At 73.1% G+C, this 57671-nt stretch carries 48 protein-coding genes and 2 pseudogenes (2 of these 50 cut by a window edge); 28 read left to right on the top strand and 22 right to left on the bottom strand.

The genetic code is table 11. The features are described 5' to 3' along the window. The 3 genes in view from ABD191_RS15040 to ABD191_RS15030 are tightly spaced (at most 8 nt apart) and all read right to left on the bottom strand, a layout consistent with a single transcriptional unit that may run on beyond the window. Nucleotides 1–90: the 5' portion of a L,D-transpeptidase gene (locus ABD191_RS15040; protein WP_344081928.1), read on the bottom strand. 1128 nt of this gene lie to the left of the window's left edge; the window shows 90 of its 1218 coding nt (coding positions 1–90); it begins with the start codon at nt 88–90; its stop codon lies beyond the left edge, outside the window. Between the two features lie 4 nt (nt 91–94). Next, nucleotides 95–442 carry a DUF3817 domain-containing protein gene (locus ABD191_RS15035; RefSeq protein ID WP_344082036.1) on the bottom strand — a complete coding sequence of 116 codons (348 nt, stop codon included), beginning with the start codon at nt 440–442 and terminating at the stop codon, nt 95–97. A gap of 8 nt (nt 443–450) precedes the next feature. Further along, on the bottom strand, nt 451–843 hold the full coding sequence (locus ABD191_RS15030) for a hypothetical protein (RefSeq protein WP_344081926.1): 393 nt from the start codon (nt 841–843) through the stop codon (nt 451–453). A 292-nt stretch (nt 844–1135) separates the two neighbouring features. Here ABD191_RS15030 and ABD191_RS15025 point away from each other — a divergent pair, with 292 nt between their 5' ends. From ABD191_RS15025 to ABD191_RS15005, 5 genes are all read left to right on the top strand, one after another. After that, the gene (locus tag ABD191_RS15025; protein ID WP_344081924.1) at nt 1136–2671 is read left to right on the top strand and encodes an aldehyde dehydrogenase (NADP(+)); all 1536 of its coding nucleotides are present in this window, start codon (nt 1136–1138) and stop codon (nt 2669–2671) included. A gap of 27 nt (nt 2672–2698) precedes the next feature. Beyond that, on the top strand, nt 2699–4138 hold the full coding sequence (locus ABD191_RS15020; protein WP_344081922.1) for a sugar porter family MFS transporter: 1440 nt from the start codon (nt 2699–2701) through the stop codon (nt 4136–4138). A gap of 52 nt (nt 4139–4190) precedes the next feature. Further along, nucleotides 4191–5624, top strand: coding sequence for a GuaB1 family IMP dehydrogenase-related protein (locus tag ABD191_RS15015; protein ID WP_344081920.1), 1434 nt, complete (start codon nt 4191–4193; stop codon nt 5622–5624). Nucleotides 5625–5630: 6 nt separating this feature from the next. Continuing rightward, on the top strand, nt 5631–6926 hold the full coding sequence (locus tag ABD191_RS15010) for a S8 family peptidase (protein ID WP_344081918.1): 1296 nt from the start codon (nt 5631–5633) through the stop codon (nt 6924–6926). Between the two features lie 331 nt (nt 6927–7257). After that, on the top strand, nt 7258–7953 hold the full coding sequence (locus ABD191_RS15005) for a winged helix-turn-helix domain-containing protein (RefSeq protein ID WP_344081916.1): 696 nt from the start codon (nt 7258–7260) through the stop codon (nt 7951–7953). On the opposite strand, the gene ABD191_RS15000 is transcribed toward ABD191_RS15005, so the two are convergent. Genes ABD191_RS15000 through ABD191_RS14985 form a run of 4 tightly spaced genes read right to left on the bottom strand, consistent with a single transcriptional unit; the run spans nt 7943 to nt 12041 of the window. Further along, on the bottom strand, nt 7943–8581 hold the full coding sequence (locus ABD191_RS15000) for a GTP-binding protein (RefSeq protein WP_344081914.1): 639 nt from the start codon (nt 8579–8581) through the stop codon (nt 7943–7945). The two genes, ABD191_RS15005 and ABD191_RS15000, sit on opposite strands and share 11 nt — an antisense overlap. Continuing rightward, nucleotides 8562–8939, bottom strand: coding sequence for a DUF742 domain-containing protein (locus ABD191_RS14995; RefSeq protein ID WP_344081912.1), 378 nt, complete (start codon nt 8937–8939; stop codon nt 8562–8564). Before ABD191_RS14995 ends, ABD191_RS15000 begins: the two co-directional genes overlap by 20 nt. Beyond that, the gene (locus tag ABD191_RS14990; RefSeq protein WP_425560723.1) at nt 8926–9354 is read right to left on the bottom strand and encodes a roadblock/LC7 domain-containing protein; all 429 of its coding nucleotides are present in this window, start codon (nt 9352–9354) and stop codon (nt 8926–8928) included. Before ABD191_RS14990 ends, ABD191_RS14995 begins: the two co-directional genes overlap by 14 nt. Further along, complete coding sequence (locus ABD191_RS14985; RefSeq protein WP_344081908.1) at nt 9351–12041, bottom strand: sensor histidine kinase; 2691 nt, start codon at nt 12039–12041, stop codon at nt 9351–9353. Before ABD191_RS14985 ends, ABD191_RS14990 begins: the two co-directional genes overlap by 4 nt. Nucleotides 12042–12248: 207 nt before the next feature. Between ABD191_RS14985 and ABD191_RS14980 the strand changes: the two genes are divergently transcribed. Next, on the top strand, nt 12249–14294 hold the full coding sequence (locus ABD191_RS14980) for an Hsp70 family protein (RefSeq protein WP_344081906.1): 2046 nt from the start codon (nt 12249–12251) through the stop codon (nt 14292–14294). A gap of 3 nt (nt 14295–14297) precedes the next feature. Further along, on the top strand, nt 14298–15635 hold the full coding sequence (locus tag ABD191_RS14975; protein WP_344081904.1) for an Hsp70 family protein: 1338 nt from the start codon (nt 14298–14300) through the stop codon (nt 15633–15635). Here the strand turns inward: ABD191_RS14975 and ABD191_RS14970 are convergent. Beyond that, nucleotides 15632–16543 carry an endonuclease domain-containing protein gene (locus tag ABD191_RS14970; protein ID WP_344081902.1) on the bottom strand — a complete coding sequence of 304 codons (912 nt, stop codon included), beginning with the start codon at nt 16541–16543 and terminating at the stop codon, nt 15632–15634. The genes ABD191_RS14975 and ABD191_RS14970 overlap by 4 nt on opposite strands. A 308-nt stretch (nt 16544–16851) precedes the next feature. Between ABD191_RS14970 and ABD191_RS14965 the strand changes: the two genes are divergently transcribed. Beyond that, entirely contained in the window at nt 16852–19251 is a 2400-nt protein-coding gene (locus ABD191_RS14965) for a glycoside hydrolase family 3 N-terminal domain-containing protein (RefSeq protein WP_344081900.1), read from the top strand. A 15-nt stretch (nt 19252–19266) separates the two neighbouring features. After that, nucleotides 19267–20511 carry a D-alanyl-D-alanine carboxypeptidase family protein gene (locus ABD191_RS14960; protein WP_344081898.1) on the top strand — a complete coding sequence of 415 codons (1245 nt, stop codon included), beginning with the start codon at nt 19267–19269 and terminating at the stop codon, nt 20509–20511. A 232-nt stretch (nt 20512–20743) separates the two neighbouring features. Here the strand turns inward: ABD191_RS14960 and ABD191_RS14955 are convergent. Then, nucleotides 20744–21892 (bottom strand): annotated as a pseudogene (locus ABD191_RS14955) (glycosyltransferase family 4 protein); the annotation flags it as partial. 116 nt (nt 21893–22008) lie between these two features. Between ABD191_RS14955 and ABD191_RS14950 the strand changes: the two are divergent. Both ABD191_RS14950 and ABD191_RS14945 read left to right on the top strand, forming a co-directional pair. Beyond that, nucleotides 22009–24009, top strand: a complete 2001-nt coding sequence (locus tag ABD191_RS14950) for an amylo-alpha-1,6-glucosidase (RefSeq protein ID WP_344081892.1) — start codon at nt 22009–22011, stop codon at nt 24007–24009. 36 nt (nt 24010–24045) lie between these two features. Then, nucleotides 24046–25539: a hypothetical protein gene (locus ABD191_RS14945; protein WP_344081890.1), complete on the top strand. Its 1494-nt coding sequence runs from the start codon at nt 24046–24048 to the stop codon at nt 25537–25539. Between the two features lie 14 nt (nt 25540–25553). Here the strand turns inward: ABD191_RS14945 and ABD191_RS14940 are convergent, their stop codons facing one another. Further along, entirely contained in the window at nt 25554–25727 is a 174-nt protein-coding gene (locus ABD191_RS14940; RefSeq protein ID WP_344081888.1) for a hypothetical protein, read from the bottom strand. On the opposite strand from ABD191_RS14940, the gene ABD191_RS14935 reads away from it, so the two are divergent. After that, the gene (locus tag ABD191_RS14935; RefSeq protein WP_344081886.1) at nt 25714–26616 is read left to right on the top strand and encodes an endonuclease/exonuclease/phosphatase family protein; all 903 of its coding nucleotides are present in this window, start codon (nt 25714–25716) and stop codon (nt 26614–26616) included. The two genes, ABD191_RS14940 and ABD191_RS14935, sit on opposite strands and share 14 nt — an antisense overlap. 31 nt (nt 26617–26647) lie before the next feature. Here the strand turns inward: ABD191_RS14935 and ABD191_RS14930 are convergent, their stop codons facing one another. The 5 genes from ABD191_RS14930 to ABD191_RS14910 all read right to left on the bottom strand — a co-directional run bounded on the left by ABD191_RS14930 (nt 26648) and on the right by ABD191_RS14910 (nt 32826). Beyond that, nucleotides 26648–27859, bottom strand: a complete 1212-nt coding sequence (locus tag ABD191_RS14930) for a Cys-Gln thioester bond-forming surface protein (RefSeq protein ID WP_344081883.1) — start codon at nt 27857–27859, stop codon at nt 26648–26650. A 157-nt stretch (nt 27860–28016) separates the two neighbouring features. Then, entirely contained in the window at nt 28017–28448 is a 432-nt protein-coding gene (locus ABD191_RS14925; protein ID WP_344081880.1) for a hypothetical protein, read from the bottom strand. 3 nt (nt 28449–28451) lie between these two features. After that, the gene (locus ABD191_RS14920; protein WP_344081877.1) at nt 28452–28994 is read right to left on the bottom strand and encodes a hypothetical protein; all 543 of its coding nucleotides are present in this window, start codon (nt 28992–28994) and stop codon (nt 28452–28454) included. A gap of 75 nt (nt 28995–29069) precedes the next feature. Next, nucleotides 29070–31820 (bottom strand): MFS transporter, encoded by a 2751-nt coding sequence (locus tag ABD191_RS14915; RefSeq protein WP_344081874.1) that lies wholly within the window; start codon nt 31818–31820, stop codon nt 29070–29072. Nucleotides 31821–31929: 109 nt separating this feature from the next. After that, a complete protein-coding gene (locus ABD191_RS14910) occupies nt 31930–32826 on the bottom strand; it encodes a diacylglycerol/lipid kinase family protein (RefSeq protein WP_344081871.1) in 897 nt (298 codons plus the stop codon). A 53-nt stretch (nt 32827–32879) separates the two neighbouring features. Here ABD191_RS14910 and ABD191_RS14905 point away from each other — a divergent pair, with 53 nt between their 5' ends. Further along, entirely contained in the window at nt 32880–34868 is a 1989-nt protein-coding gene (locus tag ABD191_RS14905; protein ID WP_344081868.1) for a serine/threonine-protein kinase, read from the top strand. A gap of 278 nt (nt 34869–35146) precedes the next feature. Here the strand turns inward: ABD191_RS14905 and ABD191_RS14900 are convergent, their stop codons facing one another. Further along, on the bottom strand, nt 35147–35875 hold the full coding sequence (locus tag ABD191_RS14900) for a ZIP family metal transporter (protein WP_344081865.1): 729 nt from the start codon (nt 35873–35875) through the stop codon (nt 35147–35149). A gap of 74 nt (nt 35876–35949) precedes the next feature. Here ABD191_RS14900 and ABD191_RS14895 point away from each other — a divergent pair, with 74 nt between their 5' ends. From ABD191_RS14895 to ABD191_RS14875, 5 genes are all read left to right on the top strand, one after another. Further along, nucleotides 35950–36456, top strand: coding sequence for a flavin reductase family protein (locus tag ABD191_RS14895; RefSeq protein WP_344081862.1), 507 nt, complete (start codon nt 35950–35952; stop codon nt 36454–36456). A gap of 52 nt (nt 36457–36508) precedes the next feature. Then, complete coding sequence (gene secA2, locus ABD191_RS14890) at nt 36509–38794, top strand: accessory Sec system translocase SecA2 (protein WP_344081859.1); 2286 nt, start codon at nt 36509–36511, stop codon at nt 38792–38794. 49 nt (nt 38795–38843) lie between these two features. Then, nucleotides 38844–40601, top strand: coding sequence for a GTPase family protein (locus ABD191_RS14885; protein WP_344081856.1), 1758 nt, complete (start codon nt 38844–38846; stop codon nt 40599–40601). Beyond that, a complete protein-coding gene (locus tag ABD191_RS14880; protein ID WP_344081853.1) occupies nt 40598–42418 on the top strand; it encodes a GTPase in 1821 nt (606 codons plus the stop codon). The genes ABD191_RS14885 and ABD191_RS14880 overlap by 4 nt, the downstream gene beginning before the upstream one ends. A 153-nt stretch (nt 42419–42571) precedes the next feature. Continuing rightward, nucleotides 42572–43033: a hypothetical protein gene (locus tag ABD191_RS14875; protein WP_344081851.1), complete on the top strand. Its 462-nt coding sequence runs from the start codon at nt 42572–42574 to the stop codon at nt 43031–43033. Between the two features lie 15 nt (nt 43034–43048). Here ABD191_RS14875 and lpdA read toward each other — a convergent pair whose 3' ends face one another. Next, the gene (gene lpdA / locus ABD191_RS14870) at nt 43049–44500 is read right to left on the bottom strand and encodes a dihydrolipoyl dehydrogenase (RefSeq protein WP_344081848.1); all 1452 of its coding nucleotides are present in this window, start codon (nt 44498–44500) and stop codon (nt 43049–43051) included. Between the two features lie 43 nt (nt 44501–44543). On the opposite strand from lpdA, the pseudogene ABD191_RS14865 reads away from it, so the two are divergent. From ABD191_RS14865 to ABD191_RS14855, 3 genes and pseudogenes are all read left to right on the top strand, one after another. Next, nucleotides 44544–44801: pseudogene (locus ABD191_RS14865) on the top strand (ArsR/SmtB family transcription factor); the annotation flags it as partial. 179 nt (nt 44802–44980) lie between these two features. Continuing rightward, nucleotides 44981–46873 (top strand): hypothetical protein, encoded by a 1893-nt coding sequence (locus ABD191_RS14860; protein ID WP_344081845.1) that lies wholly within the window; start codon nt 44981–44983, stop codon nt 46871–46873. Between the two features lie 87 nt (nt 46874–46960). Further along, nucleotides 46961–48136, top strand: coding sequence for a hypothetical protein (locus tag ABD191_RS14855; RefSeq protein WP_344081842.1), 1176 nt, complete (start codon nt 46961–46963; stop codon nt 48134–48136). A gap of 60 nt (nt 48137–48196) precedes the next feature. Here the strand turns inward: ABD191_RS14855 and ABD191_RS14850 are convergent, their stop codons facing one another. Beyond that, nucleotides 48197–48967: a cellulose binding domain-containing protein gene (locus tag ABD191_RS14850; protein ID WP_344081839.1), complete on the bottom strand. Its 771-nt coding sequence runs from the start codon at nt 48965–48967 to the stop codon at nt 48197–48199. A 161-nt stretch (nt 48968–49128) separates the two neighbouring features. Here ABD191_RS14850 and ABD191_RS14845 point away from each other — a divergent pair, with 161 nt between their 5' ends. From ABD191_RS14845 to ABD191_RS14830, 4 genes are all read left to right on the top strand, one after another. Beyond that, nucleotides 49129–49554, top strand: coding sequence for a hypothetical protein (locus ABD191_RS14845; protein WP_344081836.1), 426 nt, complete (start codon nt 49129–49131; stop codon nt 49552–49554). Between the two features lie 122 nt (nt 49555–49676). Continuing rightward, complete coding sequence (locus ABD191_RS14840) at nt 49677–50549, top strand: aldo/keto reductase (protein WP_344081833.1); 873 nt, start codon at nt 49677–49679, stop codon at nt 50547–50549. 99 nt (nt 50550–50648) lie between these two features. Continuing rightward, the gene (locus ABD191_RS14835) at nt 50649–50969 is read left to right on the top strand and encodes an ArsR/SmtB family transcription factor (RefSeq protein ID WP_344081830.1); all 321 of its coding nucleotides are present in this window, start codon (nt 50649–50651) and stop codon (nt 50967–50969) included. Beyond that, on the top strand, nt 50966–51448 hold the full coding sequence (locus ABD191_RS14830) for an SRPBCC domain-containing protein (RefSeq protein ID WP_344081827.1): 483 nt from the start codon (nt 50966–50968) through the stop codon (nt 51446–51448). Before ABD191_RS14835 ends, ABD191_RS14830 begins: the two co-directional genes overlap by 4 nt. Here the strand turns inward: ABD191_RS14830 and ABD191_RS14825 are convergent. Together ABD191_RS14825 and ABD191_RS14820 are read right to left on the bottom strand one after the other, a co-directional pair. Then, on the bottom strand, nt 51445–52386 hold the full coding sequence (locus tag ABD191_RS14825; RefSeq protein WP_344081824.1) for a GNAT family N-acetyltransferase: 942 nt from the start codon (nt 52384–52386) through the stop codon (nt 51445–51447). The genes ABD191_RS14830 and ABD191_RS14825 overlap by 4 nt on opposite strands. Nucleotides 52387–52397: 11 nt before the next feature. Next, nucleotides 52398–53483 carry a phosphotransferase gene (locus tag ABD191_RS14820; RefSeq protein ID WP_344081822.1) on the bottom strand — a complete coding sequence of 362 codons (1086 nt, stop codon included), beginning with the start codon at nt 53481–53483 and terminating at the stop codon, nt 52398–52400. A 43-nt stretch (nt 53484–53526) separates the two neighbouring features. Between ABD191_RS14820 and arfB the strand changes: the two genes are divergently transcribed. The 3 genes from arfB (at nt 53527) to ABD191_RS14805 (ending at nt 55079) form a co-directional block, all read left to right on the top strand. Beyond that, nucleotides 53527–53955, top strand: coding sequence for an alternative ribosome rescue aminoacyl-tRNA hydrolase ArfB (gene arfB / locus ABD191_RS14815; RefSeq protein WP_344081820.1), 429 nt, complete (start codon nt 53527–53529; stop codon nt 53953–53955). 90 nt (nt 53956–54045) lie between these two features. Continuing rightward, on the top strand, nt 54046–54375 hold the full coding sequence (locus ABD191_RS14810) for a PadR family transcriptional regulator (protein WP_344081817.1): 330 nt from the start codon (nt 54046–54048) through the stop codon (nt 54373–54375). Continuing rightward, nucleotides 54375–55079: an HAAS signaling domain-containing protein gene (locus tag ABD191_RS14805; protein WP_344081814.1), complete on the top strand. Its 705-nt coding sequence runs from the start codon at nt 54375–54377 to the stop codon at nt 55077–55079. Before ABD191_RS14810 ends, ABD191_RS14805 begins: the two co-directional genes overlap by 1 nt. Nucleotides 55080–55097: 18 nt before the next feature. On the opposite strand, the gene ABD191_RS14800 is transcribed toward ABD191_RS14805, so the two are convergent. Continuing rightward, nucleotides 55098–56126, bottom strand: a complete 1029-nt coding sequence (locus ABD191_RS14800; protein ID WP_344081812.1) for an LLM class F420-dependent oxidoreductase — start codon at nt 56124–56126, stop codon at nt 55098–55100. A 59-nt stretch (nt 56127–56185) separates the two neighbouring features. Next, nucleotides 56186–57671: the 3' portion of an MFS transporter gene (locus ABD191_RS14795; protein ID WP_344081809.1), read on the bottom strand. Its footprint extends 101 nt past the window's final position; only the last 1486 of its 1587 coding nucleotides appear in the window; its start codon lies beyond the right edge, outside the window — the gene reads right to left on this strand; it ends in the stop codon at nt 56186–56188.

The following is a 57671-nucleotide window of genomic DNA, read 5'->3' as shown; positions in this document are numbered from 1 at the left end:
CGGGGCCGGGCGCGGCGCCGCGTCGCACGCCGCCAGGCTGGCGGCGGCGATCGTCAGGACTGCACCGGCGAGCCGGCTTCCTCGCGCCATGCGCTCATCGTGCGCTATGCACCTTTTGATCCGCAGCGGTTTCGTTCGACCCGGCCATGGCCTGCCGCGTCCACTGCGTCACCTTGCGCTCCGCCACGAACGACATGATCGGGATTGTCCCGGCGAGCAGCACCAGGATCGTGCGCCCGATGGGCCAGCGGGCGCGTACGGCCAGGTCGAACGCGACCGCCAGGTACCCCATGTAGAGGAAGCCGTGCAGCGGCCCGACCAGGGCGACTCCGATCGCTTCGTCCGCGAGGTACTTCAGCGGCATGGCGACGAACACCAGCACGAGCAGCAGCACGCCGACGACGTACGCGGCGACGCGGAAACGGAGCAGGGCCGCGTCCAGGCGCGGGTTCATCGGTACCTCCCGGGGTAGTCCGCGGCGGATGCGTGCGGATTCGCGTTGAGCCAGGCCAGGTAGTCGTTGTAGGCGGCCAGCTCGGGATCGTCGGAGTCGTCGTACGCGGCCTGCGAGCGGACCCGGCGGGGCCGCTGCGGCGTCGGCGGGGCCGGTTCGGCGACGGCCGGCGAGGGCTCGACACCCCGCAGCGTCCGGCGGACCTCGCGCAGCCAGACGTACACCACGAAGCCGGCGAAGACCGGCCACTCCACGGCGTAGGCGTAGCTGAGCAGGTTGCCGCCGAGCGCCCGGCTGATCTGCCACCAGCCCAGCCCGAGGAACGCGGCCACCAGGACGATCGCGGCCGCGTGCCGGACCAGCCAGGCAGGCGTCCAGAGCTCGCGCACGTCGGTGAGCGTAGCGGCGTGGCCGGATGTTGTTCCTGGCAGGGCGATCCGGGGTGGTCCAGGAAACGTTCCTTACTGGTTACTCAACGGACGCCCTGCCGACGAACGGACGTTCGTGCAGGTCGTAAGGGTGAGATCAGTTAGCACAACTAGGCACTGGCGTCGCGGCGTTCACAACCGTATGCTGCTAATCGCTGGGCCGGCATCTTCCCCCGTGGATGCCGGCCCAGTCTGTGTTCGCGCTGCGTTTACGCTGCATGGACCGGGGATCGAGCAAATTAGGGGAGCGTGCGTGACCGGGGCGGACCAGGGCATCAACCCGTTGACCGGCCAGTCAGTTGGCAGGCCGGTGCCACACACCGACGCCGCGGGAGTGACCGCGGCCACAGCCGCGGCGCGGGCGGCGGCCCCCGAGTGGGCGGCGCTGGCCCCCACCCGCCGGGCCGAGATCCTCGACGCCGTCGCGGCCGCGCTGGAGGCCGCGCGGGCCGAGCTGGTGCCGCTCGCGGACGCCGAGACCGCGCTGGGTGAGGCGCGCCTGGCCGGCGAGGTCACCCGTACCCGCGTGCAGTGGGCGATGTTCGCCGATGCCCTGCGCGAGGGTTCCCACCTCGACGTCGTCATCGACCGGGCCGACCCGGCGGCGCTGCCCGCGCCCCGACCCGACCTGCGCCGGATGATGGTCCCGCTGGGCCCGGTCGCCGTGTACGCCGCGAGTAACTTTCCCTTCGCGTTCTCCGTTCCGGGCGGCGACACCGTCTCGGCGCTGGCAGCCGGCTGCCCCGTGGTCGTCAAGGCGCACCCCGGCCACCCGGGCCTGTCGGCGCGGGTGGGCCGGATCGTGGCGGACGCGCTGCGCGACGCCGGCGCCCCCGACGGCGTCTTCGCCGTGGTGCACGGCTTCGAGGCCGGCCGCGCGCTGGTCACCGACCCGAATATCACGGCCGCCGCGTTCACGGGCTCGCTCGCGGGCGGGCGCGCGCTGTTCGACCTCGCCGCCGGCCGCCCCGACCCGATCCCGTTCTACGGCGAGCTGGGTTCGCTGAACCCGACGGTCGTCACGGCGGCCGCCGTCGCGGCGCGCGGCGACGAGCTGGCGGCCGGCTTCGTCGGCTCGATGACGCTGGGCGCCGGCCAGTTCTGCACCAAGCCGGGCCTGCTGTTCCTGCCCGCGGGCCACGGCCTCGACGACCGGCTCGCGGACGCGGTCGGGACGGCCGAGGTCGGCCCGCTGCTCGACGAGCGCATCGCCGACGGCTTCCGGCGGGGCACGGACGCGCTCGCGAAGGTGCCGGGCGTGCGCCCGCTCGCCACGGGCGCGGCCGCGTCCGGCGACGGCTGGCACGTGCCGGTACGGCTGTTCGCCGTCTCGGCGGCCGACCTCGCGGCGCACGCCGACGAGGCGCTGCACGAGTGCTTCGGCCCGGCCGGTCTGGTCGTCGAGTACGCCGATGACGCCCAACTGCTCGCCGCCCTGAGCGCGGTGCCCGGGGCGCTGACGGCGACGCTGCACGCCGAGCCCGACGACGCGCTCGGGCCCGTCCTGCTGGACTTCATGGCCGCCCGCGCGGGCCGCGTGATCTGGGGCGGGTGGCCGACCGGCGTCGCGGTGACCTGGGCGATGCAGCACGGTGGGCCGTGGCCGGCCACGACCGCGCCGCTGCACACGTCCGTCGGTGTGACGGCGGTCCGACGCTTCCTGCGCCCGGTGGTCTATCAGGGCGTACCGGACGCGCTGCTGCCGCCGGCCCTGCGCGACGACAACCCGTGGGGCCTCCCGCGCCGCGTCAACGGCAGTCTCCTTAAATCCGGAGAAAACCCTATTTAGTGCGAATGCTGGGCGCACGATGAGGACGTGACCAGCACGAACGAGCCACCCGGCGGGACTCCGACCGCCCCCTCCGGGCCGCCCGAGATCGTGCCCACGCACCCGGGCGCCGTGCTGATGGTCGCCTCCTCCGCCGCGCTCGGCGGGTTCCTCTTCGGCTACGACACCGCCGTCATCAACGGCACCGTGGACGCGGTCCGCGCGGAGTTCGGCATGACCGAGGGCGCCCTCGGCGCCGTGGTGTCGGCGGCGCTGCTGGGCTGCGCGGTCGGCGCCTGGTTCGCCGGGCCGCTCGCGGACCGGTGGGGCCGCATCCGGGTCATGCTGCTGGCCGCCATCGTCTTCGCGGTCACCTCGATCGCGTCGGCCTTCGCCTGGGACCCGATCAGCCTGCTGGCCTTCCGGCTGTTCGGCGGCCTCGCCATCGGCGCGGCGAGCGTGATCGCGCCCGCCTACATCGCGGAGATCTCCCCGGCGTACCTGCGCGGCCGGCTCGGCTCGCTGCAGCAGCTCGCGATCGTCACGGGCATCTTCGCCTCGCTGCTGATCGACTACCTGCTCGCCGCCTCGGCGGGCGGGGCGGCCGAGCAAGTCCCCTGGGGCGGCACGGCGTGGCGCTGGATGTTCGCCTCGGCCGCGCTGCCCGCGGTCGTCTACGGCGTCCTCGCGCTGCAGATCCCCGAGTCGCCGCGCTATCTCGTCAAGAAGCAGAAGCTCGTGCAGGCCAAGGACGTGCTGCGCCGGTTCGTCGGGGGCAACGTAGACCTCAAGATCTCCGAGATCGCCCGGTCGCTGTCCGGTGGCGATCAGGTGGTCAACCTGCGCGACCTGCGCGGGCCCCGGTTCGGCCTGCTGCCGATCGTCTGGGTGGGCATCCTGCTGTCCGTGTTCCAGCAGTTCGTCGGCATCAACGTCATCTTCTACTACTCCTCGTCGCTGTGGCACTCCGTCGGCTTCACCGAGAGGGACTCGCTGCTGATCAGCACGATCACGAGCGTCACCAACATCGTCACGACGCTCGTGGCGATCTCCCTGGTCGACCGGATCGGCCGCAAGCCGCTGCTGATCATCGGCGCGAGCGGCATGGTGGTCACGCTCGGCGCGATGGCGTTCTGCTTCTCCCAGGCGGTCGGCTCGGGCGATGACCTGACCCTGCCGGGGGCCTACGGCACGGTGGCCCTCATCGCGGCCAACCTCTACGTGTTCTCGTTCGGGATGAGCTGGGGTCCGGTCGTCTGGGTGCTGCTCGGCGAGATGTTCAACAACCGCATCCGGGCCACGGCGCTCGCGGTCGCCGCGGCCGCGCAGTGGATCGCGAACTGGGCCGTCTCGGTGAGCTTCCCGTCGCTGGCCAGCGTCGGCCTCCAGTTCGCCTACGGGCTATACACCGTCTTCGCCGCGCTGGCGCTCGTCTTCGTGTGGCGCGCCGTACGCGAGACGAAGGGGCGCGAACTCGAGGAGATGTGACGGGCCGGGCGGGTGACGAGATCATCAGCCCGGATCCGCACATACTGTGCTCATGCGCATGTTGAGCAGTCCCGTTGGACACGACCTCACCTACGCCGACGTCTTCATGGTGCCGTCACGCTCGGCCGTCGAATCGCGCATCGACGTCGACCTGTCCACCCGCGACGGTACGGGCACGACCATCCCGATCGTGGTCGCCAACATGACGGCGGTCGCGGGCCGGCGCATGGCCGAGACGATCGCCCGGCGCGGCGGCATAGCGATCATCCCGCAGGACATCCCGACGGACGTCGTCGCCGACGTGATCTCGTGGGTCAAGCAGCGCCACGTCCTCTACGACACGCCGCTCGTCCTGCGTCCCGGCGACACCGTCTCCGACGCGCTGGCCCTGCTCCCCAAACGCGCGCACGGGGCCGTCATCGTGGTGGACGGCAGCGAGCCGGTCGGCGTGGTCACCGAGGCCGACTGTGCGGGCGTCGACCGGTTCACCCAGCTCAACCGCATCATGTCGCACCGCCTGCTGACCCTGCCCGCCGGCGTGAACCCGCAGGAGGCGTTCGAGCGGCTCGCCGACGGCCACCACCGGCTCGCGCCCGTCGTCGACGAGCGAGGGGAACTGGTCGGCATCCTCACCCGCACGGGCGCGCTGCGCGCCACGCTCTACCAGCCCGCCCTCGACGCCCAGGGGCGGCTGCGCGTCGGCGTGGCCGTCGGCATCTCCGGCGACCCGGCCGCCCGCGCCGACAAGCTGCTCGCCGCCGGTGCCGACGTCCTCGTGGTCGACACGGCCCACGGTCACCAGGAGCGCATGCTCGCCGCCGTCGCGGCCGTACGCGCGCTGGGACCGGCCGTACCGGTGGCCGCCGGCAACGTCGTCACGGCCGACGGCGCCCGCGACGTCGTGGCCGCCGGCGCCGACATCGTGAAGGTCGGCGTCGGCCCGGGCGCCATGTGCACCACCCGGATGATGACCGGCGTCGGCCGCCCGCAGTTCTCGGCCGTGCTCGAGTGCGCCACGGCCGCCCGCGAGCTGGGCGCCCACGTGTGGGCCGACGGCGGCGTGCGGTACCCGCGCGATGTGGCGCTCGCGCTGGCCGCCGGCGCGTCCAACGTGATGATCGGCTCCTGGCTCGCCGGCACGTACGAATCCCCGGGCGACCTGCAACGCGACGCCGACGGTCGACCGTACAAGGAGAATTTCGGCATGGCGTCCGCGCGGGCGGTGAGCCACCGCACGGCCGAGGAGTCGACCTTCGACCAGGCGCGCAAGGGCCTGTTCGAGGAGGGCATCTCGACGTCGAAGATGTACCTCGACCGGGAGCGCCCCGGCGTGGAGGACATCGTCGACTCGATCGTGGCCGGAGTGCGCAGCGCCTGCACGTACGCGGGCGCCGCGAGCATCGACGAGCTGCACGAACGCGCCGTCGTCGGGGTGCAGAGCCCGGCCGGCTACACCGAGGGCATGCCCCTGCACAGCAGTTGGTGACCGGTGGTGGGCACATGGGGGGCCGCCGCGCGACGCTGCGTCGCCGGGGCGTACGCGATCATTATTCCGCTGACCACGGCCTGCACCGGGCCGACCTGGCCGACCGGCGAGGTGGTCCGCGGCGCCGGCATGGCCGGCGGCGCCTTCGTCGTCGTGCTGCGCGAGACGGCCGCGACCTCCGACGTGGGCGCGGCCGCGCGGCGGCTCACCGCCCGCTTCGGGGGGCAGGTGCGCCAGGTGTACGGCACGGCGCTGCGCGGGTTCGCCTTCGCCGGCACCGCGCAGGTGGCCCGGCGCATGGCCGCCGACCCGGCGGTCGCGTCCGTGGAGGCCGACCAGCCGGTCCAGGTGCGTGACATCGGCTGGCGGGTCGTCCAGCAGGCACCGCCGTCGTGGGGGCTGGACCGTGTCGACCAGCGTCGACTGCCGCTCGACGGGACCTACCGTTACGACCGCGCCGGGGCCGGGGTGCACGCCTACATTCTGGACACCGGTATCCGGCTCGACCATGTGGAGTTCGGCGGGCGCGCGGTGCACGGTCTCGACGTGGTCGCGTCCGACCCGCTCGGCCCGACCGCCGCGCCGTCGACCCCGGGCGCGTCCGGCGCGGCTCTGTCGCCCGCGGACTGCAACGGGCACGGCACCCACGTGGCCGGCATCATCGGCGGAGAGCGGTTCGGTCTGGCCAAGCGGATCACGCTCGTCGACGTCCGGGTGCTCGACTGCGCGGGCGCCGGCTCGGTCGCCCGGGTCATCGGCGCGATCAACTGGGTGAGCGCGCACGCGGTGCGCCCGGCCGTGGCGAACCTGAGCCTCGGCGGGCTGATCAGTCCCGCGCTCGACCGGGCCGTGGCGGGCGCGGTGGCGAGCGGCATCACGTACACGGTGGCGGCGGGCAACTTCGGCGACGACGCGTGCCGGCACAGCCCTGGCCGGGTGCCCGCGGTGCTCACGGTCGGCGCGACCGGGCCGACGGACATGGTCGGCGGCTATTCGAGCCGGGGACCGTGCGTCGACCTCTTCGCTCCCGGCACGGCGATCACGTCCGCCTGGTCGGGCGGACCGGCTGAGGCGGCCAGCGTCAGCGGTACCTCGGCCGCCTCCCCCCACGTCGCGGGAGCGGCCGCGCTGCTGCTCGGCCAGCATCCCCTGTGGACTCCGGCTCAGGTCGGCGCGGCGCTCGCCGCCGGCGCCACCCGGGGAGCCGTGTGGCCGGGCGGCGACGGCTCGCCCGACGCTCTGCTCTACGTCGGCGGCGGCGCGGCCGGACGAACGGTCGAACGCCGATCGCCGCGGGGGTGAACGAGCGATGAACGTCAGGTTCTGATCGGCACCTCTCGGGTGACGCACGTCGCAATCTACACCGTGCTACTAGGGCTTATACGCTATGCTCATCCTCATGCGTGCTCACCCGTCGATGCCGGCCGGTCTCTCCTCCGCCGTTCGTGGGCCGCACTTCTGTTCGAGCCGCCGGGGTGCCGGTCGCTGTCGCGCGAACCGCACCCGTTCGGGCCGCTGTCGTTAACCTGTCGCGCCGGTCGGCGCTGCCCGACGCGGCAAGCCCAAAGCCGGTCCCGCCCATTGCCGGGCCGGCCATTTTGGACGTCCGGATTCCAGGCGTGAGGAGAACGCCATGACCGTCACCTCCCTGTCCCGCCCCAGCGCTGCGCGCACGCTCCACGAGGTCGATACCGACCCGGCGACGCTGGTGGTCAACGTGCAGATCGCGGTGCCGTCCGGCACCCCGGCCGCCGACCGGGTGATCGCGTTGGCCAGGCGCCTCCAAGCCCTGGCCGCCGACGACGTGGCCTCCGCGCGGGTCTCCACGACCGTGTCGGTTGTCCTGGACTCCGTGGAGACCGAGACGGGCGCCCGCCCGTCACTTCTGCCGGTGCCCGTGTCGCCCGCACCCGTGCCGGCCGCGCCCGCCGCCGACGACGATCAGGTGCTGGCCGCCGCGCTGGCGTCCGTCGAGCCGTTCGTCGGCGCCGGCCTGTCCAGCGTCGAGGAGGCCGATCTGGTGCTCTACCCGGAGCGGCGTGTCGCGCTGCTCGACGGCGAGCCGCTGGAGTTCACCCGCCGCGAGTACGACCTGCTGCTGTATCTCATCGAGAACGGCGGTCGGGTGCTCAACCGGATGCAGCTGCTCAGCCAGGTCTGGGGCTACCCGTACCTGGGCGGCGAACGCACCGTGGACGTCCACGTGCGCCGCCTGCGCGCCAAGCTGGGCAGCCGGGGCCCGCAGCTGCACACCGTGCGCGGGGTCGGCTACCGGCTCGACCGCCTTGAGCGGGCCGCGGTGGTGCGGGAGCGCGCGCTCACGGCGTGACGGCCGCGGGCCGCGCGGCCCCGCTCGTGGGGCCGGCCGGCCGGGCGCGCAACCTCATCACGTGCTCGACCAGGGCCGCCAGCACCCGCTTGCTGGACTCGCGGTCGCGCGCGTCACACAACATCACGGGTACGCCCTCGTCGAGGTCGAGCGCGTCGCGCACCTCGGCCACGTTGAAGGGCTGCTCCCCGTAGAAGCAGTTGCATGCCACGAGGAACGGGGTGCCCCGCCGCTCGAAGTAGTCGACGGCGGCGAAGCAGTCCGCGAGGCGGCGCGTGTCGGCCAGCACGATCGCGCCCAGGGCGCCGAGCGCCAGCTCGTCCCACAGGAACCAGAAGCGGTCCTGCCCCGGCGTGCCGAACAGGTAGAGCACCAGCTCGTCGCTGAGATAGATGCGGCCGAAGTCCATCGCCACCGTGGTCGTGCGCTTGCCCTCCACGCCGGCTAGATCATCGTGGCCGACCCCGGCGTACGTGAGCGGCTCCTCGGTGTGCAGCGGCTTGATCTCGCTCACCGACCCGATCAGCGTCGTCTTGCCCACGCCGAAGCCGCCCGAGACGAGCACCTTGATGCCGAGCGGGATCGGCCGCCCCAGGCCGGCGTGCGGCTCAGAGGTCTCGGAGACCATGCAGCACCGCCTGGAGGACGTCGTCCGCGAGGGCCTCGGCGCCGCCCGGCGGGTCGTACATCGCGATGAGGCCCTCCTGCATCAGGTCGCCGAGCAGTACGCGGATCACACCGAGCGCCAGGTCCAGCTCCGAGGCGATCTTCGCGACCGAGGCGGGCTCCATGACGAGCGCCAGGATCGCGTGGTGCTCCGGCTGCAGGTGCGCGGGCCGCGCGCTGCCCGGGTTGACCGCGACCACGTGGGCCATCAGGTCGAAGGAGCCGGCGATCGGACGGGCCCGCCCGCGCGTCACCGCGAAGGCGCGCACGACCGGACCGGCGTCCTGGTCCAGCCAGGAGGGCTCGTCAGTGTCGGCCATCGGCGCGCGCGGCAGCCGGCCGCGACGGCGTCGACAGGGTGTGCCCGACCCGCTTGACGAGCATCGCCATCTCGTACGCGATCAGGCCGATGTCCGTGTCGCCCTCGGTGAGCACCGCCAGGCAGGCGCCGTTGCCGGCGGCGGTCACGAAGAGGAAGGCCGCGTCCATCTCGATGACGGTCTGCCGCACCGAGCCGGCCCGGAAGTGGCGGCTGGCGCTGCGGGCCAGGCTCTGGAAGCCCGAGGCCAACGCGGCGAGGTGCTCGGCGTCCTGCTGGTGCAGCCCCGATGAGGCGCCGAGCAGCAGCCCGTCGACGGAGAGGACGACCGCCCGCCGCGCCTCCGGCACCCGACCCACCAGGTCGTCGAGCAGCCAGTCAAGGCTGTGCGGAACGCCCGCCGGCTGCGCCATCAGTTGCCCCTCTCCGGTTCGGTCCCGGTAGTGTCCGTCACCGCCGGCCCATCGGCGGTCGTCTGCGCGGTTTGCCCAGCGTTCGCCTGCGTGTCGTTGTCGGTCTCGTCCGCGTCGATGTCGATCGTCGGCGGCTCCAGGTCCTCCGCCGCGATGCGGCCGCGTTGCATGCCGGCCTGCAGCGCCGACATCCGGTCGCGGATCTGCTGGGGCGTGTGCCGCGCCGCGTCGCCGGCCGCCGTGCCCTCCTGCTCGGTGTGCTCGTCGGGCGGGGGCGCGTCGCGCAGCTGCGCGGCCAGGTTCGCCTGCCGCACCCGCTTGGGCAGCAGGGGCGTCGCGGCGACGGGCCCGCCGTCGGAGGTCGCGTCCGCGCGGTCCGTCGCGCCGCCGGTCGGGCCGGCGGGCTCCGTGTCCGCGGTGGCGGCCCGGTCCGTGGCGAGCTGGATGTCGGCCAGCTCCACGTCTGCGGCGATCGCCACGTCCAGTTCGTCCGCCTCGGCGACGACCACGGCGTCCTCGGGCTCGACGACCACGGTGCGGGCCGCCTCCGGCCGGGCGCCCGGCACGGTCGGGACCCGGCGGGCCAACGGCTCGCGCCGCTGCGGTGCCGCGGGCTCCCGCTGGTCGGTGGGCCGCTGCGGCGGCTCGGGCTTGTCGTCGGGCGGCGAGGTCAGCTCGCCCTTGGCCGTGGCGAGCAGCGTCGGCGGCAGCAGTACCACCGCCGTGACGCCCCCGTACGGCGACGGGCGCAGCTGCACCCGGATGCCGTGCCGGTCGGCGAGGCGGGCGACCACGAACAGGCCCAGCCGCTCGCTGCTGGCGGGATCGAAGTCCGGCGGCTCGGCCAGGCGCCGGTTGGCGGCGTCGATGTCCTCGGCGGTCATGCCGAGCCCCCGGTCCTCGATGTCGACCGCGAGGCCCTTCGGCACCAGCTGGGCCGACAGCCGTACCTGCGTGCGCGGTGGCGAGAACGCGGTGGCGTTCTCGATCAGCTCGGCGAACAGGTGCATCACGTCGCCCACGTAGCGACCGTGCAGCGCCGCCTGGGGGACCGGCGTGATGGTGACGCGGTCGTAGTCCTCCACTTCGGACACCGCGCCGCGCAGCACGTCCACCAGCGGTACCGGGCTGCGCCAGCCGCGCCCCGGGGTCGCGCCGGCCAGGATGACCAGGTCCTCCGCGTGGCGGCGCATCCGGGTCGCGAGATGGTCGACCCGGAACAGGGCCTCCATCTCGTCGGGGTCGGTGGCCCGCCGCTCCATCTGGTCGAGCAGGTCGAGCTGGCGGTGCAGCAGCGTCTGGCTGCGCCGGGCGATGTTGACGAAGACCTCGTTGAGTCCGGCGCGCAGCCGGGCCTCCTGCACGGCGGAGTCGATCGCGGTGCGCTGCACCTCGGCGAAGGCGTCGCCCACGTGCCCGATCTCGTCGTCGCCGTAGCGCAGGGCGGGCGTCTCGGCGTCGACATCGACCTCCTCACCCGCCCGCAGCCGGCCGATGACCGACGGCAGCCGGTCCTCGGCCAGGTCGAGCGCGGAGACCCGCAGGGCGTTGAGGCGGCCGATGAGGGAGCGGCCGAACCGGATCGAGATGACGATCGACGCGATGATGGCGAGCAGCCCGAGCAGGCCGATCAGCACTGCCCGTACGACAGAGGTGGTGGCCGCCGACTCGTCGGCGGCGACCGGCGCGGCGGCCAGCTCGCGGGCGAAGGCGCGCAGGTTCGCGGACGTCTCGTCGTACGCGGGGCGCCAGGAGGTCAGGGCCACCGTGGCCGGCCGGTCGCGGGCCGGCTCGGCCAGCACGTTGTCCTCGATGGCCTGCACCTGGCGGGCCGCGGGCGCGTCCACGAGCGCCTGCAGCCGGGCGCGGGCCGCCGGGTCCAGGCCGGCCTCGGCGCTGGCCGCCAGGTAGCGGCGGGCGCCGATGAGGCCGATCAGCGAGTCGCGCGTGGCGGCGTTGAGTGTGCCGTTGGTGTCGATGCCGTGCAGGAGAGCGTCCTCCTGGCTGAGCACCTCGTGGGCCCGGTCGAGCGCCGCGACCGCCTGCGCGGTGCGGGCGTGTTCGGCGTCGCCCGGCGCGGTGACCGGCGTCGCGACGCGCAGGCTCGCGTCGACGACCTCGCCGTAGATCCGGATCGCCTCCGTGCGGTCGATGCCCCGCCGGTCGATGCTCTCCCGGCCCGGCCGCAGCGAGTCCAGCGAGGTGAGCAGCGTCTGCAGGGCAGTGGCGGCGCCGGCCGCCGTGACATCCTCGGACCGGGCGCGGGCGGCGCCGGCCCGCAGCGCGGCGATCTTCTCGTCCGTGCGCTCGCGCTGCGCGCTGAGAGGTCCGGCGTTCTCGCCGCCGCCGGCCAGGTACGCCACCGAGAGCCGGCGTTCGGCCTGCAGGTCGTCGACGAGCGCGGCCGCGGGCGTACCGACGTTCGCGGTGAACGCCTCGCGCCGGTTGGCGTCCAGCGCGGGCCCGGTGAAGGCGAACGTGGCGAGCAGCCACAGCACCGTCAGCGCCACGAGCGGGGTGGCGAGCGCTCCAATGATCTTGGTGCGGATCGACCAGCCCGAGGTGTCCGCCAGCTCCCGGATCCGGGGCGGCACGGCGATCGCGGGCGGACGCAGGCGCTCCGGCAGGCGGCGGCGGGTGTCCCGGTGATTGCCCGAGCGATGGGACAGCGGGCGGACGGGAGGGCGCATCTTCGGCATGATACGGACGGCACGGCGGCCTTGGGTCATCCGAAGATGTCGAACTGGTGACTGTGGACGGTTGGGTGACCATGCGATTGCCCAGCGTAGCTGCCGTCCGTTTCGACTTGCGTGATGTTGTTGCGGGGGTGTTAACACTGGTGGACGGGACCCGCGCGTCACGGAAGACTGAGGGCCACGGCGGCAGTGGGGGTTGCGATGACTGAGCCGATCTTGGTTGTCGACTTTGGTACCTCCGGGACGGCAGCGGCGCTGGTCCTCGGTAACCAGGTGCGTCTGGTCAAGGAGCCAGCCAGCGGGCAGGCGAGGTGGCCATCCTCCGTGTGCCTGGACGGCGACGGATTCGTCGTCGGTACGGTCGCCGAGCGGCGCAAGCGCTCCCTGCCGCGCCGGTACGTGGACGGGCCGCGCCGAGCGGTCGACGCCGACGCCTCCATCTGGCTCGGCGACCGGGAGATCACCGGGTCGGAGGCCCTGGTCGCGTACCTGGTGGCCATCAAGGGCGACGCCGAGCGCTTCTACGGCGGCCAGGTCGACCGCCTGACGCTGACCGTGCCCGCCGGATACCAGGTGCCCGACCCGCGGCGCGAGCGGCTCATCGCCATCGGCGAGCAGGCCGGCTTCCGCGACGTGGAGCTCGTGACCGACGCGGTGTGCGCCGTCCTCGATCCGGAGACCGGACCCGCGGTGCCCGACGGCGCCCTCGTCCTCGTCTGTGACCTCGGCAGCACCTGGTGCGTGACCCTCGCGCGGCGCCAGGGCGACGAGGTGATCCCGCTCGAGTCGGAGACCTCGGCGGCGGGCCGCGAACTCGACGCCCAGCTCATCAACGGGCTGCGTGTGGAGGGGCAGGCGTGGCTGGAACCGTTGCTGCGCGCCGAGGGCGACGCCGGCCTGCGTGCGTACTACGAGGCGGTCGACTTCATCCGGCGCCTCAAGCATCAGCTCAGCGACTCCGTCGAGGTGGAGGACCACCTCACGCCGCTGGCCCCGCCGTTCCGGCTCAACCGGGGCTGGCTGGAGGCCGTCGCCGACCCGGGCCTGCGCTGGGTCGTCACCACCTGCCGCGCCCTGGTCGCCCGGGCCGGTGTGAGTCCGGACGACATCGCCGGCGTCATCCTGGTCGGCGGCGCCGCCCGGATGCCGGCGGTCGCCCCGCTCCTGCACGGCGCGCTGGCGCTGCCGGTGCGCTGGCCCACCGAGCCGGAACTGGCCGTCGTCCGCGGCGCGGCCACCTGGGCCATGTCGGCGGCCACCCGCGTCGTCCCCGCCGAACTGCCCAAGTGGCGGGTCGAGCCGCTCGCCTGGGAGATCCCGGGCGGGCGGGCCCGGCTGCTGCGCTGGCTCGTCGAGGAGGGCGAACCCTACTCCGCGGGCGCCTGCCTCGCTCAGATCGGCACGCTCGACGACCGGGTCTTCGACCTCACGGCCGTGCACGAGGGCACCCTGCTCGACCGCCGCGTACGGCCGGGCGACACGGTGGAGATGACACTCGTCGCCGCCGCCTCCAAGTCCAGCGTGGCGCTCGTCGACGACCCGCCCGCCAAGATGTACGAGCTGTGGGCGGCCGGCACCTGGCTGGTCAGCCCCGACGGGCGCACCCTCGTCGAGTGCGCGGAGACCACGGGCGAGATCCGGTTCCACCAGATCGCCGACGGGGCCGTGACCGCCCAGTTCCGCCCCGAGGTGGACGCGGGCCGGCCGCACCACGGCCGCGCGTACGTCAGCCCGGACGGGCGGCTGACCCTGGCCGCGTGGGACAACGACGGCCGGTTCTCCATCTGGGACGTCGAGTCCGGCCGGTCGCTGAGCCGCTTCCAGGACGGCGGCGGCCCGCACAAGGTCCTCGTCAACGAGGCGCTGTGGCGGCTGACGGCCGAGGGCCAGGGCAAGGTCTCGGCGGGGCGCTACCAGCGCACGGTCACGACGATGTGGGACCTGCGCACCGGCGCCCGGGTCGAGAAGCTGACCGACCCGGACTGGCAGCGTCGCCATCCCGGCTTCCAGGAGCGCAGCGTGCGCGACGGGTTCGGCGTCAAGGTGGACAGCCCGGACGGGCGGCTGCGCGCGATCGGCGACAGCGGCACGGTGACGCTGCGCGAGGCCACCACGGACCGCGAGCTGTTCCGCGCGGTGGAGGCACAGGTGCGAGCGGTACGGACGGCCTTCAGCGCGGACGGCCGTTACCTGATCGCCAGCTGGGATTTCGGCGAACGGAGTCGCGTGGATGTCTGGGAGATCTGACCGGTGAGCGCCCCCATCCTGGTCATCGACTTCGGCACGACCACCTCGGCCGCGTCGGTCGTGGAGGACGACGACGCCTGGCTGGTCGCGGAGCCGGCCAGCGGCGGTTACCTGTGGCCGTCCGCGGTCTGCTGGGACGGCCAGCAGCTGCTCGTCGGCACGCTCGCCGACCGGCGCAAGCGCACCGACCCCACCACGTACTGGGCGGAGTTCAAGCGCGGCCTCGCCGTGGACACCCCCATCCTGCTCGGGCACCGCTGGTTTCGCCCCAGCGAGCTGGTCGTCACCGTGCTGTCCGCCCTCAAGGCGGAGGCGCAGCGCCAGCTCGGCGGCACCATCGACCGCGCCGTGCTGACCGTGCCCGCCAGCTACGTCAACGGCGACCCGCGCCGCGCCCGCATGGCCGCGGCGGCCGAGGCCGCCGGCTTCGTCGCGGTCGAGCTGGTGCCCGAGCCCGCCGCGGCGGCGTTCGCGTCCGACAGCGGCCAGCACGGCGGCGAGCTGGTCCTCGTGTACGACCTGGGCGGCGGCACCTTCGACGCGGCCCTGGTCCGGCTCGGCGAGACCTGGCACGAGGTGCTCGGCCACGCCGCGCTCGACGACTGCGGCGGCCGCGACATCGACGCCCTGCTGTCCAGCCGCATCCGGCACGAGAGCGACCAGTGGCTCACCCCGCTGCGCAACACCATGGCCGCCACCCCGTCCGCCCCGGCGGCGCTGCGGCTGAGCATGGCCATCGCCGACTTCGCCCAGCGCATCAAGCACCAGCTCACGGACGTGCCGGTCGCCCAGGACTTCCTCATGCCGAACACCCCGATGTACCAGCTGGCACGGCCCGAGTTCGCCCATATGACCGCCCCGCACATCGGCCGTACGATCGCGTGCTGCACCGACCTGCTGGCCCGCCTGGGCGTACCGCTGGGCGATGTGTCCTCGGTCGTGCTGGCCGGCGGCAGCTCCCGCATGCCGGTCATCGCCGAACGGCTGGAGCGCGACCTCGGCCGCCCCCTGCGCCGCATCCCGGAACCCGACCTGGCCGTCGTCCGGGGTGCCGCCCGCTGGTTGCAGCGCAGCGGGTCCCGGGTCGTCCAGGCCGCGCGCATCCCGGCCCGCACCGTACCGCTGGCGTTCCCGATCCCGGGCGGCTCGGCGCGCCTGCTGCGCTGGCACGTACTCCCCGGCGAGACGTACGCGGAGGGCAGCCGCCTGGCCCGGGTACGCCTGCCCAGCGGCGCCCTGTGGGACCTCACCGCGGCGGCCCCCGGCATGATCGACCGGTTCCTCGTCCAGCCCGGTCGCGACGTCGGCGCCACCGACTGGCTGGCCCTGGCCCGCCACTAGCCGCGCCAGCCCGCCTCCCGGAGCGCGGCGCGCAGCTGCGCCACCACCACCTCGGGCCGGTCGCGCACGAGCCAGGCCGGAAACCGCAGCACCCGGTCGCCGGTGACCCACAGGGCGTTCTGCCGCGCCATGTCCGCCCACACCTGCGTCGGGTTCGTGTGGTGCGCGCCGTCAATCTCCAGGTGCAGCCGGTACCGCTCGTAGTACCCGTCGAGGTAGCGCTGCCTGCCGTCGGCGTCGCGGCGGCCGTGCTGGAACGTGGGCACGGGCAGCCCCGCCTGCCGGATGATGCCGAGCAGGTCCAGCTCGCCGAGCGACGTAGCCCCGCCGGCCGCGTCGCGGGCGGTGGTGGCGGTGAGCGTGCGTCGTCGGGCGCGTGGCTGCCGGGCAACCGCGTCGAGCACGTCGTCGAGCCGTACGAACCCCTGCTGGAACGCGGTGGCGATGATGCCCCGCGCCTCCCGGTCACTGCGCGCCCACGCGGCCGCGTCCACGATCGACCGGGGCGGCCGTGTCCGGGGCGGCCGCGCCCCGGTGAACACGTCACGCGGCCCGAGCGTGGTCGTCCGCCGGACGCTCACCCCCTTCGGCGGCCGCCGGTGTCGCTGGTCGGCGCGGAGGAGCACAAAGATGGACGGCGGTTCGAACCCGATGAGACCGTGGGCACGCAGGGCTGACAGCCCGCCGAGCGGCGCCGGCTCGCCGTCACCGGCGGCAAGCGACGCGATCCACAGCCGTTGACGATCGGTGAGCTCACCGTTGTGCGTGACGAGAACGCCGAAGTGCGGCCGTTGCCACCGCCCGGAGGCGACCTGATGACGGATCGTGCTTTTGGTGAGCCAACGCCTGGCCTGGCGAACACCGAGCACACCGTTTTGATGATCAAGAATGTCGTCAATCCCACCCACTGCGGCAGTGTGCGCGGCAGGTCCTGCTCCGCGCTCGCTCCGCGCACCTTCTGTGGATAAGCGCTGATGGATCTTGGGACAAGAGGGTCGCGGTAGCGGCACTTTCGTCCCAAGATCCAATGTGGGTGGTGGTGGGGAAGTTTCCATGTCCGCCGGGGTCCTGGGTGGGGGCGGGGTGGCGGCGGCCAGCGCAGATCGTGTGAGGGTGGCTCATGTATTGATGAGCGTTGGTTGACGGGAGGTGGAGTGGCTGGTTACGTCGCGGTGGGCCCACCGTCCCGGGCCCGCTTAACGTGAGGAGCTACGGCGTGCTGACTTCGTCTCGACGCGTACTCGCCGGTGTGGCCGCCGTGTGCGCGGCTGCCGCCGCGGCGGTCGTGGTGATCGTCGCGCGGCCCGCGGACGCCGCCGCCGGCCTGCCGTACCAGGACCCGGCGCAGCCCGTCAGCGCCCGGGTGGCGGACCTGTTGGGGCGCATGAGCCTCGACGACAAGATCGGTCAGATGACGCAGGCGTCGAAGAACGCACTGCTCAGCCAGCAGGACATCGCGACGTACCGGCTGGGTTCGCTGCTGTCCGGCGGCGGTGAGGCGCCGAGCAACAACAGCGCCACGGGCTGGGCCGACATGTACGACGGCTTCCAGCGCACCGCGCTCACCACGCCGCTGGCCATCCCGATCATCTACGGGCTCGACGCCGTGCACGGCAACAACAACGTGTACGGCGCGACGATCTTCCCGCACAACATCGGCCTGGGCGCGGCCCGCGACCCGGACCTGGTGCAGCGCGTCGGCCGGGCGACCGCCGAGGAGGTCGCCGGCGCCGGCCTGGACTGGACGTTCGCGCCGTGCCTGTGCGTCGCGCGCAACGACCGGTGGGGCCGCACGTACGAGTCGTACGGGGAGAAGCCCGAGATCGCCGTCTCCTACGCCCCGATCATCACGGGCCTGCAGGGGACGTCGCTGAACGGCAGCGCCAGCATCCTCGCCACCGCGAAGCACTACGTCGGCGACGGCGGTACGACGAACGGCACCGACCAGGGCAACACGCAGATCAGCGAGTCCGAGCTGCGGGCGGTCCACCTGCCGCCGTTCCAGGCCGCGATCGCCAAGGGCGTCGGCTCCGTGATGATCTCCTACAGCTCGTTCAACGGCGCCAAGCTGCACGGCCACAAGTACCTGATCACGGACGTACTGAAGACGGAGCTGGGCTTCACCGGGTTCGTCGTGTCCGACTGGGCCGGCATCGACCAGATCGACGGCGGGACGGGCTTCACGCAGTCCGAGGTCGCGACCGCCATCAACGCGGGCATCGACATGGTGATGGTGCCCAACGACTACCGCACCTTCATCAACCACCTGCGCAACGCTGTCAACGCCGGCCAGGTGCCGCTGTCGCGCATCGACGACGCGAACAGGCGCATCCTGACCAAGAAGTTCGAGCTGGGCCTGTTCGAGCAGCCGCTCGCCGACCGCACCTACACGTCCACTGTGGGCAGCCAGGCGCACCGTGACCTGGCCCGCGAGGCGGTCCGCAAGTCGCAGGTGCTGCTGAAGAACACCAACAGCATCCTGCCGCTGGCGAAGACCGGCCGGATCTTCGTGGCCGGCAAGAGCGCCGACAACATCGGCAACCAGTCGGGCGGCTGGACGATCTCGTGGCAGGGCGCCTCCGGCAACATCACCCCGGGCACGAGCATCCTGCAGGGCGTCCGGCAGACCATGGCGCCCGGCTCGACGATCACCTACAGCGCGGACGGCTCCGGCATCGACTCCTCCTACTCGGCGGCGATCGCCGTGGTGGGCGAGACGCCCTACGCGGAGGGCCGGGGCGACCGGACCGGCTCGATGAGCCTGGACAGTACGGACCTGGGCGCGATCGCCCGGCTGCGGGCCGCGGGGGTTCCGGTCATCGTCGTACTCGTCTCCGGACGGCCGCTCGACATCGCCGCCGAGGTCGGCAACTGGAACGCGCTCGTGGCCGCCTGGCTGCCGGGCACCGAGGGCCGCGGCGTGGCCGACGTGCTCTTCGGCGACTACAACCCGACCGGCAAGCTGCCGGTGACGTGGATGAACAGCGTCAGCCAGCAGCCCATCAACGACGGCGACGGCAAGACGGGCCTCTACCCGTACGGGTACGGGCTGAGCTACCCGATCGTCACGCCGACGAGCCAGCCGCCGACGACCGCCGTCCCGACCAGCGTGGCTCCCACCAGCGCGGCCCCGACGAGCGCGGCCCCGACGAGCGCGGCCCCGACGAGCGCGGCCCCGACGAGCGCCGTGCCGACGACCCGGCCGCCGACGAGCGCGGTCCCGACGACCCGGCCGCCGACGAGCGCCGTGCCGACCACCCGGCCGCCGACGAGCTCGGTGCCGACGACGGGCGCCGCGACGTGCACGGTCACCTACAAGGTCGCCGGCCAGTGGCAGGGCGGCTTCCAGGGCGACGTCACGATCCGCAACACGGGTTCGTCGCCGATCGCCAACTGGTCTCTGAAGTGGACGTTCGCGAACGGGCAGGCGATCAGCCAGCTGTGGAACGGCAGCTACACCCAGTCGGGTTCGGCCGTGACGGTCAGCGGCGTGAGCTGGAACTCCACGATCGCGCCGAGCGCGTCCGTGAACCTGGGCTTTCTCGCCTCGTGGAACGGCACGAACGCGGCGCCCGTTTCATTCACCCTCAACGGGGGTCCGTGCGCGGTCGGCTGAAGCTAATCTGCCCACATGTCCCCCTCGCGTACCGCCGCGGCGCTCCTGTTGAGCGTCGCGGCGGTTGCCGTCAGCGCACCCGCCCACGCCCACGTCCACGCGCCCGTCGAGTCATGCCTGACCAGCAAGCTGGTCTCGCCACGGCCGAAACCGTCGCCGCTGCCGACCCGCGACCCAGCCCAGCCGGTCATCGGTGGTGCCGCGCTGGCCGCGCCCGGCCTCGTCGTGCCCGCCGACGCGACCGACCTGCCGAAGAAGGTCACCGCCCGGTCGTGGCTCGTGGCCGACGTCGACACCGGAGAGGTCCTCGGCGCGTGCGGCGCGCACGAGTACGGCGCGCCCGCCAGCGTGCAGAAGCTCCTGCTCGCGGCCACCCTCATGGACAAGCTCGACGCGAAGCAGAAGGTCAAGGTCACGAACGCCGACCTCCAGTACGAGCCGGGCAGCTCGGCCGTGGGCCTCGTCTCCGGCGGCAGCTACACCGTGCGTACGCTCTGGTTGGGCCTGCTGCTGAACTCCGGCAACGACGCGGCGAACGTACTGGCTCGCGTCGGCGGTGGCGCGGCCGGGGTGCGCGGCACGATGGGCGAGATGAACGGCCTCGCGCGAAAGATCGGCGCGTGGGACACGAAGGCGGTCACACCGTCCGGACTGGACGGTCGCGGCCAGGTCACGAGCGCGTACGATCTGGCGCTCATCGCCCGCATCTGCTTCGCCAACAAGGACTTCCTGGCGTACGCCCAGACGCCGACGACGATGATCCCGGCGCAGAAGCCGCGCTACGCGGCGTTCCAGATCCAGAACGACGTGAGCTTCACGTTCGCCTACCAGGGCGCGCTCGGCGGCAAGACGGGCTTCACGGACTTCGCGCGGCACACGTTCGTCGGTGCCGCGCAGCGCAACGGGAAGCGGCTCGTCGTCGCGGTGCTGGGAGCGGAGAACCGGCCGGCGAAGGCCTGGCAGCAGGGTGCCGCGCTGCTCGACTGGGGCTTCGAGACGGTGGGCTCCGAGCCGGTCGGGAAGCTGGTGAGCCCGGACGAGGTGGCGGCGCTGGCGGTGCCCGCGGCGGCCGCCGCGTCGGCGACCCCGGCCGCGCCGCCGACGCCCAAGCCCGCGCCGGTCGCGTTGCCGCGCACGTCCGGCGTGAACTGGTTGCCGCCGTGGGCGGTGCTGGTGCTTGTCGGCGTCGGCATCGCGGTGTTCACCACGATCGGCATCGTGCAGAGCCGGAAGAACAAGCGGCGTCGCCGCCGTCGCTGAACGGCCCCGGTGCCGGGCACGCCCGGCACCGGGGACCGGTGTGTCAGCGCAGTGGGCCCTTGTTGGGCTTGCGGTGGGTGAGCGCCCCGAGCTGCGGGGCGTTGACCGGACCGGCGTACGGGCCGGTGCCCCCGGTCGCGCGGCCGACGAGCGCGCCGCCCGCGCCCGCCAGGGACGGGCCGGTGGCGCCCCGCGCGGCGGCGGGTAGCTCCGTGTCGGCGCGTGCCGCCTGCGGCTGCGGCGGCAGCAGGGTGTAGTGCGCCTCGATCGCGGTGTAGTACGCGCGCTCGTAGCGCTCCGCCATGACGGGCGCGGAGAAGTTCTCGCGCACGTGCGCCACGCACGCCGCCGGGTCCAGCTCGCGGGCCGCGTGCAGCGCGTCGGGCAGCTCCTCCACGGTGTCGCAGATGAAGCCGGTGACGCCGTCACGGATGATCTCGGGTACCGCGCCGCGGCGCAGTGCCACGACCGGCACGCCCTCGGCCATCGCCTCGATCATCACCATGCCGAACGGCTCCTCCCACCTGATCGGCAGGATCATGCAGCGCGACGCCCGCAGCCGCTCGAAGATCTCCGGGCGTTCGGCGTTGACGAGCACCTCCACCGAGTCGTCGAGCATCGGCGAGATGACGTTGTTGAAGTACCTTTCCTCCAGTGCCTCGTTGCACTTGCCCGCGAGCAGCAGCGGCAGGCCGGCCGCGCGGCAGGCCTCGATCGCCAGGTCCGGCCCCTTGTCGGGGTTGAATCGCGCGAGCCAGACAACCGGGCCGTCCCCGACGCGGTCCGGGACCTCCTTGACCTCGTCCACAATAAGACCATTGTGGACGGTCGCGATCCACGGCAGCGTCGGCCGGTACCGGCGCTGGCTGTGCGAGATGGCGATCAGCCGGATCGTGTCACCGACGGCCTCGTAGTAGTCGCCGAGCTCACCGGCCACGCCGCCGTGCACCGTGAGTACGGTCGGCGTGGTGAGCCGGCCAGCGGTGAGCGGGCCGGGCGCGGTGTGGTCGTGCACGATGTCGAAGTCGCCGGCCGCGAGGAGCCGGTTCACCCGCGCGGTGTGCAGCACGTCCGGCATGGTCTCGCCGAGGCGTGGGAACTGCAGCGTGGGTGTGGTGCTCACGAACTTCGCCTTGGTGCCGGTACGCTCGCCGGCGCCGAAGAGCGTGACGTCGTGTCCGCGGTCGACCAGACCGTCGATCAGGGCGGACGCGATCATTTCAAGGCCGCCGTAGCCGCGGGGCGGCATTTCGTACCAGGGCGGGACAACCATGGCGATCCGCAGCGGACGTGGCGTCGTCCGCGCCGAGGCTCCCCGCACGGCGGCGACACGCGGTCCCGCGGCGACACTGGATAACTTAGGTTTCTCCAACTCGTCCATGGCTACCTGCCTCCCTAGGCTGGTGACGAGTACGCGCCTTTCGGTGCGTACACCAAGGTCCACTTACCCGCTGGTTGGCCATTCCAACCATGGGCGCAAGTGTTCGAGAGGTGCAGATGCGCGCAGACCTGGTCAACATCCTCGTCGGTAGCACGTTCGTCGTGAGCGACACGAGAGGGGACATTCGTCCGGGAACCGACGAGGCAACTGGCCTATTTTACCGCGATATGCGGCATTTGTCCCGTTGGGAGATCCGGCTCAACGGCCGCGAACTCGATAGTCTTTCGGCCACGACGATCGAGTACGACGAAGCGGTCTTCTACCTCATCGAGCCCACCGGCACCGTGTACCGCAATCCCACCGTGTCGCTGCTGCGCCGGCGGTTCGTCGGCGACGGCATGCACGAGCAGCTTGAGGTCACCAATCACGGCATCGAGCCGATCCACCTGGAGCTGTCCATCCTGTTCGCCGCGGACTTCGCCGACATCTTCGAAGTCAAGGACCAACTCGCGAAGGTCGGCGAGTTCCACCAGGTCGTGGGCGACACGCGTACGACGCTGACCTACCGCCGCGACGACTTCAGCCGGGAGACGAGCGTGCTCGCCCCGGGCGCGTTCCTTACGGAAGAGTCACTCACGTACCGGGTCGAGCTGGGCCCCGCGCAGACCTGGCGCACGGAGTTGCAGGTCGCGGTCGGCACGCAGCTGACCGGTCCGACGCCCCGGCGGGCCCTGCACCAGCCCGACATGGCGGCCGGCCTCGACGACTGGCTCGCCGCGGCGCCCGTCCTCGAATGCGGGTGGGAGGACCTCACCCGCACCTACCGGCGCAGCCTCGTCGACCTCGCGGCCCTGCGGTTCTATCCGGAGAGCTTCCCGGACTCGTCGCTGCCCGCCGCCGGCCTGCCGTGGTTCATGGCGCTGTTCGGCCGCGACAGCCTGATCACCAGCTACCAGGCGCTGCCGTTCATGCCCGAGCTGGCCCGGACCACCCTGCGCGCGCTCGCCGCGCAGCAGGCCACGGAGGCCGACCCGTTCCGCGACGCCGACCCGGGGAAGATCCTTCACGAACTGCGCCACGGCGAGCTGACCTACTTCGGCCAGCGGCCCCAGTCGCCCTACTACGGCAGCTGCGACGCCACGCCGCTGTTCCTCGTCGTCCTCGACGAGTACGAGCGGTGGACGGGCGACGTCGCCACCGTACGGGCGCTGGAACCGGCCGCCCGCGCGGCGCTGGCCTGGATGGACGAGCACGCCGACCTCACCGGCAGCGGCTACCTCGACTACCAGACCCGCAACCCCGAGAGCGGCCTGGTCAACCAGTGCTGGAAGGACTCCTGGAACTCGATCGTGCACCCCGACGGCCGCCTCGCCAGTCACCCGCACGCGACCTGTGAGATCCAGGGGTACGCCTTCGACGCGCGCATGCGCGCCGCGCGGCTCGCCGAGCAGATCTGGGGCGACGCCGAACTCGCCGCCACGCTGCGCGCCTCCGCCGCGAAGCTGCAGGAACGCTTCGTGAACGACTTCTACCTGCCCGACGAGGGCTGGTACGCGCTCGCGCTCGACGGCGAACGCACCCCGGTGCCCACCCTCACCTCCAACATCGGGCACCTGCTGTGGAGCGGCATCGTGCCGGAGGAGCACGTCGACGACCTCGCCGGGCACCTCATGGGCGAGCGGCTGTTCTCCGGGTGGGGCGTGCGCACCATGGCCTCCGGCCAGCCCGCCTACAACCCGCTGGAGTACCACAACGGCACCGTGTGGCCGCACGACAACGCCCTGATCGCCGCCGGTCTGGCCCGGTACGGCCGCACCGAGGCGGCCGCCCGCATCGCCGTGGCGCTGTTCGAGGCGGCGAGCCAGGTCAACTACCGGCTGCCGGAGGCGCTCGTCGGGTACGCCCGCCGGCCCGGTCACCCGCCCGTGGCGTACCCGTCGGCGTGCTCGCCGCAGGCGTGGGCCGCCGGTACGCCGCTGTTGTTGCTGCGCGCCCTGCTCGGCCTCGAACCCGAGGGCGACCGCCTGCTGTCGCGGCCCGTCCAGGTCGACGCGATCGGGTGGTTGGCGCTGCGGGGGATACCCGGCCGGTGGGGGCGCAGCGACACCACCCGGTGAGGGACATCCGCGTCGCCACTCGCGGTACGCGTCGTTGTGCCTGATGTGTCGACCCTGGCCCCAGAGCCCCCGGTAACGGGCCAGCTGTCCGACGCCGGCCGCCCCGGCCCGCGCCGTCGCCGGCGCGCCGGGGCACCGGCCGGCATCTCAGTGACCGTGGTCGTGCCCGTACGCGACCCGGCCGCGCCGCTGGACGCCCTCGTCCGGGCGCTCGGCCGGCAGGGACTCGCGGACGACGCGTACGAGGTGATCTTCGTGCTGGCGCCGGGCGACGGCGAGTGCGCCGCCCGGGTCGGCCGGATCGCCCAGCGCGTGCCCCAGGCGCACGTGATGAGCGACGACCCCGAGGCCGTGCCACCGGCCGCCGCGCGGGGCGACTGGATCCTCGTCCACGGCGAGTACGGCCAGCTCACCGCCGGGGCACTGCGCCGCCTCCTGGATGGCGCGGCGCGGCTCGGCGTGGCGGCCCTCCTCGGCGGCGACGGGTCGTACCGCCGGTTGGGCGCCCCGGGGCAGCGGCGGGTCGTCGCGGCCGACCTGCCGCTGGTCGACGGCCCGGGCGGCGTGGCGCTGCTGCGGCGTGACTTCCTGGCCCGCCAGCGGCTCGCCGTGCCCCTCGGCGCCGACGCGCTCGCCCGCGCGTTGCTGCGCGCCGGCGAGGTCGGCCTGCTCGGCGGGAACCCCTGCTACCTGCGCGGGCGGGACGTCGAGCCGGCGCCGTGGGAGGCGGCCGATCTCCTCGACGTGCACGACTGCGACGCCTTCCGGCTCGCCCTGCTGCGCTCGATGGTCGACTGGGCGGCCGGCGCCTCCGTCCTCGCCCGCGCCGACCGCTTCGCCCTCCTGGACGGGGCCCGGCAGCTGATCAATGAGGAGCTTCCCGACGGGCTCGACGCCCGGCTGCCCGCCGCCACGCGGGTTCGCTGCCGGCTGCTGCGCGAGGGCCGCTTCGCCGACCTGGTCGACTGCGTGCGCGCCGAGGCCGCCGTCCGCGCCGAGGTCACCCTCACGGGTGCCGCCTGGCGCGCCGGGGCCCTCGAACTCGACGTGCTCGCCCGCCTGGTCGCGGCCGATGGAACGCCGCTCGCCTTCGCCGCCTCGGGCGACCTGCGGCTGTTCCCGGTGCCGGTGCGCGCCGTCGCCCCCGCCACCCGGGACGCCGCCGTCGACCTGGCCGCCGGCGCCGTCGAGGTACTGCTCCACCACGGGAGTACGGGCGAGAGCGTCGCACTGCCCACCGACGTGACCGTCGTGCGCGACCACGATGGACGCCACGAGCGGGTCAGCTTCACCGCCCGCGCCCGGCTGGGACCGGCGGCCCCGGACGAGGACTGGGCGCTCGTCGCCGGGGCCTGGACCGTGCGGCTGCGGGTTGACCTGTGCGGCCTGCGCCGGGAGGTCGACATCCCGCCGCCCCGCCGGCCCCGCCGATGGCCGCCCGCTCGACTGGCGCCCGCGCGGACGATCCCCGGCGGGTACCGCGTGTCCCTGACGGCCCTCGACCGCGTCACGGCCCGCATCCGGCCGTGACCTGGGACGCCGCGCTACACCGGTGCCAGCGGGGTGTGCGGGGGCGCGGGGAGGGTGACCTCGATGGGGTCGCCGGGCTGGACCTCGCCGTCGGTGACGACGATGCCCATGATGCCGCCCTTGCGGATCACGGTGCCGTCCGCGGCGCGGTCGAGGACGGGACATAATGGGTTCGTGGGCGCGCTCACGGTGATGACCTGGAACGTCGAGAACCTCTTTCGACCGGCTCAGGCGACGGACGCTTACCGGCGCAAGGTCGACTACCTGGCGAGGATCATCGCGACGGTGCGCCCCGACGCCCTGGCCGTGCAGGAGATCGGCGACCCGGGGGCCATGGCGGACCTCGTCGCCGCGCTCGGCGACGGCTGGCACGCGGCCCTCAGCGATCACCCCGACGGGCGGGGCATCCGCGTCGGTGTGCTCGCCCCGCACCCGGTCGCCGTCGAGGCGCAGATCGTGGAGTTCGGGCCGACGGGCCTGCCGGAGGTGCCCGATGTGGACGGTGGCACGCTCACGGCGATGGGGCGCGGCGCCGTCCAGGTGCGCGTCGGCGATGGGCCGCGGGTCGTCACGGCGCATCTGAAGTCGAAGCTGCTCACGTTCCCGCAGGGCCGCCGCGCGCCGCGCGACGAGGACGAACGCGCGCGGGGGGCCGCGTACGCGCTGCTGCGCCGGGCCGCGGAGGCGGTCGCGGTCCGGGTACACCTCAACGCGGTGATGGACGGCGTACCCACGGTGTTGTGCGGAGATCTCAACGACGGACCCGACGCCGTCACGACCACCCTGCTCGGCGGACCGGAGGACGCGGACCCGCGGCGTCCCGACAAGGGTGACCGGGTCCGGCTGTACAACCTGGCGACCCTGCTGCCGGCGGGGCGCGCCTACTCGCGGATCTACCGGGGGCGCGGCGAGCTGATCGACCACATCCTGGTCTCCCGCGAGCTGCGGCTGCGGGTGACCGGCGTGGACAGCCTGGTGGACGACATCGGGTCGATCACCGCGTCGTTGGCGGACCGGCGCGACGCGATCGTGCCGGATCACGCGCCGGTCGTGGCGCGCTTCGCCGCGAGCGGCTAGCGGACCACGACCGGCGAACGGTGGCGCGAGGTCAGCTCGTCCAGCGGCGCCGTGACGCGGCGATGGCCAGCACGCCCAGGCCGATGAGTACGCCCGACACGATGAGCATGCCGGTCACCGGTCCACGGTTGGCCCCCGGCGTGACGGCGAGCGTGCCGCCCGAGCCCCCGCCCGAACCGCCACCCGAGCCGGTGACCTTGGTGGCCGACGGAGTCGTGACGCCGGAGCGGGGCCCGCGCATGAGGGTCTGTCCGTTGACCGGGACGACGTCCTCGGCCTGCTGCTGCGTCCAGCTCGCCATCACCATGGTCTGGTAGAGGGCGATCTGCGCGGTCACGTTGCCCGGCAGGGTCGTGGGCTCGTAGACGACCTCGGAGCCGGCCGGCACGCGGGCGGCGCCCTTCGCGGAGATCTTGAGCGGGCCGGGGCTGGTCACCTTGAGGTAGAGCTTCGTGGTGGCCGGGACGATTGCGCCGTTCGTGATCGGCCGGGTGCCGGCCGAGTCGGCGTAGAGCGTGCCGCTGGACGACGACACGATCACGTCGCCCACGCCGCCGTTCATCGTGAACGGGCCGGTCACCTGGCCGAGGTAGGCGGTGCTCGGGCCGTCGAGCATGAGGTCGGGCACGCCGGCGTTGCTCAGCGGCCCGCGCTTCAGCGCGTCGGCGACGATGGCCACGGTGGCCGCGTGCAGCGGGTCCTCCGGCGCGACGACGAGCTTGTTGGTGAAGAACCAGATCGCCAGCTGCACCGCGGCGGCCTTGCCGGCGGCGGAGGCCTGCGAGGCCGGCGCGTTCGTGATGGGGTAGTTGTTCATGATGATCGTGCCGACGTACCCCAGGTTGGGGGTCGTGGCCGTCTTCGCCGCACTGATCGTGTACTTCACGCCGGGAGCCGTGGCCGTCGTCGCGTCCACGCAGTAGAGCTTGACCGACTGGCCGGTCTCGGTCCTGGCATCGTAGAGGCCGGCGAGCAGCGGGCTGCCGTCCGGCGAGACCGCTGCCGTCCAGGCGCGCGTCTTCGTGCCCGTCGGGTAGCCGGTCAGCACGCTGAAGGTGGCCGGGCCGAAGTGCGCGTTCGTGCGCACCTGGGCGACGGCGCCCTTGAGCGTCAGCTGCTTCGGGAAGGGCGGGGGGTCGGCCGCGCGGGCCGGCGACGGCTTGGCGGGGATCGCGGCGGCCAGCGAAGGGCCCGTCGCGAGCGCGCCAGCGATGCCGACCGTAGACAGGAGAACGGTGGCCACTATCCGATGGTGGGCACGCCGCATCATCGCCTCCTCGGGAAGACGTCTGAAGACTACAACGAATCTGCACTTAAGAGCCATAATATGCACTATTAGGTACTTTTTCCCGTATTCGCCTCGGGCGTGGCATGTTTGTGCAGGCGTGGTGGGGGTGCTATCAACCGTCGTTCAGGTCCGGACCCGCCAGGCGCTGGGCCAGCCGGCGCAGGCGCGTCAGCGTCGCCAGCGCGGTCGCCGCGAGCACCACCGCCACGAGATACACCGCGAGGAACGCCGCCGGCACCGGGTCGTAGCGGCGCAGCGCCGCCACCGGATGTTCCGCGGACAGCGTCGCGGCCCGGGTCACCACCTGCACCGCCGAGGGCAGGAAGATCAGGACCAGGGCTCCGGTCGCGGCCACGAGGGGCACGGCGCGACCCCGGATCGTACGCCGGACCCGCGCGCGCTCGGGCGCGCGATCGAGCCGCTTCGGGGCCACCCGGCTGCGCAGCGCGGCCGTCAGCTCCGCCTGCCACGCGCCGTAGAGCAGGCCCACCGCGCCGACGAGCAGCGACGTGGCCGAGAGCAGGTCAGCGTCGACCGGTCGCACGGGTCACCCCGGCCCGGTCGCGAGCAGGTCGCGCAGCGCCTGGTAGGCCGACGGCCGGATCTCGTACTGACTGACCGTGCCGCGCCGGCGGGTGACCTGCGGCAGCGACCCGTCCACCGCGGCCAGTTCGGCGTTGATCGTGTCGATCGTGGCCGCGTCGGCGGTCACCTCCCACACGCCCGCCTCGACGTCCTCGTACGCCCTCCGCAGGGTGTCGTCGAGCGTCGCGCGTACGGCGTCGGCGAGTTCGTAGCGGTGCTTGGCCATCACGCCGCGCAGCAGCGCCCGGCTCTGCGTGGGGGTCAGCTGGAAGATGCGGCCGACCTGCTCCTCCGTGGGCAGGCGGCCGGCGAACAGGTGGCGCACCAGCAGCACGAGGCGCTGTTCCCGCAGTTCCTCCAGCCGGCGGGGCAGGTGCCGGCCCAGCACCATGTCGAGGTACTCCTCGGTGGCCGCGGCCGCGAGCCGGTCGAGCGCTCCCGGCACCTGCGCCGGGTCGATGCCCAGGGCGTACGCCAGCTGAGCTCGCTCGCTGTCCGTGACCATGGTTCCTCCGTCCCACCATCATCCGTCCTGTTCAGGCCGGTAGGTGGCAAACGCGCCGGAGGAAAGAGGTAACCGTCAGTAGTGGAGTGCCACGTCGTACTCGTGTTGCTGCCCGCGCTCCACCTGCAGGGTCGCCGAGACCGGGGGATAGCCGGTCGCCACCACCGTGTAGAGGCCCTCGCGCAGGTCGCGGAACGCGTACGCGCCGTCCCGGTTCGTGATCGTCTCGACCACGACGACGCCGCGCGAGTCCAGCAGCGCGACCCGGATGCCGGGCAGCGGCCGCCAGCGCTCGTCGCGGGCCGCGCCGAACACCCGCGCCCCCGGCAGCAGCGACACGTCGCGCTCCGCCTGCCCGGTCGCGGGCAGGTCGACCCGCACGGCCACGGCCGGGCGGGCCGGGCCGGTCGCCGCGAGCGTGTAGACGCCGCCCACCAGGTCGTCCACGGCGTACGCGCCGTCGCGGCCGGTGCGGGCCGCCGCGACCACGGCACCCGTACCGTCGACGAGGCTCACGGACGCGCCCGGCAGCGGCTCGCCATCCGCGTCCGTGATCCGGCCGACCAGCCGGACGGCCCCGCGCAGCCGCACGTCGGCGCCCGCGCCGTCCGGGCCGACCGTCAGGTAGGTGGCCACGGGCTCGTGCCCGGTCGCCGCGGCGACGAGCAGGTAGTCGCCGGGCCCGGCCGCCGCCACCCGGTACTCCCCGCGCGGGCCGCTCACCGCGTGCGCGGTGACCGTACCGGCGCCGTCGAGCAGGGTCAGCGTGGCGCCGACCAGCGGCGCGTCGCCGTGGCCGAACACCCGGCCGCGCACCTCGCCGGCCGGTGGCGGCGGGGCCGGTGGCGGCGGGACGGGTGCCGGCGGGGGATCGGCGGCGGGGTGCCGCAGTTCGGTGGGCTCCACCCCGTTCAGGGGCGGCGTCGGCTCGTCGGGTTCGCTCGGCATGGCGGCCTCCTGCTGGTCGATGGTCGGCGCGGCCGGCCGCGCGGCCGGGGGCGCCTGACGGTCGGGCTCCCGGGGCGTGTCGGGGAGCGGGTCGAGGTTCGGGTCGAGGGGCGGGAACGGCATCGAGGAGTCCGGCGGCCAGGCGGGCGGCACGCCGAGCGTCGGCACGGAGTGCGCGGAACTCGGCGGGGTGCCGGCGTGGCGCCCGCGCCCGCCGGGCCGCCCGGCCTCGTCGTCCGGCGGGCTGTCGCGCAGCGGCACTTCGCGCAGCGCCAGGCAGAGCACGAAGGCGAGCACCAGAACCGCGGCGCCCACCACGAACGCGAGGTCCATCGCCTGGGCGAATCCCTCCTGGAAGGGGCGGGCGAGCCGGGGGTCGAGGGCGTCCAGGAACGACGAGTCGTCCAGCACGCCCGCGAGGTTGCCGCCGCCACCCTCGGCGAGGGCTTCGAGCACGGGCCGGTTGGCGGGATCGGCGGCGACGGCGGGGTCGGCCAGGGCCCGCTGGAACGCCTCCGAGCGGGTCGCCTCCGTCAGGGCGTCGCGGATGCGCGTACCGACCAGGGTGAACATGAGCGACACGAACAGGGCCGTGCCGAGCGTCCCGCCCACCTGCCGGAAGAACGTGGCGCTCGCCGTGGCGACGCCGATGTCGGCCGGCGCGACCGCGTTCTGCGCCGCGAGGATCAGGGTCTGCAGGCAGCCGCCCAGCCCGAGCCCGAACAGCACCATGTAGCCGGCCGTGACCGGGTACGGCGTGTCCACGCCGATGGTGGCCATGAGCAGCATCGACACGATCATCAGCGCGGTGCCCGTCACCGGAAAGATCTTGTACCGTCCGGTGCGCGCCGTGAGCTGTCCACTCGCGACGGACGCCACCATGATCCCGATGACGAGCGGCACGAGTTGCAGGCCGGCCTCCGTGGCGCTCGCTCCCCGGACGAGCTGCAGGTACTGCGGCAGCAGGGCGAACGCGCCGAACATGCCGGCGCCGATGATCAGCCCGGCGAGGGAGGTCACTCGCATCACCGGGTCGCGGAACAGGCGCAGCGGCAGCAGCGCGTCGGGACCCGCCCGCCACTCGACGGCGATGAAGGCGACCACGCCGGCGAGGCCGAGTGCCAGGCAGGCCAGGGACCGGCCGGACCCCCAGCCCCAGCGCTGCCCCTGTTCGGCGGCGATGAGCAGGGGAACGAGGCCGGCGGTCAGCGTCGCCGCGGCGGCCCAGTCGACGCGCTGCCGGCGGGGCGTGTGCGGCAACCGCAGCACGCGTGCCACGACGAGCAGCGCGACCCCGCCGATGGGCAGGTTGACCAGGAAGACCCAGCGCCAGCCCGCCGTGCCGAGGATCTCCTCATGGCCGGCGAGGAAGCCGCCGATCACGGGCCCGAGCACGCTCGACGTGCCGAACACGGCGAGGAAGTAGCCCTGGTAGCGGGCGCGCTCGCGCACCGGCACGAGGTCGCCCACGATGGCGAAGGCGAGGGTGAACAGGCCGCCGGCACCGAGGCCCTGCACCGCGCGGAACGCGGCGAGTTCGGCGATCGACTGGGCGAAGGCGCAGGCCAGCGAGCCGATCAGGAAGATGGCGATGGCCGCGACGAAGAACCGCTTGCGGCCGTAGATGTCCGACAGCTTGCCGTAGAGCGGGGTGCTGATCGTCGAGGTGATGAGGAACGCGGTCGTGGCCCAGGCCTGGGCGCTGAGGCCGTGCAGGTCGTCGGCGATCGTACGGATCGCCGTGACGACGATCGTCTGGTCGAGCGCGGCGAGGAACATGCCGAGCGTGAGCCCCAGCATCACGGTGACGATCTGGCGGTGCGACAGCGGCTCGGTGGCCGTCGGTGCCGTCGGCTGGGGCGCGAGCGAGGAAGTCATCTTTAACATCTCAATCCGGGAGAACTGGTACGCACCGTACAGCGCCCGTACTCGGATGAGTTGTAGTTTTCTGTCCTTTTAGTACTAATGAGGACGTGACCTGCGGGGACTACGCCGTTGTCGGCGAGTCGGCCGGCAGCACCAGGCGCCACGCGGCCGGCGCCACGCGCCACGTGCGCGCCGTGACCGGGCCGGTCAGCTCGCCGTCCGCGTTGACCCAGAAGGCGTCGCCCGTCACCGCGATCTCGCGGCCGGTGAGCTGATGCACGTCCGTGCGCGCCGGATGCGCGCCACGGCGCAGGGCCAGCGCGTAGCCCACCCGGGCCAGCGGCCCGGTCGCGAACGAGACGGTCACATCGAGGCGGCCATCGACCGGACTCGCGGCCGGCCCGAGCGTCGCCGTGCCGCCCGCGATGCTCGGCGCGTTGGACACCCCGACCATGAGCACGGGCCGCCGGCCGCTCGCCACCCGGTGTCCGTCCACATGCACCCGCAGCCGCCAGCCCTTGGCGCGCAGGCCGGCGACGAACGCGCCGATCGGGAAGGCGGCGATCTTCAGCCACGGCTTGAGGGGCCGCGCCGCCAGCGCCGCCTCAGCGCCCGCGCCCACGTGCACCGCGTTGACGACCACGCCGTCCGCGTCGTCGACGACCAGGTCCAGGGGCGTGGTCACGCCGGTCATCAGCGCGTGCGCGGCCTCCTGCGGGTCGAGCGGGATCCCCACGCCGCGCGCGAAGTCGTTGCCGGTGCCCAGTGGAATCAGCCCGCAGACGCAGTCCGCCGCCTCGCCGCGCTGCCACAGCCGGCGCACGGTCGTGTGCAACGACCCGTCCCCACCGACCACCACGAGCGTGCGCCCCGCCCGCGCGTCGAGCGCACGATCGAGATCCTCGGCACTCGAACAGGTGACGCGCTCGACGCGCCCGGCCGTGGACAGCACGTCAACGACCCTTTGGACAGCATCGGCCTCGGTACGACCCGCGAGTTCGTTCGTGAGGACAAGCACAGCCGCCATTGTCCAGGTTTTCTTTTGCCCGTCTATCGGGTAGCTCTTACCTGGTGAGTGACCCGCGTCCCCTCCTCGCCGGCCGGTACCGGCTTGTCCGCCAGCTCGGGCAAGGCGGCATGGGCCGCATCTGGCTGGCCTCGGACGAGACGCTCAACCGCGAGGTGGCGGTCAAGGAGATCGTGCCGCCGCCCGGCCTCACCGAGGCCGACCTCGCGGAGCTGCGGCCGCGCACCCTGCGCGAGGCGCGCTCGGCCGCACGGCTCAACCACCCCAATGTCGTACGCATCTACGACGTCCTCACCACGGAGACGTACCCGTGGATCGTCATGGAGTACGTGGAGGGGCGCTCGCTCGACGCGGTCGTGAACGCCGACGGCCCGCTGAGCCCCGCGCAGACCGCCGAGATCGGCCTCGGGGTGCTCGGCGCCCTGTGTGCCGCGCACGCCGCCGGCATCCTGCACCGCGACGTGAAGCCGGCCAACATTTTGATCACCGCGGCCGGCCGGGTCGTGCTCACGGACTTCGGCCTGGCCACCATCGCGGGGGACCCGGCGGTCACCCGGTCGGGTGTCATCATCGGCTCGCCCGCATTCATGGCTCCGGAGCGGGTACGCGATGGGGTTGGGGGCGAGGAGTCCGACCTGTGGTCGCTCGGCACGACGCTGTACTTCGCGGTCGAGGGCCGGTCGCCGTACCTGCGCGCGTCCACAGTGGCCACGATCGCGGCCATCGCCACGGAGGACCCGCCGCCCGCGCGCCGGGCCGGCAAGCTGCGGCCCGTGCTGACCGGCCTGCTGCGTCGCGAGCCCGCCGACCGGCTCACCGCCGAGGCGACCGAGCGGCTGCTGCGCAAGGTCGCGGGCACCAGCCGCAAGCTGCGCCTGCCCTCCGCGCTCGCGGCGAGCGCGGCCAATCCCACCTCGCCCGCGCCGGTGTCCCCGCCCCGCGCGCCGCGCGCCGACGAGGTCGTCCCCGCGCCCGTCCCGCCGGTCGTCCCGGCGCCCCAACCGCGTCCCCCGGCCCCGGTCGAGGCGACCAAGGTCGAACCGAAGGTCGAGCCGGATGAGGCCGCCGCGGCCGACGATGTCGACCCGGCGGCGACCGAGGGCGCGGCGCCGGCCGAGCCTGTGTCCCCGGCCCAGGACACCCCGGACGGTGCCCAGCCCTCCACCCCGGCCGGGGACGCCGCCGCGGTCCGGTCAACCACCGGGTCGCGGCGACCCGTCCCGTCGCCGTTGGCGGCCACCCGTGCCCAGACCTCCCCGGCGCCGGCCAAGCCGGTCTCGCCGGCCGTCGTCGGCCGCTCGCGGGTGCCTGTCGTGCCGCATGTCGAGGAGCCGGTCGGGGCGACCGTCGCCAGCGGCCGGGGTCGCCACGTGCTCGCCCGCCGGCTGGCCGCCGGCGTGGTCGCGCTCGCGGTCGCGGGCACGTTGCTCGCGTTGCTGCTCAACACCCGTACGGGCGAGGCGGGGACCTCGTCCGGCGGGGGTACCCCGGCGGTCGCGTCGAGCAACCCCGCGAACCCGCCCGCGTCGTCGCAGGCGCCGGTCACCTCGGACGCGCCCACGTCGGCGCCGGCGAGCCCGACGGAGGAGGCCCTGCCGCAGGGATGGCGCCGGTACCGGGACCGCACGGGGTTCTCCGTCGCCGTGCCCAGGGACTGGCGGGTGTCCCGCCAGGGGACGATGGTGTACTTCCGCGAGCAGGGCGGCGGGAACCGCGTGCTCGGCATCGACCAGACCAACCGGCCGAAGGCCGACCCGGTCGCCGACTGGACCGACCAGGCTGCCTACCGGGTGTCGCGCGGCGACTTCCCCGGCTACGAACAGGTGCGCATCGAGGCGGTCGACTACTTCCTGCGTGCCGCCGACTGGGAGTTCACCTACCAGGACGGGGGGCGTGTGCACGTCCTCAACCGGGGCTTCGTTACCAGCAAGCGCAAGGCGTACGGCATGTGGTGGTCGACCCCGGACAGTAGGTGGGACGACTTCCTGCCGGACCTGAAGCTGATCCAGGAGTCGTTCCAGCCCGCCCGCTGAGTGCGGACACACCCCAGCGCACGTGCGTTGGCCACGGCCGGACGGTGAGTTTCTCACCGGTCGATTCGTGACGGGCGGCACGTGGAGGGTGCCGTAGTCGACTCCCGGCGTGACCACACCGCCGGTGTAGCCGCCCGGCCGCGCGGTCCGGAGCCTGGACGTTGACGGCCGGGCGGGGCCCGACGTCAGCGATGCTAGGGCATTTAGTTTTTCGTAACAACTATCTGGATATAGAAATCTGTCATCGTCATCACACCGTTGCCCGGGGTCGGCTCCGGTCAGGCGAGGGTGGCGAGTGCGGTCGCCACCAGGTACCCGCCCACGGTGGCCAGCCCGACGGCGCGGCCGCCGTGCTCGTACGCCTCGGGGATCATCGAGTCGGCGAGCATCATGAGCATCGCGCCGGCCGCGAACGCCTCGGCGCCCGCGCCCGCGTTGGTGAGCGACTCGGCGGTGAGGAAGCCGAGCCCGGCGATCGCGGCGCTGACGATCGTCAAGGAGCTCCATAGGACGGTGATCCCGCGCGTCGACCGGCCGGCGGCCCGCATGCTGGTCGTGCCCGCGATGCCCTCGGGCACGTTGGAGACGAAGACGGCCACCACGAACGCCAGGCTGACCGAGTCGCCCATGCCCATCCCGACGCCGAGGACGAACGACTCGGGCACCCCGTCGAGCAGGGCCCCGAGGAACATCGCCAGTCCGGAGCCCTGGATGTTGTCGGCGCGGATCCGCTGCCGGTCCTGCCCGCCCCCGCGATCGATCAGCTGGTCGGCGATGAAGTAGGTGAGCGCCCCGGCCACGAGCCCGCTGGCGACGGGCCAACCCTCGTCGAGTCCGCTCGCCGGGACGAGCTGGTAGGCGATCGCGCTCACCAGGGTGCCCGCCCCGAACCCCATGATCAGTCCGATGGTCCGGTACCGGCGGCCCAGCGGTCCCGCCAGAACCTGGCCGAGAAGCAGCGAGCCCGCGGTCACCAGGCCCCAGAACACGGCGGTCCAGACGGTCACGGCCACATACTATGGGCGATTTGTCGGCCGACCGGCTGCTTCGTCAGCCGGCGTCCCGAGTTAACCTGGGCGGCATGATCGCAGGGGGGACGGATCGGGCCGGGCACGAGGACCTGCGCCGCATCCTCGGCCTCTTCCCCACCGGCGTCGCGATCATCACGACGGTGGCGGACGCCGGCCCGGCCGGGCTCGTGGTGAACTCCTTCACCTCCGTGTCCCTGGAGCCGCCGCTCGTCGGGTTCTTCCCCGCCCGCTCCTCACGCACGTGGCCGCTCATCCGCGCGGCCGGCGCCTTCTGCGTGAACATCCTCGCCGCCGACCAGGAGCCGCTCGCCCGGGTCTTCGCGCGTCCGGGCGCCGACCGGTTCCACGGCGTCACCTGGCGGCCGGCCCCGCACACGGGCGCGCCCGTGCTGGACGGCGTCCTGGGGTGGATCGACTGCACCCTCTATGACGTCGTCGCCACAGGCGATCATGATCTCGCGCTGGGCCGGGTCCAGGCGGCGGCCGGTGGAGTTTTCGCCGAACCACTCGTCTTCCACCGCAGCCGGTACCGCCTGGCGGCCCCCGGCGAGGCCTGATCATCGGACCCGGGACGGCGCTTTGGTCCCGGCTGACGTAGCGTTGCTCACCATGGGTGTGGCAGACCGGATGAAGATCGGCATGCGGAAATTCCTGCAGCGGCCGGGGACCACGGTTGACCTGCGGCCGCTCGAGAAGCTGCTGCCGGACATCGAGGCCCGCGAGGAGGCCGTCCAGGAGCTCAGCGACGCCGAACTGACCGAGGCGGCCGGCTCCGCCGAGGAGCTCGTGGAGATCTGCGCGCTGGGCCGCGAGGCGGCCGTGCGCGGCCTGGGCCAGCGGCCCTACGACGTGCAGGTCGTCGGCGCCCTCGCGCTGCTCGCCGGCAAGGTCGTCGAGATGGCCACCGGTGAGGGCAAGACCCTCACGGCCGCGCTCGCCGCGTTCGGGCACGTCCGCGCCGGCAACGGTCCGGTGCACGTGCTGACGGTCAACGACTACCTGGCCCGCCGCGACGCCGAGTGGATGGAGCCCGTCTACACCCTGCTGGGCCTCACCGTCGGCTGGGTCACGGAGGCGTCCACCCCCGAGGAGCGCCGCGAGGCGTACGCCTGCGACGTCACGTACGTGTCCGTCAGCGAGGCGGGCTTCGACTACCTGCGCGACCAGCTCGTGACCGACGTGGCCGACCGGGTGCAGCGCGGCCTGGCCACGGCGATCGTCGACGAGGCCGACTCGATCCTCATCGACGAGGCGCGGGTGCCCATGGTGCTCGCCGGCGCGGTGCCGATCGAGCAGGACCCGGTGCACCAGGCCGCCACGGTGGTGCGCGGGCTGAAGAACCACCGCGACTTCGAGATCGCCGACGACGGCCGCAGCGCGGCCCTCACCAGCCGGGGCCTCGCCACGGTCGAGGCGGCACTGGGCGGCATCGACCTCTACGACGAGGAGCACGTCGGCCAGCTCTCCGCGATCAACGTGGCGCTGCACGCCCACGCGCTGCTGCGCCGCGACGTCGACTACATCGTCCGCAACAAGACCGTCGAGCTGGTCGACGAGATGCGCGGCCGGATCGCCCAGCGCCGCCGCTGGCCCGACGGCCTGCAGGCCGCCGTGGAGGCCAAGGAGGGCCTGGACGCCTCCGCCGAGGGCGAGGTCCTCAACACGGTCACCGTCCAGTCGTACATCGCGCTCTACAAGAACGTGTGCGGCATGACCGCGACGGCCGTGTACGTCGGCGACCAGCTGCGCGAGTTCTTCAAGCTCGAGGTCGCCGTCGTGGCGCCCAACACGCCGTGCATCCGCAAGGACGAGGCCGACCGGGTCTACATGACCAAGGAGGAGCGCGACGAGGCGCTCGTCGCCGAGATCGTCAAGGCGCACGAGCGGGGCCGACCGGTCCTCGTCGGCACCCTCGACGTGCACGCCTCGGAGAGCCTCGCCAAGGCGCTGTCCGCCGAGGGCATCGAGGCGAACGTCCTCAACGCCAAGAACGACCACGAAGAGGCCTCGATCATCGCGGAGGCCGGTACGTTCGGCGCCGTGACGGTCTCCACCCAGATGGCCGGCCGTGGCGTCGACATCCGCCTCGGCGGCAGCGACGAGCACGACAAGGCCAAGGTCGCCAAGCTCGGCGGCCTCTACGTCATCGGCCAGGGCCGCCACGACAGCCGCCGCGTCGACGACCAGCTGCGCGGTCGCGCCGGCCGGCAGGGCGACCCCGGCGGGTCGGTCTTCTTCGTCGCGCTGGAGGACGAGCTGGTCGCCCGGCACGCCGGCGACGTGCTGCCCCGCTCGCCGAAGATGAACTTCGACGGCCTCATCACCGACGACCGGGTCGACTGGGCCATCGGCCACGCCCAGCGGGTCGCCGAGGGCGTGCACCACGAGATCCACCGCAACACCTGGCGCTACAGCGTCGTCATCGAGCAGCAGCGCGTCGCGCTGGCTGAGCGGCGCGAGCGGGTGCTGACCAGCACGGTCACCGCGTTGATGCTCATCGAGCGGGTCACGGACAAGACCGAGGACCTCGACGACGAGATCCTCGACCGGGTCTCCCGCAACATCGCGCTCTTCCACATCGACCGCCTCTGGGCCGAGCACCTCGCCTACCTCAACGAGGTCCGCGAAGGTGTGCACCTGCGGGCGCTGGGCCGGCTGGACCCGCTCGACGAGTTCCACCGGGCCGCCGTCCCCGCGTTCAACGACCTCATCCCCGAGATCGAGGAGCGCACGGTCGCCACGTTCGAGGAGATCGAGGACGTCGAGAACTGGCAGCCCGAGGACGGCAAGCTCGTCCGGCCGAGCGCCACCTGGACGTACCTGGTGCACGACAACCCGTTCGGCTCCGAACTCGACCGGCTCATCTCCGCGGTGGGGCGCCGCATTCGCGACTGAGAGCGCGCCGTTAGGCGTAGATCACCACCCGATCGGGCAATCTGGTGCCGTGGCGCAGGATTCCCCGAGCAGTACGGCCAGCCTTGTCGCGGCGCTCACCGAGCTGCGCGCGACGCTGTCCGGCGTACGCCTGCCCTTGGCGCTGCCGGACGCGGACAGCGCGCGACGCGCGGCGAACGACGCCGTCGCCCAGCTGGACGACTACCTGTTGCCCCGGCTCGGGCGGCTGGACGCCCCGCTGCTCGTGGTGGTCGGCGGCTCCACCGGCGCCGGCAAGTCGACGCTGGTCAACAGCCTCGTCCGGGCGCCCGTGAGCGCGCCCGGCGTGCTGCGCCCGACGACCCGCTCGCCCACGCTCGTGTGCCACCCGGACGACGCGGCGTGGTTCACCGAGTCGCACCTGCTGCCGGGGCTGGCGCGGACCACCCAGCACAGCGACGATCCGGGCACCCTGCGCGTGGTCGTGGCGCCCGCGCTGCGGGCGGGGCTCGCGCTGCTCGACGCCCCCGACATCGACTCCGTCGTGGCCGACAACCGGGCCCTGGCCGCCCAGCTGCTGGCTGCCGCCGACCTGTGGTTGTTCGTCACAACGGCCGCCCGTTACGCCGACGCCGTGCCCTGGGACCTGCTGCGCACCGCGCGCGACCGGGGCGCGGTGACGGCGCTCGTGCTCGACCGGGTCCCGCCCGGCGCCGAGGCCGAGATCGTGCCCGACCTCAACCGGATGCGGCAGGCGAACGGGGTGGGCGAAGGCCCGCTGTTCGTCATCCCCGAGAGCCGCCTCGACGGGCAGGGCCTGCTCGCGGAGTCCGTGGTCGCGCCCGTCCGGGCGTGGGCCGACGCGCTCGCGGGCTCGGCGGCCGACCGCGCCGACGTGGTACGGCGCACGGTCGGCGGCGCCGTGGCCGCCCTCGCCCCGGTCGTCCTCGCGGTCGGGGCCGCCGCCGACGCGCAGGTCGCCGCCGCGCGGTCGCTGTCCGGGATCGTGGACACCGCCTACGAGGGCGGCGTGAGCGCCGTCGGCAACGGCCTGTCGCGGGGCGACCTGCTGCGCGGCGAGGTGCTCGCGCGCTGGCAGGATCTCGTCGGCACGGGCGAGTTCATGCGCGGCGTGCAGGCCAAGGTCGCGATGCTGCGCGACCGCGTCGCGGCCGCCGTCACCGGCCGGCCCCGTCCCGCCGACGAGCTGCGCGAGGCGCTCGGTTCCGGCCTGGCGGTGCTGGTGCGCGAGGCCGCGGCGGGCGCAGCCGAGGAGGCGGCGCGGGGTTGGCGGGCCCATCCGGCCGGCGGCGCGCTGCTGCGGGCCGCGCCGGACCTCGGCTCCCCGTCACCCGGGCTCGCCGCCCGCGTGGACGTCCTGGTCCGCGAGTGGCAGCAGAGCGTTCTCGATCTCGTACGCGTGGAAGCCGGCCAGAAGCGGCACATCGCGCGGGTCAGCGCGTACGCCGTCAACGCCCTGGGGCTGGCCGCCATGGTCGCCGTGTTCGCCGCCACGGCGTTCATCCCGACCGGCGCGGAGGTGGCCGTCGGCGCCGGTACGACCGTCGCCGCGCAGAAGCTCCTGGAGGCGATCTTCGGCGACCAGGCGGTCCGTGAACTGGCCGCGAAGGCCCGCGAGGACCTGCTCCGTCGGGTACGCGCGCTGCTCAACGGCGAGGCGGACCGGTTCCGCGCGGTGCTGGCGGCGGACCCGGTCGACGAGTCGGCACCGGACGCCCTGCGCCGCGCGGGCGCCGAGGTGGCCCGCGCGGCGCGCGACGCCCGCCTCGGCACGGTGTCCCCGAGCCCTGCCGAGGGTGGGCGATGAGGCTGGGCCGCCGCGCGGACGCGGACGCCGACCTCGCCGCGTTGCCGGAGCGGGTCGAGGCGCTGGGCCGGTTCGTGGCCGCCGTCGACGACGTCGTGCCGGCGGACTCCCCGGTGGCCGCGGACGTGGCCGCCGCGCGGGGCGTCGTGGACCGGGCCGGGCAGCGCCTCGCCCTGTCGCGCGAGCACACCGTCGTGGCGCTCGCCGGGGGCACCGGCAGCGGCAAGTCCAGCCTGTTCAACGCGCTGACCGGCCATGACTTCTCGCCCGTCGGGCTGATCCGGCCCACGACCGGCGAGCCGTACGCCTGTGTGTGGGGCGCGGGCGACGCCTCCGCCCTGCTGGACTGGCTGGGCGTGCCGACCGGCCGTCGCTACCGCCGGGAGAGCGCCCTCGACGGGTCCGATCCGCAGCTCTCGGCGCTCGGCGGCCTCGTGCTGCTCGACCTGCCGGACTTCGACTCCGTCGAGGAGGCCCACCGCGTCGAGGTCGACCGGCTGCTGGAGCTCGTCGACCTCATGGTCTGGGTCCTGGATCCGCAGAAGTACGCCGACCGCGTGGTCCACACCCGGTACCTCGCCCCGCTGCGCCACCACCGCGACGTGATGACCGTCCTGCTGCACCAGGCCGACCGGCTGACCCCGGCCGACCTGGACCGCTGCCTCGCCGACCTCACCCGCCTGCTCGACGCCGACGGCCTGACCGGCGTACCGGTCCTCGCCACCTCGGTGGCCGACGCGGGGCCGGCGGCCGGCAACGGCCTGACGCCCGGCGACCGTCTGACGTCCGGGGACGGCCTGACGTTCGGCGACGGCCTGACGGCCGGCAACCGGCGGGTCGGCGCGCCGTCGCTGGCCGGGCTGCGGGAGCGGCTCGCCGAGGTGGTCGCCGCGCGGCGGGCGGCGCTGCGGCGCCTGGCCGGCGACGTCGACCACGCGGTGGCCGAGCTGGCCGGCCTTGTCGCCGCGGACGCGCCCGACGTGTCCGTCGACGACCGGACCCACCGGCAGGTCGTCGCCGCCCTCGCCGAGGCGGCCGGCGTCCCGGCGGCGGCGGGCGCGGTCCGGCGCGGGTACCGGCACCGCGCCCACGCGGTCACCGGCCAGCCGCTGGTCCGCTGGGTGCGCCACTTCCGCCGCGACCCCCTGCGCCGCCTGCGCCTGGGCACCCCCTCGACTGGCGAACCGGCCGGGCCGGTGGACGAGAGCCCGGTGCTGGTGACGGGGCCGACCGCGTTGCCGGAGCCGTCCGGGCTGCCGGCTGCGTCGCCGGCAACGTCGGCCGCCGTAGGCCTCGCGCTGCGGACCGTGGGGGAGCGGGCCGGGGCGGGGCTGCCCGACCCGTGGCCGCAGGCCGCGCTGGCCGCCGCCCGGTCGCGCCGCGACGAGCTGGCCGCCGCGCTCGACATCGCGGTCGCCCGGACAGACCTCGGCGTACCAGGGAAGCGTTGGTGGTGGCGTGTCATCGGGCTTTTCCAGTGGCTGGCGACGGCCGCGATCGTGGCCGGCGTGCTGTGGCTTCTCGTCCGGTACGCCCTGTTCGCCATCGCGCTGCCCGAGCCGCCGATGCCCGAGGTGGGCCGGCTCCCGCTGCCGACCGCGCTGCTCATCGGCGGCGTCCTCGGCGCGGTGGTGTTTTCCTTCGTCGCCCGGCTGCTCGTACGGGCGGCGGCCGCCCGTGCGGCGAGGCGGGCGTCCGCCCGGCTGACGAGGGCGGTGACCGCGGTCGCCGACGAGTACGTCGTCGGGCCCGTCACCGACCTCCTGCGCCGCTACGGCGACGCCCGGGCCGCGCTCCGCGCCGCCGGCCGTCGTTGATCGTCCACATGGGATTCGTGGACGCAATGCGGCGCTCAGGCACCTCTTTGCGTCCACGAATCCAGTGTGGACACGGCGACGCCGGGAGGTGCGTGTTTCGCCAGGAGGCGCGGCGCGCGCGAGGCGATCTAGCGGGTCGCTACGCTGGCCGGCATGACGGAGTCTGACGCCGGGACCGTATGGCGGGCGCCCAAGCCCTTGCGGATTTTCGCCATCGGGGCGATCGTGCTGTTCGCACTGCTGATCGCGCAGGTCGCCATGGTCTGGGGCTTTTACGCCACGATCGGCATTCTTCTGGTGCTCGGCGTCCTTTTCCAGGTCTACTGGCAACTGCTGCGCCCGAGGCTCGTCGCGAGCGACAGCGGGGTCGACGTCGTCTCCGACTGGCACCCGGTCCACCTCGACTGGAAAGAGATCAGCCGGGTGGAGACGGGCAACAAAGGGCTGACGATCATCCGGGCGGACGGCAGCGCGGTGCAGTCGAAGGTGCCGCACATCGCCAAGCCGAACGCGGACAACTCGCCCACCGAGCAGGAACGGGTCGCCGACTATCTGACGAGGCGGGCCGCCTGGGCGCGCAAGAGCGCCGGCCCGAAGCCCCGCTACGAGGCGTAGCGGGGCTTCCGGGAGCTACATATTGATCATGTGACCGGCGAGGCCGTGGATGGCCTCCTTGACGGCCTCGCCCAGGGTCGGGTGGGCGTGCACGTTGCGGGCGACCTCGTGCACCGTGAGGTCCCACTGCTGGGCGAGCGTCAGCTCGGGCAGCAGCTCGGTGACCTCGGGCCCGATGAGGTGCGCGCCCAGGAGCTCGCCGTACGTGTTGTCCGAGATGACTTTGACGAACCCGATCGGCTCGCCGAGGCCGTGCGCCTTGCCGTTGGCCATGAACGGGAAGGTGGCGACCTTGACGTCGAAGCCCTTCTCGCGCGCCTGCGCCTCCGTCCAGCCGAAGCTGGCGATCTGCGGCTGGCAGTAGGTCGCGCGCGGGATCATCACGAAGTCCAGCTCCATGGTTTCCGCGTCGGCGATCGTCTCGGCCGCGATGACCCCCATGGCCTCGGCCGCGTGGGCGAGCATGAGCTTCGCGGTGACGTCGCCGATGGCGAAGATGTGCGGCACGTTGGTGCGCCCGCGGCCGTCGACGTCGATGGCGCCGCGCTCGGTCAGCTTCACGCCGGTGTTCTCCAGCCCGTACCCGGAGACCCGCGGAGCGAAGCCGATGGCCTGCATGACCTTGTCGGCCTCGAGGACCTCCGTCGACCCGTCCTTCGAGACGGTCACGCGCACCGACGAGCCCGTGTCCTCGATCGACTCGACGCGGGTGCCCGTGCGGACCTTGATGCCGAGCTTGCGGTAGCGCTTGGCGAGCTCGGCGGAGACGTCGGCGTCCTCCAGCGGCACCAGCCGGTCGAGGAACTCGACGATGGTGACGTCCACGCCGTAGGAGCGCATGACGTACGCGAACTCGACGCCGATCGCGCCCGCCCCGGCGATGATGATGCTGCCCGGCAACGAGTCCTCGAGGATCTGCTCCTCGTAGGTCACCACGCGCTCGGACAGTGACGTGCCGGGCAGCAGGCGGGTCGTGGCGCCGGCCGCGATGATGGCGTTGTCGAAGGTGATCGTCTCGGTGCCGCCGCCGTTCAGCTTCACCTCGATCGTGTGGTCGTCGAGGAACGTGCCCCAGCCGTCGTACTCCGGGATCTTGTTCTTCTTCATCAGGTAGTGAATGCCCTTGACCCGGCCGTCAGCCACCTGGCGGCTGCGCTTGTACGCGGGGCCGTAGTCGACCCGTACGTCGCCGTCGACGACGATGCCGAACTTGTCGCGTTCGGTGGTGAAGATCTGGGCCAGCTCGGCGTTGCGCAGGAGGGCCTTGGAGGGGATGCAGCCGACATTGAGGCAGACACCGCCCCAGTACTTGCTCTCCACCACGGCCACGGACTTGCCCAGCTGCGCGGCGCGCACCGCGGCGGTGTAGCCGCCCGGGCCGGCGCCGAGCACGACGACGTTGACATGAGCGCTCATACCGGTGAGCTTTCCACACTCGACCGCCCACGCACCGTTGATGTCGGTCATACCGGCGCTAGCTTATATAAGCAGTGCCTGATATCGTCGCGGCGTGCACGCGTTCGACGTGCTGGGCGACCCCGTCCGGCGGCGGATCCTGGAGCTGCTCGCCGAGGGCGAGCAGGCCGCCGGGGTGCTCACCGCGAAGATCCAACAGGAGTACGGCATCTCGCAGCCGGCCGTGTCGCAACACCTGCGGGTGCTGCGCGACAACGGCTTCGCGACCGTGCGGGCCGACGGGACCCGGCGGCTCTACGCGATCGACCCCGACCCGCTGCGCGAGGTCGGCGCGTGGCTCGCCCGCTTCCGGGGCTGAGGGCGAAAGTTCCCGGATTTTGCCCTGCATTGGCCGGGTAAGGGCGCCCGGCGCGTCGCGGCGCCGGCCCGCCCGCGCCTATGATGCGGGCCACATCGATGCCAGCCTTCCGGAGAAGCGCGTTCTTCGCCAGGAAGGTCGGCGACCTTCGGGAGCAGCGGGAGCCCCTCCGCATGAAGACTCAGTCCCCGGCCGGGCCGGCGACCAGGCGGCCCGCGGCGAAGCGCGCCACCAGGCGCCCCGCCAAGCCGGTAGAGCAGCCGTTCAACGGGCTCATCCTCGCCGGCATCCTGCTGCTGACGGCCGTCGTCTACGCGAACTCGCTGGGCAACGGCTTCGTCGACTTCGACGACCCGGAGAACGTCACCGGCAACATGTCGATCCGGGAGATCAACGGTGCCAACCTGGCGCACTGGTTCACGTCGCCGCTGCAGTACATGTACACGCCGCTGGTCTCGCTGTCGTACGCCATCGACTGGCAGTTCGGCGCGGACAGCCCCGGCATGTACCACTTCACCAACCTGGCCCTGCACCTGGCCAACGTGGCGCTGGTCTGGGCGCTGATCCGGGCGCTGACCAGGAAGCCGCTCGTGACCTACCTCGTCACGGCCGCCTTCGCGCTGCACCCGATGAACGTCGACTCGATCGCCTGGATCTCCACCCGCAGCAACCTGCTCGCGACGCTGTTCAGCCTGGCCACCCTGGTGCTCTACCTGCGCTTCCTGCGCACCGGGCGGTGGCCGGCCCTGGCCGGCGCGGTGGTGCTGTTCGCCTGCGCGGCGCTGTCCAAGTCCACGGCCGTCATGCTGCCGCTCATCCTCTTCCTGGTCGACTACTGGTTCGGCCGGCTGCCCGCCCTGCACCCGCGCCGGATCGTGCGCCGGTGGACCCGTGAGGACTGGACGCTGCTCCTCGCCAAGGCGCCGTTCTTCGCCATCTCTCTCGTGCTCGGGCTCGTGGCGCTGCACTACCGGATGGATACCGTGGTCAGCGGCTACAACGCGGCCGACCGGATCATCATGGTCTGCGGCGCGCTGGTCAGCTACCTGATCGCCCTCGTCGCGCCGGTCAACCTCGCGTTCGCCCACGCCTACCCGGACCCGTCCGGCGCGCTGCCGTGGCACCTCTACGCGGCGCCCGTCGTGCTCATCGCCGTCGGGTGGGTGCTGCACCGGATCGTGGCGCCGAAGAAGGTGTTCTGGTTCGGCGCCATCTTCTTCGTGGTCAACGTCGTGCTCAGCCAGACCGTGCTGCTCATCGACAACTACAAGGCCAACCGGTACGTGTACCTGCCGTACCTCGGGCTGTTCCTCATCCTCGCGTACCTGGTGGAGCGGGCCTACCGCGTCGCGTCGGACCGCGACCTCGGCTGGCTGCGGGCGGCGGTGTCGACCGTCCTCGTCGGGAGCCTGCTGTTCTGGTCGGCGGCCGTGATCCTGCGCAACGCCGCCTGGAAGAACACCATCACCATCATGTCGGACTCGATCGAGGCCGACCCGAACGTGGCGTTCACCTACAACAGCCGGGGCATCGCCCGGTACCTGGCCGGCGACTACGAGAAGGCGCTCGTCGACTTCAACAGGACCCTTGAGGTGGACCCGGAGTTCATCCTGGCCGTCCACTACCGGTCGATCATCAAGTACATCAACGGCGACTACCAGGGCGCCCTCGTCGACGACGACATCGTCATGGCGAAGTATCCCGGCTTCGCGGCCGGGTTCAACGAGCGCGCCAAGACCAAACTCGCGCTCGGCGACCTCAACGGGGCGTATGCGGACGCCGACATGGCCATCCGGATCGACCCGTACCTGGCGGACGCGTTCACCACGCGCGGCAAGGCGCGGGTGAAGCTGGGCGACGGCCCGGGCGCCATCACGGACCTGACGACCGCGATCGGGTTCGTCCCCGACTTCGGCGAGTCCTACTACCAGCGCGGCCTGGCCAGGCAGATGACCGGCGACATCCAGGGCGCCTGCCAGGACTGGCGCAGCGCTCAATCCCTCAACCAGGCCCCTTCGGCCACATCGGCCACCACGGCCATCACCACCAGCTGCCCCGCCAACTGACGTCCGGCGCGGTGGTGGGTCCGTCGGCCGGGTGGTTTTGCTCACGCGGCGGGCGGTGCGAAGCTGTGGCGCGTGACGGTGCGCGGCATGCTTCGTGATGTGCCCACCCGGGTGCGGGTCTGTCTGGCCCTCGTGGCCGGCGTCGCGGTGGTGCTCGCCGGCCTGCAGGTCGCGGCGCCGTGGTGGCCCGGGCCGGACGCCGCGCGCCCGTACGCCGCGTCCACCCACGCGCTGTGGGCGCTGGGTCAGCTCGCGATCGTGCTGGCGGCGCTGCTGGCCTGGGTACGCCAGCGGGAAGGGCTGCGCTGGCGGGGCGGGCTGGACCGGGACGACGACCGGGACCGCACCGCGTGGCTGGGCCGCCCGAAGGAGCTGCGCCGGCGCGAGGGCAGCACGGCCGTCCTGCTCGTCGCGTGGGGGCTGGTCGCGTTGAGCGCGGGGCTGTTCGCCGGGCGGTCCGGCGTACTCATGGTGTGGGGCTATGTGGCGGTCGGGGCGCTGGTGCCGGCCCTGTTCGCGCACACGGTGCTGACCTTCCCCGACGGGCGGCCGGCGGGCCGGTGGCGGCGGCTGTTCCTCACCTGCGCGTACGGGTCGGCCGCCCTGTTCGTCGGGTACGCGATGACGGCGGAGCCGAGATGGATCGCGGCCTGCGCGCCGGCCACCTGTCCGACGAATCCGTTGCTGCTGGCGCCGTCGCTGGGTTGGTCGTGGTTCCTGTGGTGGGCGCAGAAGGTCGTGGCGATCGGGCTGGTCCTCTGGTTGGGCGCGCTGCTGCTCGCCCGGCTGCGCACGGACCCGCGGTGGCGGCGGGGGGCCCTCATCGGCGTGCTCGGCGCGGCCGCGTTCCCGGCCGTCGTGTTCGTGTGGCGGCTGCTGCTCGACGCGGCGTACCCGGCGCACGACCCCATGTGGACGGCGCTGCGGTGGTCGGAGGTCCTGGCCGACCTCGCGGTGCCGGTCGCCATGCTGATCGGCCTGCGGGTGTCAACGCCGCCGCCGACGGGTATTGACGTGCTCATCCGTGGACGTTCAGGCGAGGAGGCCGCGATGACCATGCATGACCCCCGTGAACTCAACTCCATCCCGGTGGCCCCGGCCGTCGGGCAGTACCTGGACGACGAGGCCGACGAGCGTACGGCGGACCCGCGGGAGGTGCGGCACACCGTGCCGCCCGTGGACGAGAACGGCAACGTGATCGAGGACGCGGACCCGTACGCGTCGTTCAGTACGGCCGACGAGGAGCGCGCCTCCGACCGGTGAGCGGCGCTGAACACTGACGATGCAGGGGACGCCCGCCGGGCGTCCCCTGCATCGTGCCGGTCAGGCGCCGGCGCAGGTGGCCGTCGGGACGGCGTTGGCGCCCGCCCAGCTGCCGAGGAAGCCGAACGTGCGGCTCTGGCCGGCCGCGATCGAGCCGTTCCAGGCGATGTTCCTCGCGGTCACCGTGGCGCCCGACTGGGTGTGCGAGGCGTTCCACAGCTGGGTGACCTGCTGGCCGTTGGCGTACGTCCAGGTGACGGTCCAGGCGGAGAACGGGGTCGTGCCCTCGTTGCGCACGGTCACCTCGGCCTGGAACCCGCCGGGCCACTGGCCGGTCACCGCGTACGTGACGGCGCACGGCGACGGCACGGAGGTGGTGGGCGACGCGGTCGGGAGGGTGTAGATGACCGGGTGCGCGACCCCGGCCGACTTGTTGCCGGCGGCGTCGAAGGCGGCCACCCCGACGCTGAAGCGGGTGCCGGGTTGCATCCCGGTGACGGTGTGGCTCAGCCCGCTGGTGACGGTGACCGTGTTGGTCGTGCCGGAGTCGATAAGGCTGATGGTGACGAGGTAGCCCGCCACGCCGACGTTGTCCGTGGCCGCACCCCAGCTGACCGTGAAGCCGGTCGGGTTCAGGTTGCTGACGCTCGGCGGGCCGGGCGCGGTGGGCGGCTGGGTGTCGACCCCGGGGGTGCTCGTGGTCGCGGTGACCGTCGCCGCGCTGCTCGGGCCGGGGGATATCGGCAGCGGGGTGGTGAACGGGGCCGCGGTGGCGGCCACGGCCGCCGCGCCCGCGCTCGCGGCCGGCAGGGCCACGGCCGCGGCGATCACGGCGGCCGCTACGGACAATGGGATGAGAACTACGCGATGCCGTCGTCGGGGCACGTTTCCTCCGTAAGTCCAGGTCCACAGGGGACGTCAGTGGCTGGTGAGCCGAGGGTACCGCGAGTCATAGCCAATAATCGATGTGTTCGGCCGCGTAACATGCGGGCATGATCGCCGTCCTGGTGCTGGTACACGCCGGTGTGGCCGCGCTCTGGCTGGGCTCGATGGCCTACAGCCTGTTCGTCGTGCAGCCGCGCCTGGCCCGCATCGTGCGGTCCGCCGACGTCGAGGACGCCCAGCGCGAGCTCGCCCAGGGCAACCGCTGGCCGGTGGTGGGCGTGATCGCCACCCTCTGGGTGACCGGCACGGCACTCGCGGTGGTCCACGAGGGTCCCTGGTGGCCGCCGGTCGTGAAGGCTCTTCTCCTGGCGGTCGCCACGATCTTGTTCTGGTGGATCTCCTGGCGCGGATGGCCCCGGCGGGTGTTCGCGCTCCCGGAGGAGATTCCAGCGCTCCAGCGTCGCTTCCGGCGCATTGCGCTGCTCATGTTCGCCTTGGTGGCGGCGTCCTTTGTCGTCTCGTTCCTCGCCTGAGATTCGGATATTTCGCAGCGTGCGGTAACAGAGAGTTAACCGCCGCGATCGTGAGTCTTCCCACGTCAGGTTTGCTCCGAGGGCGCCGGTGAGAAATGGTTAGACCTGAGGAGGTCTTCCACATGAAGAACCGCGACATCGGCGGCGTGCCGGTCAGCGCGATCGGACTGGGCGGCATGCCCATGTCCATCGAGGGCCGGCCCGACGAGGCGCGCAGTATCCGAACCATTCACGCGGCGCTCGACGCCGGCGTGACCTTGATCGACACGGCGGATGCCTACCACGTCCACGCCGACGAGGTCGGTCACAACGAGTCTCTGATCGCCAAGGCCCTGGCCAGCTACGGCGGCGACACCTCGCACGTGCTTGTGGCCACCAAGGGTGGGCACCTGCGGCCGGGTGACGGCAGTTGGGCGGTCGACGGCTCGCCCGAGCACCTGCGCGAGGCTGTCGACGCGTCGCTGAAGCGGCTGGGCGTCGACGCCATCGGGCTCTACCAGTACCACCGCCCGGACCCCCGGGTGCCGTACGCCGACTCGGTCGGCGTGCTCGCCGAGCTGCTGGATGCCGGGAAGATCCGGCTGGCCGGCATCTCGAACGCCAACGTCGACCAGATCCGCGAGGCCAACGAGGTGCTCGAGGGCCGGCTCGCGTCGGTGCAGAACCAGTTCTCGCCGGCGTTCCGCAGCTCGGAGGCGGAGCTGAACCACTGTGCGGCCGAGAACATCGCGTTCCTGCCGTGGTCGCCGCTGGGCGGCATCTCGCACGCGGGCGAGCTGGGCGAGCGGTTCGCTCCGTTCGAGTCGGTCGCGAAGGCGCACGGCGTGAGCCCGCAGCGGGTCTGCCTGGCCTGGATGCTGGCGAAGGCGCCGATCGTCATCCCGATCCCGGGTGCCAGCCGCCCCGAGTCCATCCTGGACTCGGTCGCGGCCGTGGACCTGGTGCTGACCGACGACGAGTACGCCGCGCTGGACGCGGCCAACGTGCGGCCGTAACGACAGCGCGTTTCGAGAGGCCGGTGGGCGGTTCGCCCACCGGCCTTTTCGCGTGCGCCAGCGTTGACACGTGACCAAATGGTCACCTATTCTTGTGGCGTGAGCGACGACGACCGCGTCTTCAAGGCGCTGGCCGACCCGACCAGGCGTTTCCTGCTCGACCTGCTCTTCGCCCGTGACGGGCGGACGCTGACGGAGTTGGAGAGTGAGCTGGAGATGACCCGCTTCGGGGTCATGAAGCACCTGCGCGTCCTGGAGGAGGCCAACCTCGTCGTCACCCGCCGCTCGGGCAGGGAGAAACTGCACTTCCTCAACCGGGTGCCCATCCGCGAGATCCACGACCGGTGGATCGACAAATACACCGAGCCCCACGTCACCGCGCTCGTGGAGCTCAAGGACCATCTGGAGGGCAAGTCATGAGCACGGACACGCAGGTCTACCGCGTCTTCATCAACGCGCCGGCGCAGGCCATCTGGGACGCCATCACCACGCCGGAGATCAGCCGTCAGTACGGCTACCGCGCCATCGCCGACTACGACCTGCGCCCGGGCGGGGCCTACGCGGGCCGCGCCGACGCGGACATGCAGGCCTTCGGCATGCCCGAGACGGTCGTCGACGGCGAGGTCATCGAGGCCGACCCGCCGCACAAGCTCGTGCAGACCTGGCGCTTCCTGTGGAGCGACGAGATCAAGGCGGAGGGCCCGACGCGGCTCACCTGGGAGATCAAGGAGCAGCCGGGCGGCGTGTGCTCGCTCACGCTCACCCACGAGCTGGCCGGCGCCCCGCTGCACGCGGAGCAGGTGGCCGGCGCGATTGAAGGCGCCGGCGGCGGCTGGGCGTACGTGCTCAGCGACCTCAAGACCCTGCTCGAGACGGGCAAGTGCCTGCCGGGAGCCTAGGCGAAGCGCGCGCGGCGGCCTACGTCGACGAAGCCCAGCCGGCGGTACAGCCGGGCGGCCGGGTTGTCCACATTCACGTCGAGGTAGGCCACCGCCGCGCCGTCGGCCCGCATCCGGTCCAGTGCTGCGCACACGAGCGCCGAGCCGATTCCCCGGCCGCGGGCCGAAGGCAGCACGCCCACCTGCACGACCCACCCGTCCGCGCACGCGATGAAGCCGAGATCCCCGGCCTCGTCGCTGGCCAGCAGTGACCACTGTGGACGGAAGTCGTCGTCCCCGGCGACCCAGTCGACCCACGTCTGCAGCGGCCAACCGGGAAAGCCGGGCCGCTCCGCGAACGCCGCGTGGTAGACGGCGTAGAACCGCGGCGCGAGGTCCGCGTCCCACGATCGAAGAACCACCCCCTCGGGTACGGGCGACAGCGGCGCCCCCGCGTCGAGGTCGAAGCGCAGCACCTCCTCGGCGAACACGCACCCCAGCCCCCGGGTGGCGAACAGCCGCTCCGCCGCCGGCGTCAGCGCCTCCGTCTCCACCGTCACCGGCGGGCGCCCAGCGCCGTCGCCGGCCGTGCCGCGCGCCGCGCCCTCGCCGGCCGTGGCGTGCGCCGCGCCCTCGCCGGCCGTGGCGTGTGCCGCGCCCTCGCCGAGCTGCCAGTCGAGCAGTCGGGAGCCGAGCCCTCGCCCGCGCCAGTCCGGGTCGACCAGGCCGGTCGCGCGTACGCCCTGATCCTGCGGCCGCGTCGCGGCCGCCGCCACGAGCGAACCCGCCGCCTCCGCGACCAGGGTGCGCACCCCCTCGCCCGCGAAGCGGCGCGCCAGGAACGCCTCGTCCGCCACGAGCGGCAGGCCGCCGTCGGCCGCCACGCACCGCGCGGCCAGCGCGGCGACCGCCCGCAGTTCGCCGGGGGCGAGAGTCCCCCAGGTCAGCTCATCGGTCACGGTGCGTGACTCTAGCCGGGATGATCGGTGCGGTACCACTGACACAGCAGTTCCAGCACCGGCCGCCGGCCGGCGAGGATCGCCAGGTCGTCGCGGGTGTCGTAGCCGACGCTCGGCAGCCGGTCGGCGACCGTCAGCTGGGTGAGCATGAACGGCGCGAGCCAGAAGTACTTCGCGGCGGCCGTGAGGCGGATCGCGCGCCGCACGTCGGCCGGCTCCATCGCGCCGGCCAGGCCGCGCGCGTACCCGTCGCAGACCGCCTCGCACACCTCGTCGAACTGCTCGATGGGGACGAGGCCGTCGAAGAAGGTGTCCAGGATCAGGTTGCCGGCGTCCTCGCCGATCGGGCCCGGGCCTACGAAGGTCCAGTCGAACAGCACCGGACCCTCGGCGTCGACGATCAGGTTCATCGGCCACACGTCGTGGTGGCTCAGCGTCTGCGGCAGGAGGTCGACCTCGGCGAGGACGGCATGCCGGCGCTCCCACAGGGCGCGCAGCGTCGCGAGCAGCCGGGGCGGCCACACCCGCACCGCCCCGGGATGCTGCCATGCCACGGGGTCGGTGACCGGCCGCGACAGCGTGTAGTCGCGCAGCCAGTCGCGCGAGAGCCAGTCCACGGTCAGCCACCACACCGGCGCGGGCGGGCCGGGCCAGGCCGCCTGCCCGGTGCCGGCCAGCCACGCGGCGTGCGCCGTCCCCAGCCGGTACGCCAGGTCGGCGAACTGCGGGGTGGTCAGTTCGGTGCCCGGCGTGCCCCGCACGTCCTCCAGCCAGAGCGCGATGGAACCGTCGTACCGGTCGGCGGTCTTCAGCAGCGCGGGCGGTCGGATGCCGCCGGCCGCGAACGCCGCCGAGCACAGCCCGGTGCGGTAGGCCAGGCCCTCCCGGCGCCAGTAGTTCCAGTGCCCCGGGTCGTCGCTCGTCGCCCAGTCGGGCCGGCCGTTGACCGTGCCGCCCGGCCACAGGATCTTCAGGATGGCGGTGCCGTCGTCGCGGCGTACCCGCCAGATGCCGCCGGTGGCCGCGTTGAGGGGGTTGTGGTCCAACGGCTGCGCCACCCATCCCGGCTGCAGGACGTCGGCGATGGCGTCGGACACCTGCCAAGCGTAAGCGGTTTCCCCACCGGGCATGCTGTCCCATATGAGCGACGACGACCTTCGGGTGCGCCCCGGCCTGGTGATCCCGCGCGCGGAGCTGTCCTGGCGGTTCTCCCGGTCGAGCGGACCCGGCGGTCAGGGGGTCAACACCACGGACTCGCGCGTCGAGCTGAGCTGGGATGTCGCGAACACCGCCGCGCTGCCGGACGCGCTCAGGGAGCGTGCCCTGCGGCGGCTGGCCAACCGGCTCGTCGACGGCGTCCTCACGATCGACTCCTCGCTGCACCGCAGCCAGCTGCTCAACCGCCGCGACGCCGAGGCCCGCCTGGTCGCGCTGGTGGTCGACGCCGTCGCGCCCCCACCCCGCCCGCGCCGCCCCACGAAACCGTCGCGCGGCGCGGTGGAACGCCGCCTGGAGTCGAAGTCCCGCCGCGCCCAGCTCAAGCGCCACCGCCGCCGCCCGGACGAGTGACGCGCGGCGCTGCCCTTCCGCGCAGATCGGCCCCGGTAGCGGCGGATCGCTAGATAGACAGACTTACTAGTTAGGGATACTATCTAGCCCGTGGGTGAGACACGGTGGCCCTCGGAGTGGCTGCGAGGCGTGCTGGAGCTGTGCGTGCTCGGCGTCCTCGCCGACGGCCCCACGTACGGCTACGCCATCGCGCAACGGCTGGCGGACGTGGGGCTCGGGGCGGTCAAGGGCGGCACCCTCTACCCGCTGCTGGCCCGGCTGGAGGCCGACAGGCTGGTCGAGTCGTCCTGGCACGCGGGCGAGGGCGGGCCGGGTCGCAAGTACTTCACGCTCACCCGGGCCGGCAAGGCTCACCTGCACGAGCGCGCCGAGCTGTGGGGCGCCTTCACCGGCACCGTCCGCAAACTGATGGAGTCCTGATGAGTGACGAATGGCGCGACGCTTTCGTGCTGAGGGCGCGCCTGCGCGACGTCCCCGGGCCGCGGATCGGCGAGGCGCTCGCCGAGGTCGAGACCCACTGCGCCGAGAGCGGCGAGACGCCGGCGGAGGCCTTCGGCGACCCGGTGCGGTACGCGCAGGCGCTGGCCGACCAGCTCCCGCCGCCGGCGCGCAACCCGCGACTGGGCTGGGCGCGCGTGGCGCTCGCCGGCGCGGCCGGCATCGGCGCGGTCAGCCTCCTGCTCAGCGGCGTCGCTGCCGTGTCCCACGACGCACCGGCGACGATCAGCACCGGAACGTTCGGGTCGGTGCTGATCGGCGCGGGTTTTGTGGTGGGCTTCTTCGCCGTGGCGGAGCGCGCCTCGGCATGGGGGCTCCGTTGGCTCCTGCCGCCGCTCATCGCGGTCGGCCTGGTGCTCACGGCGTTGCCGACGATCCTCCTGCGCGACAGTAGCTTCACGTCGGCCGGCTGGGTCGCGATCGCCGCGGCGGGCATTCTCTTCGCGGTCGCGTGGCTGGCGCTGGGCCGCACCACGGGGGCCGACCGCATCGTCGACCCCCGTACGGGGGCGGAGCCCGCCCTGGCGCCGAAGTGGGTGCTGGCGATGGCGCGCTACGGCCCCGCGGCGATGCTCCTGCTCGCGGTGGCGTTGGTGATCCTGCTGCGGCCGGGCGACGGGGCCTAGCCTCTCGGCGTGGGCCGGTCAGCTGAGCCAGGCGCGGACCTGGGCGAGGTCGCCGGCCGGGTCGGGGCCGATGGGGTCGACGTTGAGCACGGTGACGCCCGCGTCGCGGTAGGCGGCGATGCGGTCGCGCACGTACCCGGCCGGGCCGATGAGGCTGCCCAGCTCCAGCATCTCGGCTGGGACGGCCGCGGCGGCGCCCTTGCGGTCCCCGGCCAGGTACAGCTCCTGCACCCGGTTGGCCGCCGCCTCGTACCCGTACCGGCAGGCCAGGTCGTGGTAGAAGTTGCGGCCCTTGGCGCCCATGCCCCCGATGTAGAGGGCCAGCATCGGGCGGGCCGCCTCGCGGAGCGGGACCAGCTCGTCGCCGATCGCCAGCGGGCCGCCCGCGACGACCTCCAGCGGGGCCAGGTCGGTCGCCCGCCGCGCCGCCCCGGCGCGCAGCGCTTCGCCCCACACGGCGTCAGCCTTCTCGGGGATGAAGAGGAACGGCAGCCAGCCGTCCGCCACCTCGGCGGTCATGCGTACGTTCTTGTCGCCCAGGGCGGCCACGTAGATGGGGATGCTGTCGCGCACCGGGTGGGTGAGGATCTTCAGCGGCTTGCCGAGGCCGGTGCCCTGGTCGCCCGGCAACGGGATCGGGTACGCGCCGTCGTTGACGAGCGTCTCGCGCCGCCACACGCGCCGGCAGATATCGATGATCTCGCGGGTGCGGCCGAGCGGCCGGTCGTACGCGACGCCGTGCCAGCCCTCGATGACCTGCGGCCCGGACGCACCCAGGCCGAGGATCGCCCGGCCGCCCGACACGGCGTCCAGCCCGGCCGCGGTCTGCGCGATGAGCGCGGGGGTGCGCGAGTAGATCGGCAGGATGCCCGAACCGATCTGGATCCGTTCCGTCTTCGCGGCCAGGTAGCCCATGAGCGTGGGCGCGTCGAACCCGTACGCCTCGGCCACCCATACGATGTCCGCCCCGACGCGCTCGAACCCGGCCACGCGATCGATGAGGGTCCTGGGCTCGCCCGCGTACTGCATCGTCACGCTGAGTCTCATAGGCAGCACTGTACTCGACAGTAACTTCTGCGCGGACGCCCGCGACCAAAGAGGCCGCGCTACGGCGCGGGCAGCAGGTGGGTGACCTCCGGCGGGCCGTCGGCGAGGGCGCGGGCCCGCTCGTCGATCGCCTGGTCGGTGCCGGTGAGGCGGCCGCTGTGCTGGCGCAGGTGCTCGTCCCAGGAGGGCACCTGGTACATCTCGACCAGCCGGCCGGGCCGCTCGCCCTCGCGGAACAGGCCCCAGCGGATCGCCCCGGTGCGCAGCCGGGAGCGGCGCACGGCGCGCATCGCCGCGATGAACTCGGCCTCCCGGTCCGGGCTGACCGCGTAGCTCACGGTCACGACGACCGGGCCCGCCAACGGGTGCGGTTCCAGCTGCAGGTGCGGCATGGGCCAGTAGACCGCCGGGTCGCGGTTGAAGCCGCTGACGTCGCGCAGTGGCAGGAGCGGTACGGTCGCCGCGCCCAGCGCCATGAGCCCGGCCGCCGCGACGTAGCTGACCTCCAGGCTGGTGGCCTGCGCCAGCGCGCCCCACAGCAGCGAGCCCAGGCCCAGCCCGGCGGCGAACGCGATCTGGTAGACCGACAGCCCGCGGGCGCGGACCCAGCCCGGCAGGAACAGCTGCATCGCCGCGTTGATGCTGGACAGAACGGTGACCCAGGCGGCGCCCGCCGGCAGCAGGACGAGCAGGATCACGGCCTCCCACGGCACGGCCGCGAGCGCCACGAGCACCACGGTGTAGAGCACGCCGGCCGCGAACAGCATCCGGTTGGTCGACATGACGCGCCGCAGCCGGGGCAGCACGAGCGCGCCCGCCACGGCGCCCACCCCCATCGCGCCGAGCAGCGCGCCGTACCCGCCGGGGCCCAGGCCCAGCCGGCGGCTCGCCACGAGCGGGAGCAGCGCCCACAACGCGCTGCCGGGCACGACGAACAGCGTCGCGCGCAGCAGGATGCGCCGCACGACCGGTGAGTGGCGCACGTACCGGCCACCCGCGCGCACCGCCGCGGTGAACCGCTCCGGGTCGCCGGCGTCCTCGTCGGCCGGGTGCTTCCAGCGCCACAGTACGAAGGCGAAGACGGCGAACGACAGCGCGTTGAGGGCGAAGACGGCCGCGACGCCGGTGCGGGCGATGAGCAGGCCGGCGACGGCCGGACCCACGGCGCGGGCGAGGTTCTGGCTGATGCCGCCCAGCGCCGACGCGGACGGCAGGTCGGCCCGGGGCACCAGTTCGGGGATCACGGCCTGCCAGGCCGGCAGGACCATCGCCTGGCCGGCGCCCAGCGCGAACGTGAGCGTCAACAGCAGCGCGGGCGGCATCAGGTCGCCCGCCGTCAGCGCCGTCAGCATCGCGCCGACACAGACCTGACCCAGTTGTACGGCGATGAGCATGCGGCGCTTGTCGAACGTGTCCGCGAGCGCCCCGGCCGGCAGCGCCAGCAACAGGATGGGCAGGGTGCTCGCCGTCTGCACGAGCGCCACGAGGGTGGCGGCGTTCGGGTCGTCGACGAGCAGCCATTGGGCGCCGACCGTCTGCATCCAC

This window comes from Luedemannella helvata (genome assembly GCF_039528415.1).
GTDB lineage: Bacteria > Actinomycetota > Actinomycetes > Mycobacteriales > Micromonosporaceae > Luedemannella > Luedemannella helvata.
The sequence above is the reverse complement of the archived record's forward strand: the minus strand, read 5'-3'. Positions and strand labels throughout refer to the sequence as shown.

What these genes read in the sequence shown, in the direction of transcription:
- ABD191_RS15015 (WP_344081920.1), top strand. Translation starts at nt 4,191, where the DNA reads ATGCGCATGTTGAGCAGTCCCGTTGGACACGACCTCACCTACGCCGAC.
- ABD191_RS15005 (WP_344081916.1), top strand. Translation starts at nt 7,258, where the DNA reads ATGACCGTCACCTCCCTGTCCCGCCCCAGCGCTGCGCGCACGCTCCAC.
- ABD191_RS15000 (WP_344081914.1), bottom strand. Translation starts at nt 8,581, where the DNA reads ATGGTCTCCGAGACCTCTGAGCCGCACGCCGGCCTGGGGCGGCCGATC.
- ABD191_RS14995 (WP_344081912.1), bottom strand. Translation starts at nt 8,939, where the DNA reads ATGGCCGACACTGACGAGCCCTCCTGGCTGGACCAGGACGCCGGTCCG.
- ABD191_RS14985 (WP_344081908.1), bottom strand. Translation starts at nt 12,041, where the DNA reads ATGCGCCCTCCCGTCCGCCCGCTGTCCCATCGCTCGGGCAATCACCGG.
- ABD191_RS14980 (WP_344081906.1), top strand. Translation starts at nt 12,249, where the DNA reads ATGACTGAGCCGATCTTGGTTGTCGACTTTGGTACCTCCGGGACGGCA.
- ABD191_RS14960 (WP_344081898.1), top strand. Translation starts at nt 19,267, where the DNA reads ATGTCCCCCTCGCGTACCGCCGCGGCGCTCCTGTTGAGCGTCGCGGCG.
- ABD191_RS14950 (WP_344081892.1), top strand. Translation starts at nt 22,009, where the DNA reads ATGCGCGCAGACCTGGTCAACATCCTCGTCGGTAGCACGTTCGTCGTG.
- ABD191_RS14920 (WP_344081877.1), bottom strand. Translation starts at nt 28,994, where the DNA reads ATGGTCACGGACAGCGAGCGAGCTCAGCTGGCGTACGCCCTGGGCATC.
- ABD191_RS14915 (WP_344081874.1), bottom strand. Translation starts at nt 31,820, where the DNA reads ATGACTTCCTCGCTCGCGCCCCAGCCGACGGCACCGACGGCCACCGAG.
- ABD191_RS14895 (WP_344081862.1), top strand. Translation starts at nt 35,950, where the DNA reads ATGATCGCAGGGGGGACGGATCGGGCCGGGCACGAGGACCTGCGCCGC.
- secA2 (WP_344081859.1), top strand. Translation starts at nt 36,509, where the DNA reads ATGGGTGTGGCAGACCGGATGAAGATCGGCATGCGGAAATTCCTGCAG.
- ABD191_RS14880 (WP_344081853.1), top strand. Translation starts at nt 40,598, where the DNA reads ATGAGGCTGGGCCGCCGCGCGGACGCGGACGCCGACCTCGCCGCGTTG.
- ABD191_RS14875 (WP_344081851.1), top strand. Translation starts at nt 42,572, where the DNA reads ATGACGGAGTCTGACGCCGGGACCGTATGGCGGGCGCCCAAGCCCTTG.
- lpdA (WP_344081848.1), bottom strand. Translation starts at nt 44,500, where the DNA reads ATGACCGACATCAACGGTGCGTGGGCGGTCGAGTGTGGAAAGCTCACC.
- ABD191_RS14860 (WP_344081845.1), top strand. Translation starts at nt 44,981, where the DNA reads ATGAAGACTCAGTCCCCGGCCGGGCCGGCGACCAGGCGGCCCGCGGCG.
- ABD191_RS14855 (WP_344081842.1), top strand. Translation starts at nt 46,961, where the DNA reads ATGCTTCGTGATGTGCCCACCCGGGTGCGGGTCTGTCTGGCCCTCGTG.
- ABD191_RS14845 (WP_344081836.1), top strand. Translation starts at nt 49,129, where the DNA reads ATGATCGCCGTCCTGGTGCTGGTACACGCCGGTGTGGCCGCGCTCTGG.
- ABD191_RS14840 (WP_344081833.1), top strand. Translation starts at nt 49,677, where the DNA reads ATGAAGAACCGCGACATCGGCGGCGTGCCGGTCAGCGCGATCGGACTG.
- ABD191_RS14830 (WP_344081827.1), top strand. Translation starts at nt 50,966, where the DNA reads ATGAGCACGGACACGCAGGTCTACCGCGTCTTCATCAACGCGCCGGCG.
- arfB (WP_344081820.1), top strand. Translation starts at nt 53,527, where the DNA reads ATGAGCGACGACGACCTTCGGGTGCGCCCCGGCCTGGTGATCCCGCGC.
- ABD191_RS14805 (WP_344081814.1), top strand. Translation starts at nt 54,375, where the DNA reads ATGAGTGACGAATGGCGCGACGCTTTCGTGCTGAGGGCGCGCCTGCGC.
- ABD191_RS14800 (WP_344081812.1), bottom strand. Translation starts at nt 56,126, where the DNA reads ATGAGACTCAGCGTGACGATGCAGTACGCGGGCGAGCCCAGGACCCTC.